At 68.4% G+C, this 56,482-nt stretch carries 53 protein-coding genes, 2 other RNA genes and 1 riboswitch (2 of these 56 cut by a window edge); of the genes, 13 read left to right on the top strand and 42 right to left on the bottom strand.

From position 1 onward, the window contains the following. The 11 genes from D9601_RS04275 to D9601_RS04225 all read right to left on the bottom strand — a co-directional run. Positions 1 to 64 carry the 5' end (the start) of a J domain-containing protein gene (locus D9601_RS04275; protein WP_198352653.1) on the bottom strand. Its footprint begins 476 nt before the window's first position, so only the first 64 of its 540 coding nucleotides appear in the window; its start codon is at positions 62 to 64; the stop codon falls past the left edge of the window. Between the two features lie 50 nt (positions 65 to 114). Further along, entirely contained in the window at positions 115 to 2,055 is a 1,941-nt protein-coding gene (locus tag D9601_RS04270; protein ID WP_198352652.1) for an energy transducer TonB, read from the bottom strand. A 49-nt stretch (positions 2,056 to 2,104) separates the two neighbouring features. Then, an RNA gene (gene rnpB / locus D9601_RS04265) (RNase P RNA component class A) lies at positions 2,105 to 2,496 on the bottom strand. 10 nt (positions 2,497 to 2,506) lie between these two features. Next, entirely contained in the window at positions 2,507 to 3,196 is a 690-nt protein-coding gene (locus D9601_RS04260) for an N-acetylmuramoyl-L-alanine amidase (protein ID WP_198352651.1), read from the bottom strand. A 51-nt stretch (positions 3,197 to 3,247) separates the two neighbouring features. Beyond that, positions 3,248 to 4,126 carry a CheR family methyltransferase gene (locus D9601_RS04255; RefSeq protein WP_443024693.1) on the bottom strand — a complete coding sequence of 293 codons (879 nt, stop codon included), beginning with the start codon at positions 4,124 to 4,126 and terminating at the stop codon, positions 3,248 to 3,250. Continuing rightward, on the bottom strand, positions 4,123 to 5,199 hold the full coding sequence (gene cheB, locus D9601_RS04250; protein ID WP_198352650.1) for a chemotaxis-specific protein-glutamate methyltransferase CheB: 1,077 nt from the start codon (positions 5,197 to 5,199) through the stop codon (positions 4,123 to 4,125). The genes D9601_RS04255 and cheB overlap by 4 nt, the downstream gene beginning before the upstream one ends. 43 nt (positions 5,200 to 5,242) lie before the next feature. Next, positions 5,243 to 5,608: a response regulator gene (locus D9601_RS04245; protein WP_198352649.1), complete on the bottom strand. Its 366-nt coding sequence runs from the start codon at positions 5,606 to 5,608 to the stop codon at positions 5,243 to 5,245. A 105-nt stretch (positions 5,609 to 5,713) separates the two neighbouring features. Beyond that, positions 5,714 to 6,139 carry a chemotaxis protein CheW gene (locus D9601_RS04240; RefSeq protein WP_198352648.1) on the bottom strand — a complete coding sequence of 142 codons (426 nt, stop codon included), beginning with the start codon at positions 6,137 to 6,139 and terminating at the stop codon, positions 5,714 to 5,716. Next, positions 6,139 to 8,433: a chemotaxis protein CheA gene (locus D9601_RS04235; RefSeq protein ID WP_198352647.1), complete on the bottom strand. Its 2,295-nt coding sequence runs from the start codon at positions 8,431 to 8,433 to the stop codon at positions 6,139 to 6,141. The genes D9601_RS04240 and D9601_RS04235 overlap by 1 nt, the downstream gene beginning before the upstream one ends. Positions 8,434 to 8,502: 69 nt before the next feature. Beyond that, positions 8,503 to 9,147 (bottom strand): histidine phosphotransferase family protein, encoded by a 645-nt coding sequence (locus D9601_RS04230; protein WP_198352646.1) that lies wholly within the window; start codon positions 9,145 to 9,147, stop codon positions 8,503 to 8,505. Positions 9,148 to 9,261: 114 nt separating this feature from the next. After that, positions 9,262 to 9,687, bottom strand: a complete 426-nt coding sequence (locus D9601_RS04225; protein ID WP_198352645.1) for a M67 family metallopeptidase — start codon at positions 9,685 to 9,687, stop codon at positions 9,262 to 9,264. 20 nt (positions 9,688 to 9,707) lie between these two features. On the opposite strand from D9601_RS04225, the gene D9601_RS04220 reads away from it, so the two are divergent. The 4 genes from D9601_RS04220 to mtgA all read left to right on the top strand — a co-directional run bounded on the left by D9601_RS04220 (position 9,708) and on the right by mtgA (position 13,598). Further along, entirely contained in the window at positions 9,708 to 10,655 is a 948-nt protein-coding gene (locus D9601_RS04220; protein WP_198352644.1) for an RluA family pseudouridine synthase, read from the top strand. Between the two features lie 61 nt (positions 10,656 to 10,716). Beyond that, the gene (gene rpoH, locus D9601_RS04215; protein ID WP_198353375.1) at positions 10,717 to 11,622 is read left to right on the top strand and encodes an RNA polymerase sigma factor RpoH; all 906 of its coding nucleotides are present in this window, start codon (positions 10,717 to 10,719) and stop codon (positions 11,620 to 11,622) included. Between the two features lie 4 nt (positions 11,623 to 11,626). Then, positions 11,627 to 12,877, top strand: a complete 1,251-nt coding sequence (locus tag D9601_RS20115; protein ID WP_198352643.1) for a flavin monoamine oxidase family protein — start codon at positions 11,627 to 11,629, stop codon at positions 12,875 to 12,877. 43 nt (positions 12,878 to 12,920) lie between these two features. Continuing rightward, the gene (gene mtgA, locus D9601_RS04205; protein ID WP_198352642.1) at positions 12,921 to 13,598 is read left to right on the top strand and encodes a monofunctional biosynthetic peptidoglycan transglycosylase; all 678 of its coding nucleotides are present in this window, start codon (positions 12,921 to 12,923) and stop codon (positions 13,596 to 13,598) included. 282 nt (positions 13,599 to 13,880) lie between these two features. Here mtgA and D9601_RS04200 read toward each other — a convergent pair whose 3' ends face one another. The 9 genes from D9601_RS04200 to D9601_RS04160 form a co-directional block, all read right to left on the bottom strand. Beyond that, positions 13,881 to 14,117: a hypothetical protein gene (locus D9601_RS04200; RefSeq protein WP_198352641.1), complete on the bottom strand. Its 237-nt coding sequence runs from the start codon at positions 14,115 to 14,117 to the stop codon at positions 13,881 to 13,883. 88 nt (positions 14,118 to 14,205) lie between these two features. Further along, positions 14,206 to 14,529: a YbaB/EbfC family nucleoid-associated protein gene (locus tag D9601_RS04195; protein WP_198352640.1), complete on the bottom strand. Its 324-nt coding sequence runs from the start codon at positions 14,527 to 14,529 to the stop codon at positions 14,206 to 14,208. Then, positions 14,526 to 16,184, bottom strand: a complete 1,659-nt coding sequence (locus D9601_RS04190) for a DNA polymerase III subunit gamma/tau (RefSeq protein WP_198352639.1) — start codon at positions 16,182 to 16,184, stop codon at positions 14,526 to 14,528. The genes D9601_RS04195 and D9601_RS04190 overlap by 4 nt, the downstream gene beginning before the upstream one ends. Positions 16,185 to 16,451: 267 nt before the next feature. Further along, positions 16,452 to 16,549: signal recognition particle sRNA small type (ffs, locus tag D9601_RS04185), an RNA gene on the bottom strand. Between the two features lie 50 nt (positions 16,550 to 16,599). After that, positions 16,600 to 16,842, bottom strand: a complete 243-nt coding sequence (locus D9601_RS04180) for a hypothetical protein (protein WP_232473809.1) — start codon at positions 16,840 to 16,842, stop codon at positions 16,600 to 16,602. 24 nt (positions 16,843 to 16,866) lie between these two features. Continuing rightward, positions 16,867 to 17,169 carry a hypothetical protein gene (locus tag D9601_RS04175; RefSeq protein WP_198352638.1) on the bottom strand — a complete coding sequence of 101 codons (303 nt, stop codon included), beginning with the start codon at positions 17,167 to 17,169 and terminating at the stop codon, positions 16,867 to 16,869. A gap of 119 nt (positions 17,170 to 17,288) precedes the next feature. After that, a complete protein-coding gene (locus D9601_RS04170; protein WP_198352637.1) occupies positions 17,289 to 17,597 on the bottom strand; it encodes a 2Fe-2S iron-sulfur cluster-binding protein in 309 nt (102 codons plus the stop codon). Further along, entirely contained in the window at positions 17,594 to 18,670 is a 1,077-nt protein-coding gene (locus D9601_RS04165; RefSeq protein ID WP_198352636.1) for a cysteine desulfurase family protein, read from the bottom strand. Before D9601_RS04165 ends, D9601_RS04170 begins: the two co-directional genes overlap by 4 nt. Then, a complete protein-coding gene (locus D9601_RS04160) occupies positions 18,667 to 19,743 on the bottom strand; it encodes a cysteine desulfurase family protein (protein WP_269769643.1) in 1,077 nt (358 codons plus the stop codon). Before D9601_RS04160 ends, D9601_RS04165 begins: the two co-directional genes overlap by 4 nt. A gap of 102 nt (positions 19,744 to 19,845) precedes the next feature. Here D9601_RS04160 and D9601_RS04155 point away from each other — a divergent pair, with 102 nt between their 5' ends. Further along, positions 19,846 to 20,502 (top strand): alpha/beta hydrolase, encoded by a 657-nt coding sequence (locus D9601_RS04155; protein WP_198352635.1) that lies wholly within the window; start codon positions 19,846 to 19,848, stop codon positions 20,500 to 20,502. A gap of 98 nt (positions 20,503 to 20,600) precedes the next feature. Here D9601_RS04155 and D9601_RS04150 read toward each other — a convergent pair whose 3' ends face one another. The 3 genes from D9601_RS04150 to D9601_RS04140 form a co-directional block, all read right to left on the bottom strand. Beyond that, entirely contained in the window at positions 20,601 to 20,999 is a 399-nt protein-coding gene (locus D9601_RS04150; protein ID WP_198352634.1) for a hypothetical protein, read from the bottom strand. 695 nt (positions 21,000 to 21,694) lie between these two features. Continuing rightward, on the bottom strand, positions 21,695 to 21,874 hold the full coding sequence (locus tag D9601_RS04145; protein ID WP_198352633.1) for a hypothetical protein: 180 nt from the start codon (positions 21,872 to 21,874) through the stop codon (positions 21,695 to 21,697). Then, positions 21,871 to 22,848 (bottom strand): threonine ammonia-lyase, encoded by a 978-nt coding sequence (locus D9601_RS04140; RefSeq protein WP_332837891.1) that lies wholly within the window; start codon positions 22,846 to 22,848, stop codon positions 21,871 to 21,873. Before D9601_RS04140 ends, D9601_RS04145 begins: the two co-directional genes overlap by 4 nt. A 173-nt stretch (positions 22,849 to 23,021) precedes the next feature. Here D9601_RS04140 and D9601_RS04135 point away from each other — a divergent pair, with 173 nt between their 5' ends. The 4 genes from D9601_RS04135 to D9601_RS04120 all read left to right on the top strand — a co-directional run bounded on the left by D9601_RS04135 (position 23,022) and on the right by D9601_RS04120 (position 26,643). Further along, complete coding sequence (locus D9601_RS04135) at positions 23,022 to 24,269, top strand: type III PLP-dependent enzyme (protein ID WP_198352631.1); 1,248 nt, start codon at positions 23,022 to 23,024, stop codon at positions 24,267 to 24,269. A gap of 114 nt (positions 24,270 to 24,383) precedes the next feature. Continuing rightward, positions 24,384 to 25,466 carry a 1,9-bis(guanidino)-5-aza-nonane synthase gene (locus tag D9601_RS04130; protein WP_198352630.1) on the top strand — a complete coding sequence of 361 codons (1,083 nt, stop codon included), beginning with the start codon at positions 24,384 to 24,386 and terminating at the stop codon, positions 25,464 to 25,466. A 155-nt stretch (positions 25,467 to 25,621) separates the two neighbouring features. Next, the gene (locus D9601_RS04125) at positions 25,622 to 26,194 is read left to right on the top strand and encodes an NMCC_0638 family (lipo)protein (RefSeq protein WP_198352629.1); all 573 of its coding nucleotides are present in this window, start codon (positions 25,622 to 25,624) and stop codon (positions 26,192 to 26,194) included. A 23-nt stretch (positions 26,195 to 26,217) separates the two neighbouring features. Beyond that, positions 26,218 to 26,643: an MAPEG family protein gene (locus tag D9601_RS04120; RefSeq protein ID WP_198352628.1), complete on the top strand. Its 426-nt coding sequence runs from the start codon at positions 26,218 to 26,220 to the stop codon at positions 26,641 to 26,643. On the opposite strand, the gene D9601_RS04115 is transcribed toward D9601_RS04120, so the two are convergent. The 11 genes from D9601_RS04115 to D9601_RS04065 form a co-directional block, all read right to left on the bottom strand. Continuing rightward, entirely contained in the window at positions 26,644 to 27,954 is a 1,311-nt protein-coding gene (locus D9601_RS04115) for a methyl-accepting chemotaxis protein (protein ID WP_198352627.1), read from the bottom strand. Between the two features lie 84 nt (positions 27,955 to 28,038). Further along, a complete protein-coding gene (locus D9601_RS04110; RefSeq protein ID WP_198352626.1) occupies positions 28,039 to 29,925 on the bottom strand; it encodes an XrtA/PEP-CTERM system amidotransferase in 1,887 nt (628 codons plus the stop codon). A 2-nt stretch (positions 29,926 to 29,927) separates the two neighbouring features. Continuing rightward, positions 29,928 to 31,454, bottom strand: a complete 1,527-nt coding sequence (gene xrtA / locus D9601_RS04105) for an exosortase A (protein ID WP_198352625.1) — start codon at positions 31,452 to 31,454, stop codon at positions 29,928 to 29,930. Beyond that, positions 31,451 to 32,662 (bottom strand): TIGR03087 family PEP-CTERM/XrtA system glycosyltransferase, encoded by a 1,212-nt coding sequence (locus tag D9601_RS04100; RefSeq protein WP_232473807.1) that lies wholly within the window; start codon positions 32,660 to 32,662, stop codon positions 31,451 to 31,453. The genes xrtA and D9601_RS04100 overlap by 4 nt, the downstream gene beginning before the upstream one ends. Beyond that, positions 32,638 to 33,672 carry a FemAB family XrtA/PEP-CTERM system-associated protein gene (locus tag D9601_RS04095; RefSeq protein ID WP_198352624.1) on the bottom strand — a complete coding sequence of 345 codons (1,035 nt, stop codon included), beginning with the start codon at positions 33,670 to 33,672 and terminating at the stop codon, positions 32,638 to 32,640. Before D9601_RS04095 ends, D9601_RS04100 begins: the two co-directional genes overlap by 25 nt. Then, complete coding sequence (locus D9601_RS04090) at positions 33,669 to 34,514, bottom strand: XrtA system polysaccharide deacetylase (protein WP_198352623.1); 846 nt, start codon at positions 34,512 to 34,514, stop codon at positions 33,669 to 33,671. The genes D9601_RS04095 and D9601_RS04090 overlap by 4 nt, the downstream gene beginning before the upstream one ends. Then, positions 34,504 to 35,754 carry an ExeA family protein gene (locus tag D9601_RS04085; RefSeq protein WP_198352622.1) on the bottom strand — a complete coding sequence of 417 codons (1,251 nt, stop codon included), beginning with the start codon at positions 35,752 to 35,754 and terminating at the stop codon, positions 34,504 to 34,506. The genes D9601_RS04090 and D9601_RS04085 overlap by 11 nt, the downstream gene beginning before the upstream one ends. A gap of 12 nt (positions 35,755 to 35,766) precedes the next feature. Beyond that, positions 35,767 to 37,371 (bottom strand): hypothetical protein, encoded by a 1,605-nt coding sequence (locus D9601_RS04080; protein ID WP_332837890.1) that lies wholly within the window; start codon positions 37,369 to 37,371, stop codon positions 35,767 to 35,769. Further along, positions 37,368 to 38,381: an AAA family ATPase gene (locus tag D9601_RS04075; protein WP_198352621.1), complete on the bottom strand. Its 1,014-nt coding sequence runs from the start codon at positions 38,379 to 38,381 to the stop codon at positions 37,368 to 37,370. The genes D9601_RS04080 and D9601_RS04075 overlap by 4 nt, the downstream gene beginning before the upstream one ends. Positions 38,382 to 38,387: 6 nt before the next feature. Next, positions 38,388 to 39,899: an XrtA system polysaccharide chain length determinant gene (locus D9601_RS04070; protein ID WP_198352620.1), complete on the bottom strand. Its 1,512-nt coding sequence runs from the start codon at positions 39,897 to 39,899 to the stop codon at positions 38,388 to 38,390. Between the two features lie 16 nt (positions 39,900 to 39,915). Beyond that, on the bottom strand, positions 39,916 to 40,551 hold the full coding sequence (locus D9601_RS04065) for an XrtA/PEP-CTERM system exopolysaccharide export protein (RefSeq protein WP_232473806.1): 636 nt from the start codon (positions 40,549 to 40,551) through the stop codon (positions 39,916 to 39,918). Positions 40,552 to 40,720: 169 nt separating this feature from the next. Here D9601_RS04065 and D9601_RS04060 point away from each other — a divergent pair, with 169 nt between their 5' ends. Beyond that, complete coding sequence (locus tag D9601_RS04060; protein WP_198352619.1) at positions 40,721 to 41,161, top strand: DUF4879 domain-containing protein; 441 nt, start codon at positions 40,721 to 40,723, stop codon at positions 41,159 to 41,161. On the opposite strand, the gene D9601_RS04055 is transcribed toward D9601_RS04060, so the two are convergent. Both D9601_RS04055 and D9601_RS04050 read right to left on the bottom strand, forming a co-directional pair. Continuing rightward, a complete protein-coding gene (locus tag D9601_RS04055; protein WP_198352618.1) occupies positions 41,154 to 42,383 on the bottom strand; it encodes a pyridoxal-dependent decarboxylase, exosortase A system-associated in 1,230 nt (409 codons plus the stop codon). The two genes, D9601_RS04060 and D9601_RS04055, sit on opposite strands and share 8 nt — an antisense overlap. Then, complete coding sequence (locus tag D9601_RS04050) at positions 42,380 to 43,873, bottom strand: AMP-binding protein (protein ID WP_198352617.1); 1,494 nt, start codon at positions 43,871 to 43,873, stop codon at positions 42,380 to 42,382. The genes D9601_RS04055 and D9601_RS04050 overlap by 4 nt, the downstream gene beginning before the upstream one ends. A gap of 84 nt (positions 43,874 to 43,957) precedes the next feature. On the opposite strand from D9601_RS04050, the gene D9601_RS04045 reads away from it, so the two are divergent. Genes D9601_RS04045 through D9601_RS04035 form a run of 3 tightly spaced genes read left to right on the top strand, consistent with a single transcriptional unit; the run spans position 43,958 to position 45,692 of the window. Beyond that, positions 43,958 to 44,230, top strand: coding sequence for an acyl carrier protein (locus D9601_RS04045; protein ID WP_198352616.1), 273 nt, complete (start codon positions 43,958 to 43,960; stop codon positions 44,228 to 44,230). Positions 44,231 to 44,283: 53 nt separating this feature from the next. Beyond that, positions 44,284 to 44,940: a hypothetical protein gene (locus D9601_RS04040; RefSeq protein ID WP_198352615.1), complete on the top strand. Its 657-nt coding sequence runs from the start codon at positions 44,284 to 44,286 to the stop codon at positions 44,938 to 44,940. Continuing rightward, a complete protein-coding gene (locus D9601_RS04035; protein WP_198352614.1) occupies positions 44,928 to 45,692 on the top strand; it encodes a hydrolase 1, exosortase A system-associated in 765 nt (254 codons plus the stop codon). The genes D9601_RS04040 and D9601_RS04035 overlap by 13 nt, the downstream gene beginning before the upstream one ends. Positions 45,693 to 45,786: 94 nt before the next feature. Here the strand turns inward: D9601_RS04035 and trxB are convergent, their stop codons facing one another. The 6 genes from trxB to D9601_RS04005 form a co-directional block, all read right to left on the bottom strand. After that, on the bottom strand, positions 45,787 to 46,755 hold the full coding sequence (gene trxB / locus D9601_RS04030) for a thioredoxin-disulfide reductase (protein ID WP_198352613.1): 969 nt from the start codon (positions 46,753 to 46,755) through the stop codon (positions 45,787 to 45,789). A gap of 136 nt (positions 46,756 to 46,891) precedes the next feature. Then, entirely contained in the window at positions 46,892 to 49,969 is a 3,078-nt protein-coding gene (locus tag D9601_RS04025) for a TonB-dependent receptor domain-containing protein (protein WP_232473804.1), read from the bottom strand. A 260-nt stretch (positions 49,970 to 50,229) separates the two neighbouring features. Then, positions 50,230 to 51,279 (bottom strand): threonine aldolase family protein, encoded by a 1,050-nt coding sequence (locus D9601_RS04020; protein WP_198352612.1) that lies wholly within the window; start codon positions 51,277 to 51,279, stop codon positions 50,230 to 50,232. 51 nt (positions 51,280 to 51,330) lie between these two features. Beyond that, a riboswitch (SAM-I-IV-variant riboswitch) is annotated at positions 51,331 to 51,445 on the bottom strand. A gap of 35 nt (positions 51,446 to 51,480) precedes the next feature. Beyond that, positions 51,481 to 53,994 (bottom strand): TonB-dependent receptor plug domain-containing protein, encoded by a 2,514-nt coding sequence (locus D9601_RS04015; protein WP_198352611.1) that lies wholly within the window; start codon positions 53,992 to 53,994, stop codon positions 51,481 to 51,483. Between the two features lie 184 nt (positions 53,995 to 54,178). After that, positions 54,179 to 55,027: a tyrosine-protein phosphatase gene (locus D9601_RS04010; protein ID WP_198352610.1), complete on the bottom strand. Its 849-nt coding sequence runs from the start codon at positions 55,025 to 55,027 to the stop codon at positions 54,179 to 54,181. 67 nt (positions 55,028 to 55,094) lie between these two features. Beyond that, positions 55,095 to 56,482, bottom strand: the 3' portion of a protein-coding gene (locus tag D9601_RS04005; protein ID WP_198352609.1) for a TonB-dependent receptor. The gene runs 1,066 nt beyond the window's last position; the window shows 1,388 of its 2,454 coding nt (coding positions 1,067-2,454); the start codon falls outside the window, past its right edge; it ends in the stop codon at positions 55,095 to 55,097.

Below are 56,482 nucleotides of genomic sequence, written 5' to 3'. Positions count from 1 at the left end.
CGGAGCCATAGCCCCGCCAGCGTGGAAAACCCCAGTCGTTCGATCGTGTCGTGCTGCGCGCCATCTCGTCTGCGACATAGGCGATCGGAGACGGCGCGCAAGCGGGACCCGCGTCTACAGGCTGAAGCGGACTCCCTTGGTCAGCGCCCCGCAGCCGAGGCTGCCGTCGGGCCGGTAGGTCTTGGAGAAGCGCGCGGTGCGGATCGTATCGACGCCCGCCTTGGTGAAGACGAACGGCGGATAGGAGATGATCGCCCGCTCGTTGAGGACGCGACCGTCCGGGTCGACGTCGAATTGGGTCCGCGTCCAGCCGCTCATCCCCCAGCGCTGCGCCTCTTGGGGATAGGTGCCGCCGGCATGGGCGAACTGAGGCGGCTTGTCGATCAGCGCGCATTGATTGGCCGCCAGGCCCGACGCGGCGAAGGTGGTCCGCGCCGCTTCCAGGTCGCCGCGCTCCTGCGCCAGCGATGCGAGGCGGATCAGCGCCCCGACCTTGAGCGGATCGGCCGCGGCCAGCGCCTTGTCCTGCGCCACCTGTTGCAGGATTACATCGCGACGGACGCGATCGCTCTCGCGGTCGGCGAGCAGCAGCCGGAGCGCCGCGCGCGCCTGCGAATCGCTGGCATAGGGCGTTTCGCCCAGCATCGGTTCGACGATCCGGCGGAAATTGCCGCGGCGGTAGAGGTCGGCCGCGGTGGCGGTCCGCGCCTCCAGGTCGAGGTCGAGCCGCGCCGTCGCCGGTGCGCCGTTGGCGACGGCGATCGCCAGCGCCCGTCGCGCCGCCGGTCCGCGCTCGTCGCGCGGCACGACGGGATTACGGATCAGCGCGAACAGCGCCGGCAGCGTCGCCAGACTGTCGCCCCCGCTTGCCGCATCCTTCAGCGCCCGACGCTGCGCCACGATCGCCGTCGCCGGCGAATCGGGCCGGTCGGCGAAGTTCAGCCCCTTGCCGCGTCCCCAGGCGATCAGCTCGGCCTCGAGCTGGTCGTTGATCGAGGGACGTGGAAAGGCGAGGTTGCAGCGCATCTCGACCCGCGCATTGTAGCGCAGGAAGGTCGGCATCGATTTGACCTGGTCGGGGATCCACGACCATTGCCGCACCGCCTGGGCGAAGGCGAGCGCCACCTTGCCGCCGCCGGCTGCGTAGATCGGCCGCACGCCGCGTGCCGTGCCGTCGTCGGCGATGGAAAATTCGACCACCGCCATGTCGTTGGGCTTCAGCCCCTCCTCGCCGCCACAGTCTGGCGGGACCATCGCGACGCCGGGATCGATCAGGCCGATCGACTTCGCCCCGGCGCCGGTCAGCGCGACATAGCGCCGCGCCTCATCCTCGTTGCCGCCGAGCAGATAGGCGATGGCGGCATCCGAACGGACCGACACGTCGTGAAGGTCGATCATGTTGGAGTTGATCCCGCCGAACGCGCGCACGGCATCCCGGAACGTCGCCTGCGCCGCCGGTATGTCGCCGCGGTTCAGCGACAGTATCCCTTTCGCCTCGGCGATCGTGCCCAGCGACGCGCGGTCCAGTTTCGCCGACGCGACAAGGCCGTCGAGGCGGGTCTGAGCCGCCGCCGCCGCCGCGGGATCGGTGAAGGTCGCGGTCTGCACCAGGCTCAAGGCGGCGACGATCTTGTCACGCGCGCTGTCGGCGGTGGCTTCCGCTTTCGCGAACCAGTCTGCCGCCGTCGCATAGTCCAGGCTGGTCATCGCGATCCGGCCCAGATTCAAGCTCGCCTGAAAGCGGTCTGCCCGCAGCGAGGCATCGTCCGCGGGCAGGATGGCGAGCCCGGCCTGGGCGGCGGTGACCGCTTCGTCCTTGCGGTCGAGCGCGAGCAACGCCGCGCTCTTGCGGACCAGCACGATCGCACGGCTGCGTGGGCGATCGCGGACCCGCTGCTCCAGCGCCTGCCAGGCGGCCAGCGCGGCGGCCTTGTCGGTCCCGGCGTCCAGCGCTTCGGCAGCGTCGAAATCCTGCTGCACCGTGCGCGCGGCCTGCTGCGCCGTCGACTGCCCGGCCACCGCGATCAGCGCGGCCGCGGCCCACATCCTGTTCATGCCCGAATCTCCCCCTCTGGCGGGCCGATCGTGCCCTGCCGGGGGAGCGTTTGCCAGAGGGTCTGTAAGCCGGGTTCTGTCCCCCTCCCGTTGCCGGGAAGATAGGCGACCATTCCTCTCGGACGACGCTTGCGCGCCGTCTCCAGCAACCAACCCGGGCAGCGGGTGGGAACACACCCCGGCGCGCGTTGCCGCGCGCCATGCCGCCCCTATTCGGTCTTGCTCCCGGTGGGGTTTGCCGTGCCGCTGCCGTTACCGACCGCGCGGTGCGCTCTTGCCGCACCCTTTCACCCTTACCTGCCGCGAACGGCAGGCGGTCTGCTCTCTGTGGCACTGTCCCTGGGGTCGCCCCCGCCGGGCGTTACCCGGCACCGTCGTTCCGCGGAGCCCGGACTTTCCTCGGCGCGCATTGCTGCGCGACGCGGCCGCCCGACCCTCTGGCCCGCCCCCCTTACTCGTCCCCCTGCGGCTTGGGAAGCAGCAGCGCGAGCAGGATCATGCGGCATTCGGCATCGATCTCGCCATCGATCAGTTCGGGGCGGAACCGGCGCTGGAAGGCGATCGTCGCGGCGAGCGGATCGGTGACGTCATAGCCGAAGCGTTCGAGCGCGAGCAGGAAGCCGGCCTGCGTCCACATCGGGTCGAGCAGCTTCTGCGTCGGCCGGGGCAGCGCCAGCCGCAGCCGCGCCAGCCGGCCCCAGGGAAAGCGCTCGCCCGGATCGCGTTTGCGGGTCGGCGCGATGTCGGAATGACCGACGACGTTGCCGCGGGTGATGGCATAGCGATCCTTGATCTCCGCGACCAAGCGGATCACCGCGGCGACCTGCGGCTCCGGAAAGTCGCGATAGCCCCATTCATGGCCGGGATTGACGATCTCGATGCCGATGCTCGCCGAATTGACGTCGGTGCAGCCGCGCCAGTGCGACGCGCCGGCGTGCCAGGCGCGCTTGCTCTCGTCGACCAGGCGGAACACCGACCCGTCTTCCTCGACCAGATAATGCGCCGATACCTTCGCCGCCGGGTCGCGCAGCCGCGCCAGCGCCGATGGCCCGTCGGGCATACCGGTGTAATGGAGGACGATCATATCGATCGGCAGCCGTCGCTCGTCGAAGTTCGGCGAGGGCGTGTCGAATGGGGTCATGACGCCGGGTCTAGCCGAAGCCGACGCGCCGCGTAAGGGGCGTAAGGGGCGTCAGGCGGCAGAGGCGCGCGGCAGGCGCGCGGCGCGTTCGTAGAAGCCGCGTAGGCGGCGGCTCGGCTCGAACGCGTCGGTCTGGCCGATCACCGTCTCGCCGGCGCCGAGCACCAGCACGCCGCCGGGCCGCAGCGCGCGGGCGAAGCGGGTGAAGACGTCCGCCTTGGTCGGTGCGGACAGATAGAGCAGCACGTTGCGGCAGAGCAGCACGTCATAGGTGCCGACCGGCGGCGGATCGGTAACCAGATTGTGCCGCCGCACGGTGATCGCGCGGAGCAGCTCTGGCTTCGCCGCCCAGTCGTTGCCGGCGGCATCGAACCAGCGCATCATCCGCCGGATCGGCAGCCCGCGCTGGATCTCGAACTGGGTGAACCGGCCGGTGCGGGTGCGGGTCACCGCCTGTTCCGACACGTCGGTGGCGACGATATCGGGCATCGGCTTGCCGTGATCGGCTTCGCGTTCGGCGAACAGCATCGCCAGCGACAGCGGCTCCTGCCCCGACGAACAGCCCGCGCACCAGATGCGCGCACGGCGTCCCGTCGCCTCCACCGCGGCGACCGCCTCGACCACTTGGTCGAACACCGGCGCTTCGCGAAAGAAGGAGGTCTCGCCATTGACCAGCGCATCGACGATCTGGTCGGCGAGGGCCGCGTCATGGCCGTCGAGCAAGCGCGCGACGAGCTGGTCGAGCGTCGCCAGGCCCCGATCGCGCAGCAACGGCTTGAGGGCCGTGTCGATGCGCCACGAGCGATAGGCAGCGATCTGTTGCCCGGTGCGGGCCTCCAGCAGGCTGCTGACAACGTTGAGCACCGCCTGCGACACCGCGGGCGCCGGGGCGGACTGGCCCTTGCCGGGAACGGCGGGGGCGAGGCTCACGGCCGCTGCCGCGCGGCGACGAGCCGGCCGATCGCATCGGGCGGCAGGATCGCATCGGCGCAGCCGCTCGCCGCCACCGCGCCGGGCATGCCCCAGACGACGGAGCTGGCCTGATCCTGTACCACCACGCATCCTCCTGCCCTGTTGACCGCGCGGGCGCCTTCCGCCCCGTCGCGTCCCATGCCGCTCAGCACCACCGCCAGCATCCGCGCACCGAACACCTCGGCGAGCGAGGCGAACATCGGATCGACCGATGGCATGCAGCCGCTCGCCACGGCATCACTCGACAGGCGGATCGCCGCGCTGCCGTCGGCCAGCGGCACGCAGCGCAGATGCGCGTCGCCCGGCGCGATGACGATACGGCCGGGGCGCAGCCGCAGCCGGTCGCTGGCGACGTCGCACGGTCGGCCGGCGAGCACCGCGAGCTGCGCGGCGAAATAGGGCATGAAGGACGCGGGCAGATGCTGCGTCACCAGGATCGGCAGGCGAAAGCCGTTGGGGATGGCGCGCAGGACCTGGCTGAGCGCATGGATGCCACCGGTCGAGGCGCCGATCGCGACGACGTCATATTCGTCGAAGCTCGGCTGCGGCGGGGTCGCCACCGGCGCCAGCGGTGCGGGAGACGGGACGGAGACGGCGGCCGGCGCCGCCGGCGCGCTGAGTCGCACGAGCTTGTCGATCAGCTGGTCGGCGAAAACGTTCATCCGTCCGCCCGCCACCGGCTTGACCAGCGTGTCGGCAGCGCCGAGCGCCAGCGCCTGGAGGGTGGTGGCAGCGCCTTCGGTCGCCTGCGACGAGACGACGAGGACGCGCGCGCCGCGGCCGGCGGCGATCAGATCGGGCAAGGCGGTCAGCCCGTCGACACCGGGCAGTTGCACGTCGAGCAGAACGAAATCGACCCGTGTGCGTGCCAGGACGTCATGGGCGCCGGCGACGGTGGCGACACTGCCGACCACGGCGAAGCGCGACGCCGTGCCGACGATGCGTTCCATCACCGCGCGGGCGACGGCCGAATCGTCGACGATCAGGATGCGCAGCGGCGCTGCGCCATCCTCGCCTTCGACGAGCGGCATGACTGGGGAAATGGCCGGCGCCATAGCGGTCGCGATCGGGCGATCAGGCGATGCCGACGATCTGTAGCTTGGATTCGAGCGTGTCGCGGTCGAACGGCTTCATGACATATTCGTCGGCCCCCGCCTCGATCGCGGCGCGGATATAGGCCATGCCGTTTTCGGTGGTGCAGAAGACGACCTTGGGCCGGGTCGGGATGTCCGCCTCGCGCAGCGCGCGCAGGAAGTCCATGCCGCTCATCACCGGCATGTTCCAGTCGAGCAGGATGACGTCGGGGGCCGATGCCAGGCAGGCGTCCAGCGCCTCGCGCCCGTCGCAGGCTTCCGTCACGGTGAAGTCGAGCGTCTCGAGGATATGCCGGGCGACCTTGCGGATCACCTTGGAGTCGTCGACGACGAGACAGGTCTTCATGCGGTGGCCTTTTCGAGTACGAATCGCGTGCCGTCGTTATGGGCGGGCAAGCGTAAGTTTGGCGTTAAGAGGCTGGTGTGCCGCACCTCCGCCGGTCCGCGCGCGCTATGCGGCCAGCGCCTGATGGGGGATCAGGCACGACAGGTCGATCACCAGCATCGGTTCGCCGTCGCGCTCGACCAGGCCGGTGCCAGCCGCGGCCCAGCCGCGATCGAGCGTCAGGCCGCTGGAGAGCGGCTGCCGTTCGAAGCTGGCGACGTCCTCCAGTGCGTCGACCAGAATCGCATAATGATGCCCGTCGACGCGGGTGATGACGGCACGGGTGGCGCTCGCCGGCATCGGCGACAGACCGAGCGCGGTACCGGTGTCGATTACGGTGATGACACGACTGCGCAGCGCCACCAGCCCGCGTACCGAACCCGCCGCGCGCGGCACTGCAACGACCTCGGCCAGATCGACGACGGAGTCGACCTGCACGGTGTCAATCGCCACGCCACGGCCGGCGATCTGCGCGATGAGGAACAAATCCATCACTTTTCCCCCGCGGCACGTGCCAGTGCGGCGATCAACGCCGGTCGATCGTAACGGTAGATGCTGTCGCCCTCGCCGCTGCGGCTGCTGCGCAATCGGATCACCCGGCCGGGCACCGCGGTCGGCGGGGGGGCGGCGTCCATCGTCACGACGATGTCGGCGCGCGCACCGGCCGCGGCATCGGTGACGCAACTATAGCCGGCCGCTTCGAGTGCGGGACGCAGAAACGTCTCCATCCAGCCGCCGCCCTCGCTGTACAGCCAGCAGGAGCGTTCGACCGGCAGCGCCGCCTCGAGGTCGGCGAACAGCGACAGGGCGTCGACGATCTCGATCTGCTCGCCGCCGATGATCGCGACGCCGGCAATCGGCCCCGCCTCGACTGCGGGCGACGTGTCGCGTGGCAGCGTCACGATCTCGACCGGCTCGTGGATCGCATAGGCGATCTCGCTGTCGCCATCGGTCAGGCGCAGCACCGGCACCGTCTGCCGGGCGCCGGCCGGCGCGACAGAGTGCAAGGGCACCAAGGTGCCGCCGATCGCCAGCCGCAGTCGGCCGGCCGTGTGGCGGATCGCCTCCGCCGACACCGTCTCGACACGGTCGATCGCGGCGAGCGGCATCACCCGGCGTTGGCCGTCGAGGTCCTCGAACAGCAATGCCGCGATGCCCTGCTCTTGCTCCGCCTCCGCCACCTCCTCCTGCGCTGCAGCGCGCTGGAAGCGCAGCCCGGCGACCGCGGCGATCCCCGCGCCGTCGAGCAGCAGCATCGGCAGGCCGGAATCGGGCAGCGTCTGACCGGCATAGACGCCGGTCGCCATGACCGCCGGCGCGGCCGGCTTGACCACCAGTTCCTCGGTGTCGAGCACGGTGTCGATCGCCAGCGCATAATGGCCGTCTCGGGTCGCGACGATCGCCAGCTTGCCGCGGCCCTCGCTGCGATCGGGCAGGCCGAGCAACGCTCCCAGCGACACCATCGGCAGCCGCCGGCCGCGTACCGTGGCCACCGTCGCCTCGCCGACCAGATCAATGCGCACGGCGTCGCCGGTGATGTTGAGGATCTCCTCGACCGACTGGCGCGCGATCGCGAAGCGCTGGTCGCCGGCGCCGACCACGACGGTCGACATGATCGACAGCGTCAGCGGCACGTAGATGACAATGGTCAGCCCGCGGCCGGGCTGGTTGATCAGCTCGATGCGACCGCCGATATTTTCCAGATTGGCGCGCACCACGTCCATCCCGACGCCGCGGCCGGAGATCGACGTCACCGTGTCGCGGCTCGACAGGCCGGGATGGAAAACGAGGTCGAGCTTCGCCGTCGCGTCCATCGCGCCGATCTCGGCGGCGGTGTGGATCTGCTGCGCAATCGCCTTGGCAGCGATCCGGTCGACGTCGACGCCGCGACCGTCGTCGGCGATCTCGATCAGGATCTGGTTGCCGGACTGGCGCGCCGACACCGACAGCCGCCCCGCTTCCTTCTTGCCGAGCCGCAGGCGATCGGCGGGCGCCTCCAGCCCATGGTCGACCGCATTGCGGATGATATGAACCAGAGGATCGCGCATCAGCTCGATCATCTCGCGATCGAGCTCCACCTCGGCCCCGTCGATGGTCAGCTGCACCTGCTTGCCGAGCTCGGCGGCGGTGTCGCGGACCATGCGCGGCAGCGCGGAGAACAGCGCCTCCACCTTCTGCATGCGGGTCCGGGTGACGGTATCGCGCATTTCCGCGACGGTCAGCGACAGGCGTTCCAACGCCGCTTCGACCAGCGGATCGACCTGCTCGTCCCGCAGCCGCCGGGCGAGCTCGTTGCGGGCGAGCACCATCTCCGACATGCCGCTCATCATCCGGTCGAGCAGATCGACGTTGAGCCTGACGGAGCGATTGTTGTGGCGGGGTGCCGCCGTGTTCGACTGAAGCAGCGCGGCGGGGCGGGCATCTTCCGCCAGTGCGGCGATCAGCAGATCCTCGGCCGAATCGTCGAGCGGCGCGCCCGAATCGATCGCCTCGACCAGTTCGCCGATCCGGTCGACCACCGCGAGCACGGCATTGACCAATGCGGTGTCGGGATTGCGCGTGCCGGAACGCACCGCGGCGAGCACGTCCTCGGCGGCATGGCTGAGCCGGGCGAGCCGCGGCAGATCAAGGAAACCGCAGCTTCCCTTCACCGTGTGCACGAAGCGGAAGATCGCATCGAGCCGCGCGCGATCGGTCGGATCGGCCTCCCACGCCACGATTTCGCCCGAGAGCGCTTCCAGCGTCTCGCGGGTTTCGGCGATGAATTCCTGCAGCAGGTCGTCCATGGGTCCCCGTCGGTTCGGCAAGGCTCATGGACGGCAACCGGTTAAAAGGCGGTTAGCCGTTGCCGCCGGTCAGCCGGCGTTGAACACCGCGCCGAGGATCATGACATCGTCCGCCGGCTGCGACACCTGCACCGCGCCGCCGGCCTCGGCGACGAGCGTGTGGACGAGATAGGCTGCCGCGGCACGCGGCGTCACGCCGCCCGCCTGCGCGCCCTCCGTCAGCGTCGCGCGGACCTCGGCGTCGAGGACGATGCGCGGCCCTTCCATCTTCACCGCGATCTCGACCTGGCCGCCGTTTTCCTCGCCGGCGAGGTCGAGCGTGCCGCCGCGAACCAGCGCCTCGTTGGCGATCAGGGCGAGATTGAGCAGCACCTTGATCGCGGTCTTCGACAGCGTCGGCGCCTCGACCAGCCAGTTGAGCGTGGCACGGCGGTTGTCGGACACCAGCGCCTCGATCGCGATCCTCGCCTCGCGTGCCTCGACCTGTTCGCCGAAGCCGCCCGCGGCACCGAAGGCGAGGCGGAAGAACTTGAGCTTGTTGGCCGAGGTCCGCGCACTGTCGGTGAGCAATTGGAAGACCCGGGCGCGCATCTCCTCGTCGGGTTCGTCGCCGAGCAGTTCGAGCCCGTTGTTGAGCGCGCCGACGGGGGAGAGCAGGTCGTGGCACAGCCGCGAACAGAGCAGGCTGGCGAAATCGACCGGGCTGACGGACATGCTGGTGCCTTTATTGGTGAGCGTGCGTGTGTGGCGGAGGCGGTGGGTCGGCGCAAGGGGTGGCCTCGACGCCACCGGCCCGAGCGGCGCTGCGCCCCTGCGGCCGGCGCGGCGCTATGTTTTGACGCTGGCCGGGCCGGGCAGGATAGCGAGAAGCTCCGCCGCGAACCGCCCCTCCACCACACCGGCGTCCACCGCCCGCCATGCCTGCACCGCGCCGGCGGCGACGATCAGCCACAAGGCTCCGTCCGGCGCTGCATCCGCCGCGTCGCGCGCCGATGGCACGGCGCTGCCGCTGGGGTGGGAATGGTAATGACCGATCACCGCCGCCCCCCCTGCCCGCGCCGCCCGATGGGCGGCGATCAGCGCAGCCGGGTCGATCTCGAAATGGCGCGTCGGATCGGCGGCGACGTTGGCGCAGGGCTGGACCTGCTCGACATGGTCGCCATGGCCGAGCAACAGGCCGCAGACCTCGCGACCCGGCGTCGCCGCCGCATGCGTCAGGATCCGGTCGAGCAGGTCGCTTGCAATATCCGCCATCGTCCCCACATCCTAGGACAATGGACCGGGGGGTTTCCATCATTGAAGCGACGATTCAGCCGGCGGCGGATGGCTGGCGGCTCGATCGCGCGCTCGCCGATGCGGTGCCGACCCTGTCGCGCGAGCGGCTGAAGGTGCTGATCAATGCCGGTGCGGTGTCGCAGGGCGACGCGCTCGCCCGCGATCCGGCCAAGCGCGCCGCCGCGGGCGAGCGCTTCGCCGTCGCCGTGCCCAATCCGACGCCAGCCCATAACGAGGCGCAGGATATCCCGCTCGTCGTCGCCTATGAGGACGAGCATCTGATCGTCGTCGATAAGCCGGCGGGGCTGGTCGTCCACCCCGCGGCGGGCAATCTCGACGGGACGCTGGTCAACGCCTTGCTCCACCATTGCCACGGCAGCCTGTCGGGGATCGGCGGGGTCGCGCGGCCGGGGATCGTCCACCGCATCGACAAGGACACCAGCGGGCTGATGGTCGCCGCCAAGACCGACCGCGCGCACGAGGGGCTGGCGCGCCAGTTCCACGACCACAGCATCGACCGCCGCTATCGCGCGATCACCGGCGGCATCCCGCGGCCGCCAGTGGGGACGGTCGACGCGCCGCTCGCCCGCTCGCCGGCCAATCGCAAGAAGATCGCGATCCAGGCGCACGGCAAGCGCGCGGTGACGCATTACACGACGATCCAGCCGTTGCACGACGCGGCGCTGGTGGAATGCCGGCTGGAGACGGGCCGCACGCATCAGGTGCGCGTCCACATGGCCTCGATCGGGCACGCCTTGCTGGGTGATCCGGTCTATGGTAGAACAAAAGGTGCTCAGAAAGCGCTACTCGAAACCTTGGGTTTCCGCCGCCAGGCCTTGCACGCGGCCCACCTGGGGTTCATCCACCCGATCCGGGGCGAACCCCTGGCCTTCGAGAGCGCAATGCCTGCAGATATGCAGGAACTGTTCACCGAGCTTCACGTATAGGTTCGCGTCCTCCGTTGCCGCAGTGCGGGACGGGCGACCCCAGGAAAGGGAGATGACGATCATGGCAGCCCGCAGCAACGTCCCGGCGACGATTCCTGCCCTCGGCGGCGAGCAGAGCCTCAACCGCTACCTCGCCGAGATCAAGAAATTCCCCATCCTGGCGCCCGAGCAGGAATATATGCTCGCCAAGCGGTTCCAGGAGCATGGCGATCCGGAGGCGGCGGCGCAGCTCGTCACCAGCCATCTGCGCCTCGTCGCCAAGATCGCAATGGGCTATCGCGGCTATGGCCTGCCGACGTCGGAGCTGATCTCCGAAGGCAACATCGGCCTGATGCAGGGCGTCAAGAAGTTCGAGCCCGATCGCGGCTTCCGCCTCGCCACCTATGCGATGTGGTGGATCCGCGCCTCGATCCAGGAATATATCCTGCGCTCGTGGTCGCTCGTGAAGATGGGTACCACGGCGGCACAGAAGAAGCTGTTCTTCAACCTGCGCCGGATGAAGTCCAAGCTCGACGCGTTCGAGGACGGAGACCTGAAGCCGGAGGACGTCACCAAGATCGCCACCGACCTCGGCGTCAACGAGGACGAGGTGATCAGCATGAACCGGCGCATGGCGATGGGCGGCGACACGTCGCTCAACGTCTCGATGCGCGAGGACGGCGAGGGTCAGTGGCAGGATTGGCTGGCGGATGACGGCCCGTTGCAGGACCAGGTCGTCGCCGAAGCGCAGGAAGCGGACGTCCGCCACGACATGCTGGTGTCGGCGATGGACGATCTCAACGATCGCGAGAAGCATATCCTGACCGAGCGTCGCCTGACCGACGACCCCAAGACGCTCGAGGAACTGAGCCAGGTCTATGGCGTGTCGCGCGAGCGCGTCCGCCAGATCGAGGTCCGCGCCTTCGAGAAGCTGCAGAAGGCGATGATGCGCATCGCCGGCGAGAAGCGGCTGCTGGCCGCGGCCTGACGCCGTGCGCACCGTCGTCATCGGCGGCGGTGCAGCCGGGATCGCGGCGGCGCGGCGGTTGCATGACGCAGGGGCCGAGGTGTTGCTGGTCGAGGCGAGCGGACAGCTCGGCGGCCGCGCACGTACCTGGTCGCTGCGGCTGCCGGATTGGTCGCGGGGATGTGAGGGCCGGGATGGTGCCGACAACACCATCCCCGTCGATGCCGGCTGCGGCTGGCTCCATTCCGCCGGCCGCAATCCGTGGACGCGGATCGCCGAACGCGACGGCTTCACCGTCGACCGCTCCTCGCCCAATTGGGGCGTGCAATGGCGCGATCTCGGCTTTCCGGCCGACGAGCAGCGCGCCTTCCGCACCGCCTGGGATCGTTGGGACGAGGCGGCGCACGACGCGCTCGACGGCCCCGACCGGCCGCTGTCCGCCTTCATCGCCGACGACGATCCCTGGCGACCGATGCTCGACGCCATCTCGGGCTATGCCAATGGTGCGCCGCTCGACGCGGTGTCGCTGCACGACTGGGCCGCCTATGAGGATGCCGCCACCGACGACAATTGGGCGCTGCCCGCCGGCTATGGCACATTGGTCGTCCACCATGCCGGGCCGGTCCCGGTTCGGCTGAACACGCCGGTGACCCGCATCGATCATCGCAACCATACCATCCGGCTCGACACGCCGGCCGGGCCGATCGAGGCCGATCGCGTTATCCTGGCGCTGCCGACTACCGCCTATGCCGACATCGTCTTCGATCCGCCCTTGCCCGACAAGCAGCAGGCGGCGGCCGACCTACCGCTCGGTCTCGCCGACAAGGTGTTCATCGCCGTCGACGGGCCCGAATGGCCGGCGCACGGCCATCTGACCGGCGATCCGCACCGCGCCTGCACCGCCAGCCACCGCCTTTCCCCCTTCGGCCGGCCGATCGTCGAAAGCTTCTTCGGCGGCAGCTGCGCGGAGGCTATGCGCACGCCGCAGGACGCCACCGCCTTTGCGCTCGACGAACTGGTGACACTGCTCGGCAGCGACTGGCGGCGCCGCCTGCGCCCGTTGGCCGCCACCCACTGGCGCACCGAACCCTTCATCCGCGGCAGCTACAGTCATGCCAAGGTCGGCCGGGCGGGCGCACGGGCGCGCCTTGCCGCGCCGGTCGACGATCGCCTGTTCTTCGCCGGCGAGGCCTGTTCGCCGCATGATTTCTCCACCGCTCACGGCGCCTATGCAACCGGCATCGCCGCCGCCGACGCGGTGCGCGCCAGCGGCTGACCGCTTGCCGTCGGCTGCGCCAGGCGGCAGAGGAGCGACCGTCATGGGCCGCATCCTCCGCATCCTCGCCAAGGCCGCGCTGGTCTTCATCCTCGTCTCTTTGCTGTTCGTCGGCGCCTATCGCTTCGTGCCGGTGCCGTTCACCTGGACGATGCTGGGCGACGTGATCGCCGGCCATGGCGTCACCAAGCGCTGGATGCCGCTCGACGAGATGGACCCGGACATGGCGCGCGCCGCGATCGCCGGCGAGGATGCGCGCTTCTGTGAACATCACGGCTTCGACTGGAAGGGCATCGCCAGCGCCGCCTACAGCAACGCGCAGGGCAAGCGGCTGCGCGGCGGATCGACGATCAGCCAGCAGACCGCCAAGAACGTCTTCCTGTTCCAGGGCGGTGGCTATCTGCGCAAGGCGGCGGAGGCGTATTTCACCGTGCTGATCGAAGCGTTGTGGGGCAAGCGCCGGATCATGGAAGTCTATCTCAACGTCGCGGAGACGGGGATCGGCACCTATGGCGCCGACGCCGCCGCGATCCGCTATTTCAATCATGACGCGACGCATCTGTCGCCGACCGAGGCGGGCCGGATCGCCGCGGTGCTGCCGCTGCCCAAGAAGCGCGCGGCGATCGACCCGCACGGCTTCGTTCGCCGCCACGGCAATGCGCTGGCCCGCTATGTCGGCGTCGTACGGCGCAGCGGCCTGGACGCCTGCCTGCGAAAATAGGCCTGCCGTCCGACCGTCGTCACCCGCGCGATGCTCCACCGCCATGGCGATGGAACCCCGCGATCACCGGCGGAGCACCACCGTTGTCCCGCTGAACGCGACCGTCCTCCCAGCCGACCTGCACCGTCATCCCCGCGAAGGCGGGGATCCAGACGCGCGGAGCAAGCGGCTCCATCGCCATGGCAGCGTCTCTGGATTCCCGCCTTCGCGGGAATGACGACACAATGGCGCGGGCGTCTGGATCATCTCCCTCCCCTCCCGCGAGCAGGAGGGGAAACAACATCACTTGTTGGCGTCGATCGCGCCACCAGCCTTGTCGGCGGTCTTCTCGACGCTCTTCGCGGCCGAAGTGATCGCGTTGTTCTTGGCGCTCTCGCTGCCCTGGTGGACGAACAGGAAATAGCCGCCGATCAGCACCGCGATCAGCAGGACGATCGCGATGGCGGTGCCACCGCCGCCGCGGCGCTCGATCACCGTGGTATGCGTGGTCGGGGTCTCGACGATCCGTTCTTCGGCCATGTTGCGTCTCCTCTCCAATCAATCGATGGAGCGGCCAACGCCGAACGGTGCGAAACCGTTCCGCCCGCGCAACGGCACTTGCCGCTGGTCAGAACGGCAATTTGAAGCCCGGCGGCAGCGGCAAACCGCTGGTCATCTTCGACATTTCCGCGCCGCTCGCCGCGTCGGCCTTGGCGCGGGCGTCGTTGAACGCCGCCGCCAGCAGATCCTCGAGCATCTGCTTCTCGGACACGTCGATCAGCGAATCATCGATCGCGATGTTGATGATCCGGCCCTTGGCGCTCGCCTTGACCTTGACCAGGCCGCCGCCGGCGACGCCTTCTACCTCGATCGTGTCGAGCTGGTCCTGCGCCTTCTGCAACTCGCTCTGCACGTTCTGCGCCATGGCGAGGATTTCGTCGAGATTCTTCATGCGATGCTCCGTTGTCCCGGCCAGCTTTCCAGTTCCGCCTCCGGAAAGGCGGCGAGTGCCGCCCTGACCAGCGGCGTCCCCAATATCGCCTGGCGCGTGGCTTCCTGTTCGGCCTTGTCCTTCTCGCGCAAGGTAGGTGCGCCGGGCGCATCCTCCAAGCCGATCTTCCACGTCTGGCCGGTCGTGCGCTTCAGCGCGTCGGCGACGTCACGCAACGTGTCCGCCGACATCGGCCGCGATCCGCTCAGCACCAGCTCGGGCGGCGCATAGCGGACGACGCGGGCGCCGTTGGTCAGCTGCGCGGCGACGGCATGATTGCCCTTGTCGGCGAGCATCTCGACCAGCCCGGCAAAATCGTCCGGCACGCCCGGCTTTTCGGGCGCGGCGGCGGCCGGCGCAGCGGCCGGACCTGGCACCGCCGGCGCGCCACCGCCCTGCGCGGGCACGGCGACCTTGCCACTGGCGATCTGTCGCGCCAGTTCGCCGGGATCGGGCAGGCTGGATGCGTGGATCGCGCGCAGCAGCGCCATTTCCGCCGCCTCGATCGGCAGCGCGGCCTTGGCGACCTCGTCATGCCCCTTCAGGAACAATTGCCACAGCCGGTGCAGCGCCGGGAAGGACAGGCTCGCCGCCCAGTCGGCGCGCGCGCGGCGCTCCTCGACCGGCTGCGCCGGATCCTCCGGCGTGCCGACCTTGGCCAGAGTGATGCCGTGCACCGATTCGAGCAGGGCGCGCAGCACCGCAACCGGATCCACACCATAATCATATTGCCGGCGTAGGCTGGCCAGCGCGCCCGGCCCGTCCCCCGCCAGGATCAGCGCCAGCAGGTCGCGCACCGCGCCGCGATCGGACAGGCCGAGCATCTGCCGTACCGCGTCCGCGCCGACCGCCCCGCCTTCGAGGCCCGCATGAGCGATCGCCTGGTCGAGGATCGACAGGCCGTCGCGCGCCGAACCTTCCGCCGCGCGCGCGATCAGCATCAGCGCCTCGGCCTCCGCCTCGACGCCCTCCTCGCGGCAGACGAAGGCGAAATGCTCGGCCAGCTGTTCGGCCGAAATGCGGCGCAGGTCGAATCGCTGGCAACGCGACAGGACGGTGATCGGCACCTTGTTCACCTCGGTCGTGGCGAACAGGAACTTCACATGGGCGGGCGGCTCCTCGAGCGTCTTCAACAGCGCGTTGAAGGCGTTCTTGGAGAGCATGTGGACCTCGTCCACGATATAGATCTTGTAGCGCGCCGACACCGCCGCATAGCGCGCCGCGTCGATGATCTCGCGGACGTCGTCGACGCCGGTATGGCTGGCGGCGTCCATCTCGATCACGTCGATATGGCGCCCCTCCGCGATCGCCCGGCACGGCTCGCATTGCCCGCACGGATCGATCGTCGGGCCGCCCTGCCCGTCCGCGCCGATGCAATTGAGCGCCTTGGCGATCAGTCGCGCAGTCGACGTCTTGCCGACCCCGCGCACGCCGGTCATCAGAAAGGCATGCGCCAGTCGGCCGCGCCGGATCGCATTGCCCAACGTCGTCACCATCGCGTCCTGGCCGATCAGCTCGCGGAACGTCTGCGGCCGGTATTTGCGCGCCAGCACGCGATAGGGGCTCGCCTGGCCCTGGGGCTGCGGCGGCTCGCCGAGATCGAAAGAGTCGGACATCGCGATGTAGATAAGCAGAACGGACCGGGAATGGTAGCGCGCTGTGAGCACCTGCCCCTGCCGTCATGCCGGGCTCGTTCCGGCATCCACCGCGCCGCGCCGCGCCCGGCCGCTTGGTTTGCGGACGGGTGGATGCCGGAACAAGTCCGGCATGACGGATTCAGGGAGAATAGGAAAGCGTCACGGCAGATCCGTAGCGTCGGACGGCGCGAAGAGCGCCACCAGCCGCACGCATCAGCATGGCGGCGCGATCGTCATCGCTAACTGCGTGGTGGGAGCCGGAACGACCCGCGGCGAAATCGTTGCGGCTGCTTCCTTCCGGATCTGACCGGGTTGGCGACGACCACGTCCGCCCGACTCCCACGCGCCATATGGCGGGGTCGGGCGGCGGGATCAAGGGCCTAGCGCGCCGGCATCAATAGCGGACGGTGCGGCAGACGCGGGCGCGATGGTGGTGGCGCCACTGCGTCTCGCAGACGCGGCGCGAGCGTGCATGATGGCGCCAGCGCGGCCCGTCGTTATGCCAGCGCCGCTCGTCATGGCGCACGACGGTGCGCTCGGTGACGACGGTACGCTGCGCGGCGGCGGGGGTGGCGGCGACCGGGGCAATCCCCGCCACGGCGACGGCCGCGGCGGTCAGCCAATGGGTCAATGTCATCGGTCTTCTCCTATGCTCTGATGATCAGCGATAGACACGGAAGCAGCGGCGCTCCGGCCCGTACCAGCCGCGCTCGATGCGGCAGACGACCCGCGACCGACCGTAATACGGCCGGCCATAGCCATAGCCGTAGCCGCGATCCCAGCCGCGGCCGCGATCTCCACGATCCCAGCCGCGATCACCGCGATCCCAGCCGTGGTGACGGCCATTGTCGTGCCAGCCGCGATCGTAGCGGTCGCCCCAGCGCTGTGCCTCGGCGGGGGTCGCGACGGCGGTCAATGTACCGACGGCCAGCGCACCGGCCCCGAGCATTGCGATCAGCTTCATGACGGATACTCCTCTCACTGACCCGGAAAACTCCGGATATGTGAAGAGGATGCACCTGCTGCGATGCACGCGTCCTGAACCCGCCGTTGTCGAAATGTCAGGATGACTGACAGTGGCGATCAGGCAGGAATGCGCACCGTCAGTCCGTCCAGCCCCGCCCCGAGCACGATCTGGCAGGCGAGCCGACTGGTCGCGCGTGCGTCGGGCACAAGGTCGAGCAGATCCTCTTCCTCCGCGCTCGCCGGCGGCAGCCGCGCGAAGTCCGCCGGGTCGACGACGACGTGGCAGGTCGCGCAGGCCATGTCGCCGTTGCACGTCCCCTCCAACGGCGCGCCGGCCGCCTGCGCGACATCGAGCAGGCGCGCGCCGTCCGTCGCCGGCACCTCGCGGACACTGCCGTCGGCGGCGACGAGGCGGATGCGGATCATGCCAGCCCCTGCCGTGCCGCGGCGGCGACGATCGCGTCGAGCCCGGCGAGCAGTTCGTCCTCCGTGGTATAGCGGCCGAAGCCGATCCGGATGCTCGAGCGCGCCTCACCGTCGCTCAGCCCGATGGCACGGAGCACGTGGCTCGGCCGCCCCGAACCGCTCGCGCAGGCGGAGCCGGCGGAAAAGGCGACGTCGCGGCATTCGCTCATCAACCGCGCCACATCCAGTCCGTCGCGGCGCACGTTAAGATTGCCGCGATAGCGCTGCGTCACCGAACCGTTGATCGTCCAGCCGTCGAGCCGTTCCACCGCCCGCGCCCACAGCCGCGCGACATGATCGGCGTCATCCGCCGCGATCAGCGTCGCCGCCGCGCCGAAGCCGGCGCAGAGCGCGGGGGACAGCGTTCCCGATCGTCCCGCCCGCTCCTGCCCGCCGCCATGCAGCAGCGGCTCGAGGGACAGGCCGTCGCGCATCCACAAGGCGCCGATGCCTTTCGGGCCGTGCAGCTTGTGCGCCGACACCGTCACCAGATCACAGTCGGCCGGCAAGGCGACCCGGCCGTAGCCCTGCACCGCGTCGCACAGCATCACCGCGCCCGCCGCCCGCGCCAGCGCCGCGATCGCCGCGACCGGCTGGATCACGCCGATCTCGTTGTTGACCAGCATCGCCGCGACCAGGCCGGTGCCGGGCCGGATCGCCGCCGCCGTCCGGTCGAGGTCGACCAGCCCGTCGCGCTCCACCGGCAACACGATTACCGCCCGCCCCCGTCGCGCCTCGGCGGCGACGGTGTCGAGCACCGCGGCATGTTCGGTGGCCAGCGTCACGATCGGCCCCGTCGTGCCCTTGATCGCCCAGTTCAGCGCCTCGGTCGCGCCGCTGGTGAAGCTCGGCGCCCCCCCGGCCGGCATCGCCGCGGCGATGCGGTCGCGCGCCACCTCAACCGCCGCCTTCGCCTGTCGCCCGGCACGATGCGCCGCATGCGGATTGGCGTGCTGTGTCTCCAGCCACGGCAGCATCGCCGCCAGCGCCTCGGGCGCGAGCGGTGTCGTCGCCTGATAATCGAGGTAGATCATGCCGCGAACCGCCGCGTCGCCTTGGCCATCGTCCGCCAGGCGGCAATGAAGGCATCCACCTCCGCCGCGCCGGTCGTCCGCCCGAAGCTGACCCGGATCACCTCGCGCCCCGCCGCCTCGTCCCAGCCCATCGCGGCGAGGACGTGGCTCGGCTTCATGCTGCCGCTTGAACAGGCGCTGCCGGCGGATACGGCAAAGCCCGCCGCGTCGAGCCGGATCAGCTGCACCGTCGCGGCGACGCCGGGCAGCCGGTACGATCCGATCGCCGGATGGCGCGGCGCGCCGTCGGCGACGATCTCGCCGCCGGAGCGGCGGATCGCATCGTCCAGCCGGGCGCGCAGGCGCGCATGATCCGGCTCCGGCTCGGCCAGCGCCGCCGCATAGGCAAGCACGCCGGGCAGATTCTCGGTCCCCGGCCGATAGCCGCGCTCCTGCCCGCCGCTCGGCACCAGCATGGCAAGGTCGCGCACCAGCAGCGCGCCGACGCCCGGCGGCCCGCCGCGCTTGTGCGCCGACAGCGCGATCAGATCGGCGTGGTCGGCGAGTTCGGCCGACGCCGGCATCTGCGCGGCGTCGACGAGCAGCCAGCCGCCCGCCTCGTGCACGATGCGGGCGATGGCGGCGAGCGGCTGGCGCACCCCCGTCTCGCTGTTCGCCCATTGCACGCAGACCAGCGCGCGCCCCTCGTCCGCCGCCAGCATCGCGGCGAGCGCCTCGGCATCGACCAGCCCGCATGCGTCGACCGGCGCCACCGCCGCCTCGGCGCCGGCGCGCATCACCGCATCATGCTCGACCGCGGTGATGATCCGCCGCGCCGCGGTCGTCCGGCGCAGCGCCAGCCCCAGCGATTCGCTCGCCCCGCTGGTCAGCAGCACCTCACCGCGCCAGCCATGCGCCGCGCCGATCGCGCCGCGCGCCTCCTCCAGCGCCGCGCGGGCCGCGCGCCCCTCGGCATGCGGCGACGACGGATTCGCCCACAGCGCCAGCCCGCGTGCGAAGGCGTCGCGCGCCGCCGCGGTCATCGGGGTGGTCGCGGCATGATCCAGATAGATACGGTCGGCGGACGGGCTCAAGGGCGGTTCCAATTGCGTGACGGGCGTCGCCGCCTATATAGCGCGCCATTCCCGTCGCTCCACCGAGCGTGTTTTCCCGATACGGCGCGAGGCCCCCACCCCATGCCCGAAGTGATCTTTCCCGGCCCCGAGGGGCGTCTCGAAGGGCGTTTCGCCCCCGTTGGCCGCCCGCGCGCGCCCGTTGCGATGATCCTCCACCCGCATCCCAATGCGGGCGGCACGATGAACAACCGCATCGTCCAGGAACTCTACAAGACGTTCCAGCGCCGCGGCTTCGCCACGCTGCGCTTCAACTTCCGCGGCGTCGGCAAGAGCCAGGGCGTGTTCGACAATGGCGTCGGCGAACTGTCCGACGCGGCGAGCGCGCTCGACTGGGTGCAGAGCTTCCATCCGGAGGCGTCGACCACCTGGATCGCCGGCTTCGGCTTCGGCGCTTGGATCGGCATGCAGCTGCTGATGCGCCGGCCGGAGATCCGCGGCTTCATCTCGATCGCGCCGCCGGCGAACATGTTCGACTTCAGCTTCCTCGCCCCCTGTCCGTCGTCGGGCATCATCATCCAGGGTGAGAATGACGAGGTGGCGACGCCCGGCGCGACGCAGAAGCTGGTCGACAAGCTGCGTACGCAGAAGCACATCACCATCCACCACGACGTGATCCCCAAGGCGAACCACTTCTTCGAGCATGAGATGCCCGAACTGATGGGGTCGGTGGACCGCTATCTCGACATGCGCCTCGACCCGAACTCGCCGATCCGGTGACGAATGCGACAGCGGGGTAGCGGCGCTATCCCGCTGTTGTTCCATCGCAGCGGGCGTGATCGCGCGGCGCGCCGGCCCGCGACGGTCGCACCAGGGCGTCAGTCGCCGGTCACCTCCCCGTCCACATCGGGCAAATCGGCGACGATCCGTCCGGCCTGCCCGGCCTCGATTTTCGTGATCATGTCGTGGATGATCCATCGCGCCTGCGTCGCCTTGCCGTTCTCGTCATCGAGATCCGCGTTGAACAGATCCTTGGCCTGTCCGGCAAGCGCGACCAGTTCGGCATGCCGGGCGTCGCCCAGCTTGTCGCGCACATTGTCCAGACCGCGGACCAAGCAATCGAACACCCCGTCCGTCACGCTGATCCCTTGCCAGCCGGACACTTGATCAAAACGAGGCCGCGCCAAGATGATCCCATAAAGGTCATCGACCACCTCACTGAGGTGATCTGCGGGAAAACCATCGCATCTGCCATCTGGTGAATCGTAGTAGCTCATCGAAGCCCTTCTGGTCGGCAGTGATATACGACCTGCCAAGCTGCGTAGGTCTGATGATCGCGACATAGTGTGGCTTGCTGTCAGACATGAAGAAGCGTTGCAGGCGCCCGGTCCTCAGCCAATGCGAAAATGCCCGTTGATGCTGCTGTGCCGAAGTCTCCATCTTGCCGCCCCATTTCTGTTAGGCAGGAACATATCAGCAACATTTGCCTACATTGCGAAGCAAAATCGACAAAGCCTTGGGCGCACAGGTGTTACTTCGCCTCTCTTCGCAAACGGATCAGTGTTTACGGTTTTGTAGACGAATCATGGTGTTTTATGACGAACCCACATCAGCGCACAACTTCATCAGTCGGTGCGATTATACAAACACACACAACAGCTTACTGAATTTAATCGGTGTTCGCGACCGAATCGGCCGATCAACTCTGTCCTACAAGCCTGCCCCATGCTATGGTCGCGCCGGCACCGCCATCGCTCTTTCTCAGTCGTGAATGTACGGCCACACGCGCTCGGTGCGACCTTTGAGACCTTCGAGACGTTCCAGCGCCGCTCGGCGGCACCGATCCCTGCCGTGCGACGGCGCTTTCGTGCGACCTTTGAGACTTTCCAGCCCGGCCGCCCGACCACGCGCCTCGAACATCCTGCGTCGGCTGCCGATCACGGCCGCACCGCCGCCGCGGTCGCGCCGCTTCCTACATCTGCCAGATCAGCACGTTGCCCAGCAGCACCGCCGCCATGACCAGCAGCAGCAGCGCCTTCTTGCGATCCCGGCCCCGCGCCCACAGCGCGCCGCCGCCGATCAGACAGGCGAAACAGCCGAGCATGGCGATCGCCGGCGCTGCGTGAGCGATGGTGGCAAGCGGGCCGGTCATGCCACTAGCCCCCGCACCGGCGCGGGATCGACCGGTGCTGCCGCCGGCGCCGCGATCGCCCGGGCATAGGCGTCGATGTCGACGTTGCCGCCCGACAGGATGACGAGTAGCCCCGGCACCGGTGCCACCTTGCCGGCGAGCAGGGCGGCCAGCGCGACCGCGCCGCCCGGCTCGACGACCAGCCGCAGATGCTCCGCCGCCCAGCGCTGCGCCATCCGCACCTCCGCCTCGCTGACCGCCAGGCCGCGCGCGTCGCGCCGCGACAGCACGTCGAAGGTCAGCGGCGAAACGCGTTGCGTCTGCAGCGAGTCGCAGGCGGTCGGCGGCGGGTTGGGGCCGACCGGTTCGATCCAGCTCGCCTCCAGGCTTCGGCGCATGTCGTCCCAGCCCTCCGGTTCGACGACGGTGATCGCCGCTTCGGGCAGCGCCAGCGCGATCCCCGCCGCCAGCCCGCCGCCGCCACAGGGGATGACGACCTCCGCCGGCGCGCCGAGCCCCGCCGCCGTCATCTGCGCCGCCGCCTCGATGCCGGCGCTGCCCTGGCCTTCGATGATCCACGGGTCGTCGAAGCTCGGCACCAAGGTGGCGCCGCGCGCTTCCGCCAGCTGTGCCGCGATCCGCTCGCGCGATTCGGTCGCCCGGTCGTAGCGGACCACCTCGGCGCCCAGCGCCAGCGTGCCGTTGAGCTTCGCCGCGGGCGCATCGGCGGGCATGACGATCGTCGCCGGCATGCCGAGTCGCTTCGCCGCCCAGGCAATGCCCTGCGCATGATTGCCGCTGGAGAAGGCGACGACGCCCCGACGGCGCGATTCCTCGTCCAAGGCGGTCAACCGGTGCCAGGCGCCGCGGATTTTGAACGCGCCGATCGGCTGCAGCGACTCCGCCTTGAAGGCGACGCGCATCCCCTTGATTTCAAACGTAAATAACGGCGTCGGCGGAAGAATCCGGGCGACCTTTTCAGCGGCATCGCGCACCCCTGCCCGTGTCGGTTGTCGCAAAATCGTCACTTTTCGTCCTTTCGCGCCCCAACCTACTTTACACGGGCAAACATCGTCCCTAACTCGCGCCTCCGCTGCCCCATGGGACTTCCAACCGCAAGGCAGCTTTTGTCGTCGTCATGCCGCAAGGCAATTGGAGGTCCCTTGAGTTGCACCAGCATCATCGCGCGCTGGGGCTAGCGCCCCTCTCGACCGCCGGCTCCCCCGTTTTCGGAGGCGGCATCGACATCGCCAAGGCTAAGCCGGTCGAACCGGTGACGCTGATCCGTCCGCACGCCGCGGCACGGGCCGCCCGCTTCTTTTCGGAGAAGTTTCCGGGCAAGGCCATGTATGCGGTCAAGGCGAACCCGGATCCGGCGTTGATCCGGACGCTGTACGCCAACGGCATCACCACCTTCGACGTCGCGTCGATCGCCGAGGTGCGCCTCGTGGCGCGCACCGTTCCCGGCGCCGGCCTGTGCTTCATGCACCCGGTCAAGGCCGAGGAAGCGATCCGCGAGGCGTATTTCGACCATGGCGTCCGCACCTTCAGCCTCGACTCGATCGAGGAGCTGGAAAAGATCGTCCGCGCCACCACCGGCGACGCCGGCGAGGTCGCGACCGACCTGACGCTGTGCGTGCGGCTGCGCGTGTCGTCGGAGCATTCCGCGCTGTCGCTCGGCGCCAAGTTCGGCGTCGGCCCGGACGAGGCGAAGGAGCTGCTGATCCGCACCCGCCAGGTGGCGGACGCGCTCGGCATCTGCTTCCACGTCGGCAGCCAGGCGATGACGCCGGAAGCCTATGCCAATGCGATAGAGCGCGTCCGCGCTGCGATCGTGCTGGCGGCGGTGACGGTCGACGTGATCGACGTCGGTGGCGGCTTCCCGTCGGTCTATCCGGGCATGACGCCGCCGCCGCTGGAGCGCTATTTCGAGACGATCCACCGCGCCTTCGAAAGCCTGCCGATCAGCTATTCGGCGGAATTGTGGGCGGAGCCGGGCCGGGCCTTGTCGGCCGAGTATAGTTCGGTCGTGGTGCGCGTCGAGCGTCGCCGCGGCAACGAGCTGTACATCAACGACGGCGCCTACGGTTCGCTGTTCGATGCCGCGCATATCGGCTGGACCTATCCGGTGGCGCTGCTGCGCGAGCCGCAGTCGACGGTGCGCGATCATCCGTTCAGCTTCTGGGGCCCGACCTGCGACGACCTCGACCGGATGGAGGGGCCGTTCCCGCTTCCCGCCGACGTCGGCACCGGCGACTTCATCGAGGTCGGTATGCTCGGCGCCTATGGCGCGGCGATGCGCACCGCCTTCAACGGCTTCGGCACCGGCGAGACGGTCACTGTTTCGGACGAGCCGATGCACTCGATGTACACGGGCGAGCAGCCGGCGGTTCAGCCGAACGTCGTCAAGCTGTAACGACGTCCTTCTAGTTCAACCTCTTCCCCTTCCCGCCTGATGGCGGGAGGGGGCCGTTTGGGTTTCCGCGTCCCCATCAACGACGGCGGGTCTTGGAACAGGCAAAGGCCAGTCATGACCGATTCTCTCACCAAAACCGCCAGCGCCAACGCGCCGATCAACGACACCCGCAAGGCCGAGCTCCTGTCGAAGCAGGTCAAGCATATCGACATCAAGAGCTTCGACGCCCGCCCGATCGTCGACGCGATGAGCGAGATGAGCTTCACCAGCCGCGACCTCGGCCGCGCGACGAAGATCTACAACGAGATGCTGGCCGACAAGGATTGCACCGTCTGCCTGGTCATCGCCGGCTCGACCTCGGCGGGCGGCTGCATGGACCTGTATGCGGAGCTGATCCGCAACAACATGGTCGATGTCGTCGTCGCCACCGGCGCGACCATCGTCGACATGGATTTCTTCGAAGGCCTCGGCCACAAGCATTATCAGGCGCTCGAGATCCCCGACGACGACACGCTGCGCTCGCTCTACATCGACCGCATCTACGACACCTATATCGACGAGGAGCAGCTGCAGGACTGCGACTTCACGATCAACAAGATCGCGAACGAGCTGGAGCCGCGCGCCTATTCGAGCCGCGAGTTCATCCGCGCGATGGGCAAGTATCTGGCGGAGCACGGCAAGAAGGAGAACAGCCTGGTCAAGCTCGCCTATGAGCATGACGTGCCGATCTTCTGCCCGGCGTTCGTCGACTCCTCGGCCGGCTTCGGTCTGGTCAAGCATCAGGTGGACAATGCCAAGGCGGGCAAGCCCTATCTGATGATCGACGCGGTCGCCGACTTCCGCGAGTTGACCGAGATCAAGATCCAGGCCGGCACCACCGGCCTGCTGATGATCGGCGGCGGCGTGCCGAAGAACTTCATCCAGGACACCGTCGTCTGCGCCGAGATCCTCGGCCACGAAGATGTCGAGGTCCACAAATACGCCGTTCAGATCACCGTCGCCGACGTCCGCGACGGCGCCTGCTCCTCGTCGACGCTGCAGGAGGCGGCGAGCTGGGGCAAGGTCAACACCGGCATCGAGCAGATGGTATTCGCCGAGGCGGGCAGCGTGATGCCGCTGCTCGCGTCGGACGCTTATCATCGTGGCCACTGGAAGGACCGCCCCGTCCGCAAGTGGGGCGCGATCTTCGACAAGTAATTCAACCGGGGCGGAAGGCGACTTCCGCCCCTCTTCGTATCGGCGCGGCGTACCGGGATAGCGTGCCGCACCCGGACCGGCGGCGCTGCCCGACCGCCTTTACCTCGTCGTGCTATCGGTCCACACTCGGCACGCGTCAGAGGGGGGCCGATGTCATGATACCGCTGTTGATGGGCGCGCTGCTGCAGATCCCACCTGCCGCTCCATCGCCGGCCGCGACCGATGTCGCCCGCATGGCCACGCTCTACGACGAAATCTGCCTCCATACCTTCCCGGATGATGCCGCCCTCGACAGGCTGATGTCGGCTAAAAAGGCGACGCCCTTGTCGGCGTCGGACGTGCGGATCATCCTGCGCGACGACCCCGGTCGCGGCTGGCTGCTGCGCGATGGCGGGGAGAGGTTCACCGTGACGCTCGAACTGCCGCCCTTCCACGCCTGCTCGTTGCGCGCCGCGCACCCGTCCGCCGGCCCGACCGATCTCACGGCCTATCAGCGTGTCGCCGCGTCCTACGTCGCCCGCACCGGGGGCTTTAGCGCGCAACCGCCGATCGAGCTGGATCAGGGCGGCATCCACATCCACGGCGAGATACAGACGCGTGCGCTACCCAACGGCGACAGCGACAATCTGATCGTCGTCGACCAGCGGATTGCCGACCCCAGTCAGCTCGCCGCCGGCACCACCGCGACCCCGCTCCGCTTCGTCCACCAAATCGCACCGCGACGCTGACCCGTCGCGTTGGAAGGCCCGTGATGCACAGTCCCATCCTGCCACCCATGGTCGCGCTGATCGCCTGGACGCTGGTGATGCTCGTCTGGACTATTGCCACGCGGCTGCCGGCCATGCGCGCGGCGGGGATCGACCTCAACACGTTGGTCGGAACCAAGGCCGCCGACGCCGATCGGGCGCTTCCGTCACAGGCGCAATGGAAGGCGCACAATTACAACCACCTCACCGAACAGCCGACGTTATTCTATGCGGTCTGCACGGTGATTGCGCTGACCGGGACCGGTGCAGGCGTCAACGCCTGGATCGCCTGGGCCTATGTGGCGCTGCGCGTGGTCCACAGCCTGGTGCAGGCGACCGTAAATCGCGTCGCATGGCGCTTGCGCTTGTTCCTGGCGTCGACACTGATGTTGATTGCCCTGACCCTGCATGCCGCACTGGCGGTCTTCTGATCAGAGCGCGCTAGTCAGGTCGACGAATGCCTGCGCCCGCCCGCGCAGCGTCGCCGTCGAGCCCGCCAAGGTCTGCGACAAGCGTTCGAGCGCCGCGGCATCCTCCTCGACCGCTGCCGCTTGCGCGCTGATCGTTTGCGTCCGCTCACCGATGTCGCCGCCCGCCTCAACCGAATCGCAGACGTTGACGGCGATCACCCGCGTCGCTTCGGCCTGATGATCGAGCGCCAGCTCGATCTGCTGCGCGGTCGACGCAATCGCCTCCATCGCCTGTTCGAGCTGGCGGTGACCCGCGATCACTTCGCCGAGCAGAGCCTGCATGCCGTCGACCCGCCCGCCGACATCGCGTGCGGTCACGGTCGTTTGGTTGGCAAGGGATTTCACCTCGCTGGCGACGACCGCGAACCCTTGCCCAAGCGTCCCCGCCCGCGATGCCTCGATCCCGGCGTTGAGCGCCAGCAAATTGGTCTGTCGGGCGATGCTCTGGATCAATTGGAGCATGTCATCGATCGCGACGGCGGAGGCGCCGAGCGCACTGACGCGTTCGCCGGCATGCATCATCGCCGCACGCGCATGGCGGCGGATCGTCGTCGCGGAGGCGGTGTTGCCGGCGATGTTATCGAGGGTTTCGGACAGCGCGCGCCCGCGTTCGGCGATTTCCTCCAATGCGTGAACCGTCTGCGTTGCAGCCGCCGCGACGGACGCGGCATCCTGCCGGGAAGCGCCGGCGCGCGCCACCAATGTCGACGCCACCGCGCCGATGTCGCCTGCAATCCGCGACAGTTCGGCGGTCAGCGCCGTCACTTCGGCGGTAAAGGCCCGGCCCGCCTCATCCAGCCGCGCCGCGCGGGCGCTCCGCTCTGCCGTGAGGATGCGATCCCGCTCCGCCGCCAAGCGGGCGAACCCTGCCGCATCGACGACCGCATGGAAGCGGCCGGCGCGGGTCAATATCAGAGCTTCGCTGCCCGAGCGCGCGTAGGTGGTGAGCAAGGCGTCCGGCGGCAGATCCGCCTCGGCCTTGGCACAGGGTCGGATCAGCGCGTCCAGCGAGCCGCCGAAGCTGGGATTTTGCATCAGCGCATGACCGAATGGATTGAACAGAATGCCGCGCACGTCGAGTTCGCGCACCACGCCGATCGGGCGTTCCTCCGCATCGACAATGGCGAGCAGGCGCAAATCGGGGTAGGTGCGGAATAGCGCGATGGCGTCCGCCAGGGATGCCGTTCGCTTTAGCGAGCAGGTGTCCGCCGCCCCGTCGCGCAACAGCGTCGACACCGAACCATCGCGGATCAGGTTCACGTCCAGAAGCATGGTGCGTCTACTAGGATCGGACAGTAAACGGCGAGTTAGGGTTTGGTGACAGCCATGTGACACCAAGCGTTTCCCGACGTGACGCTATCCGAACAGGCGGCGGCCGCTGCGCTCCAGCATCAGCAGCTGCCACAGGGTACGGCCGTGATCCGCCCGGCCGCTCGCATGATCCGCAGCGAGCCGCCGCACCTCGCCCATCTCGAACCAGCCAGTTTCGGTCAGGAAGCGGGACGTCGCCAGCCCCTCGGCCTCTGCCCGCAACGGCCCGCGGAACCAGGCGGCAATTGGGGTGACGAAGCCCATCTTGGGCCGATACAGGATGTCGTGCGGCAGATACGGTTCCAGACTGCGCTTCATCAACCATTTGCCCTGCCCCCGATGCAGACGCATCGCCGCCGGCAGAGTTGCGGCGAAGGAAACGAGCCGGTGGTCGAGCAACGGCTCACGGGCCTCCAGACTGACGGCCATGCTGGTCCGATCGACCTTGGTCAGTATGTCGCCCGGCAGCCAAATCTTGATGTCGGCATATTGCGCGCGGTCCAGCGCGTCGCGCGCCGGGGCGTCGCGCATCGCGGCGACGTAGCGGTCTTCGGCGCGGTGGCCACCGAGCGCACGGCGGGCCTCCGCCGTGAACAGCCGGGCGCGGCGTTCGGGCGGGGTGATGCCGACCGCACGCGCATAGGCTTCGCCGCCGTCCATTGCGAGCGCGAGCAGCGTCGTCTTGGCGCGGAGCGGGCGCGGCGCCCAGTCGGCCTTGGGGAAATAGCGGCCGAGCGTCCCGAAACCGCGCTGCCGCCACATCGTCGGCAGCAGGCCGCGCACCCGCTCTTCCGCCACCTGGAACTTGTAGCGGCGGTAGCCCGCTAACGCCTCGTCCGCGCCGTCGCCCGACAGCGCGACCGTGACCCGCTGCCTGGCGAGCGCGCAGACCTGATAGGTGGCAAGCGCGCTGGCGTCAGCGAAGGGTTCGTCGAAATGCTGGACCAAGGTGTCGATCAGCGCGACGTCGTCCGCGCCGACAACCTGGGCATGGTGATCGGTCGCGAAACGCCGCGCGATCGCGGCGGCATGACTGCGTTCGTCATGGCCGGCCTCCTCAAAGCCGATGGTACACGTCTTGACTGCCCGCGCGCTCGTCTCCGCCATCAAGGCGACGACCGCCGAACTGTCGACCCCACCCGAGAGGAAGGCGCCGAGCGGCACATCCGCCACCATCCGGCTGCGCACGCCGTCGCGCATCCGGTCGAGCAGCTCCCCCTGCATTTGCCGTGCCGAACCGGTGGCGCGGTTTGCGAAGCTGACGTCCCACCATTGGGTCGGACGCGGCACGGCATAGCCGCGGCGCAGGACCATCAGATGGCCTGCCGGCAGCTTGCGCACGCCGGCGACCATACAGGCATCGTCGGGCACGTAACCGTAGGCGAGATAGTCCTCGACCGCGGTCAGATCCGGCGCGCGCCGCAGCAGAGGATGCGCGAGCAGAGCCTTGAGTTCGGAGGCGAAGGCGATGCTGCCGTCGGCCAGTTCGACGTAATGGAGCGGCTTCACACCTAGCCGGTCCCGCGCCAAGACGAGCGCTCCAGCCTCCGCGTCATGCAGCGCGAAGGCAAACATACCGTTCAGCCGGTCGAGCAGCCCGGCGCCCCAGGCGCGCCAGCCATGCAGTAGCACCTCGGTATCGCCGACGGTGCGGAAGCGCGCCCCGCGCGCGGCGAGCTCTGCGCGCAGCTCGGCGAAATTGTAGATTTCGCCATTGTAGGTGACGCTCAAGGCGCCGTCGTGCATCGGCTGGGGCGAACCCTCGAGATCGATGATCGACAGGCGGCGGTGGCCCAGGCCGACACCGGCAGCGGTCCAGACGCCGTCGCCATCGGGGCCGCGATGGCTCAGTGTCGCGATCATCGCCCGGATGCGGCCCGGATCGACCGGCTTTGGCGTGCCGGGATGAAAGATACCGGCGATCCCGCACATGGCTAAAGGCCTGCGATGCGGTCGGCAAAGGCATCCATCGGGCCGATCGCCGCGGCCAGGGCCGCGATGTCGGCGCGCGCATCGCGACCGGGTGTGATCTCCGCCGACAGATGGACCGCCACCGCGCGCGGCGAGCCACCGAACAGCCGCGCCTTCATCGTCTGAAACTTCACCCGCCGCTCGTCCGCCATTATCGTGTCGCCGACGACGTACCACGTCGCGACGAGCCGCTCCACCGTGCGTCGGCGGGAACCGGGCGCCGTAATCCGCATCACCGCGCCCTCGGCGATCGGCGCGGTGTCGCCGACCCGGATCCAGCGATCCTCCTCGCGCAGCACGCCGGTGCCGAAGGCGCCGATCTTGTGCCCCTCGCCCTGCGATCCGAACACTGCGACAGCGAGATCGACCGCGGCGGCACCCCGCGCATAGCGTCCGAACAGATAATGGTCGGCACCGGGATAATAAGGCTGCCACGGCGCAGTCCGGCTCAGCGGAGCGCGTTGCCAGCCGCTGAGCTTGGGCAGGTCGACCCTTGCCGGCAACGGCGCCGGCCGAGCGGTGGCGGCGGTCCACACCGGCCAGACCGCTGCCGCCGCGACGACCAGCAGCACCGCGATCGGCGTCGCGATGATGCCGCCACGCGGCGTCGGCAGATGCGCGGGATCGAACGCGGGCGCGTCGGGAGCCCGGTCGAACCAGCGCCAGCCGATCGCCAGCACCGCCGCCATGATGAGCCCGAAGAACAGCCAGCCATAGACGATATGGTCGAATCCGGTCGCCGTTTCGACGTCGGTCAGATGCGCGGCATAGATGGTGGCGAAGGCGCGGACGCCGTTGGCGAGCACCGGTACAACCAGGCTGACCGCAAGGAAGATCGCCCGCCGCCGCCAGCGGCTGAAGCAGACGTTGGCAACCAAAGCGGCGAAAGCGATCATTGCGATCACGAATTTAGCGCCCGAACACGCCTCCGCCACCTCGAACCAGTAGCGACCGGCATGGATCAGTACGCCGTTCGAGCTCGCCGGCACCCCGAACAGGTGCAGCAGGGGCATCACCATCGCTACTGTCACTTGCTGCAACGGCGGTTCCAATTCCTCGCCGAACGGGACGAGGAACAGCGCATAGCCCAGCGGGAACAGCAGCCCACGCGTGACCTGCGGGCCGAACAGGGTGACGCAGGCGCCCTGCAGCATGACGATCACGCCCAATTGGCGGGCGAAGCTCACCCCGCCCGCCTCGCCAAGCGCCCAGCAGAGCCCACCAATGGCGACGACCGTCAGGCCGGGCCACCAGGCGACCGGGAGCAGCGCGCTCAGCTCGCCGCGCCGCTGCCATACCAGCCAGGCGATGACCGGTCCGATGAATAGGCAGTGGCCGAAGGTGGTACTGGTCCACCAGATCGTGACGAGTCGGACGACGTCGGCACGGAATACCAGCAGCATCGCCGCACTGGCCAGCACCAGCGCCAGCGACTGCCGCCGCCAAGGGCTCACCGCGGGCTTCGGCGCGACGGTCATCGCGATCGTCATGCCGCCGCCCGCACATCTAGGCCGAGCAGGGTATCCAGTGGCTGCAGCCGCGCCGGCCAGGCATAGCGCGCCATAACCTGCATGCGGGCGAGCCGCCCCAGCGCCGATGCATCATCCCTGTCCGCGATCAATGCCAGTACCGCCGCGGCATGATCCTCCGTCGTATCGGCGACGCGAATCGTGCCGAGATGGTCGATGCCCTCGGCGGCGGCCGCACTGGCGACGACGGGCCGTGCCATTGCCATCGCCTCCAGCACCTTGTTCTGGATGCCGCGTGCCAGCCTGAGCGGCGCGACGCAGACCGCCGCCGCCGCCAGCCACGGACGGACGTCATCAACCGCGCCGGTGACGATCACCCCCTCGCCGGCCAGGCCACGGACGGCGGCGGTCGGCTGCCGACCGACGATCGCGAACCGGGCTTGGGGCTGGCTGCGGCGGATGATCGGCATGATCGCCTCGGCGAACCAGACGGCCGCCTCGACGTTGGGGGGATAGTCCATCTGCCCGGTGAAGACGATCGTTGGACCAGGGCCGTCGATCGGCTCGACATCAGACGGATCGAAATGCGCAGCGTCGATACCGTTCTCGACGACATGCACGGCACCGCGCCCCCCGCCCTGCCGAAAGAGCGCCGCCTCCGCTTCGCTGACGAACAGGCTGGCGTCGACGCGAGCAGACATGGAGCGTTCGAACCTACCGAGGACGCGGGTTTCGCGCCGCATCAGCCAGCGCATCGGCGGGGAGCCCTGTCCGGCGTATCCGGCGAACTTCGCCGAATCCACGTCGACGAAATCCATCACCGCCATCGGCGCCGTACGGGTGTCGAGATATTGCGCCATCTGGCCGGAGAAGCAGTAGACACGCGTGATCGGGTTGGCCGCCAACACACGCCTCACCGCGCGACGCATCGCCCCGCTGGCGAAGGCGGCGAGCGACACCGGGCGGCCGGTCGCCAGCGCTTCCACCGCGGCTAACGCGCGCGCCTTGCGGCGCCGCACGATCGTCGCGCTGGCGAGCATCGCCGCCAGATCGGCGGGCAGTTCAGTATCCCTATCGTCTTCGGTGAAGGCGACCAGATGGACCCGCGCGCGGGCGACGAGATGGCGCAGGATGTGATAGCTGCGGATCTTGTCGCCGCGATCGGGCGGGAACGGTACGCGATGCGCCAGGAACAGGATGTCCATCACCCCAGACCGCGCGCGATCCATGGGCCGATCAGATTGGCGACGGGCAAGGGCAGCCGCTTCCAGCTGCGCACCATCAGCGCATATTTGGGGTTGAGCGGATTGACCTCGCGCGCCGCACCTTCCTGTCGGGTGGCATAGAGGCGCGGCACGGGTTCGAAGCCCCAATTCTTCTTGAACGCCGCCGCCCCGGTTCCCGTCTTCGAACGGCCGAAGTCGAAGCGCGTGCAGCCGCGCTCGCGGGCGTGTTGCATCAGTGCATAGTACATCCGGTCGTTGGCGCGCAGCGTCCGCGCTGCCGCGGTCCCGCCACCCCAATAGGGATAGACGGTTCCGTTGAAGTACAGGCTGAGGACACTGGCGATCGGCGTGCCGCGGTGGCGAACCGTCAGGACGTCGCTGTCGAGCGCCGCGGCGACGGCGCGGAACAGCCGCGCGGGAAAGACCGGCGTACCGAGGTTACGCACCGATTCCGCATAGACGCGATATTGGTCCGCCAGATCGCCGGTCGCGAAACCCGTGGTAACTGTAAGGTCGGCGTCGAGACTCTTGCGCACTTCTGCCCGTTGCTTGCGTGGAATGGCGAGCAGTTGCGTATCGTCGTCCGGCGCGAGATCGCGCACGAAGCCGAGGTAGCTGGTCGCATCGACCGCCCATCCTTCAGGCAGAACACCGCCACGCAGCTCCACCGAAGGACAGCCGAGCCGGCCTGCCAGCGCCCATGCCGCCGCCGCCAATGCCTCGCCACCCCCGCCCAGCACGCCCCCGTCGACGGCGAACGCCGCCGACACCAGCGCCTTGCCGAACAACGGCGACCGCATGGCCGTCAACGGCAGCACGCCGATCGGCGTGCCACCGACGCTTTCCGCGACCAGATAATGGGCACGCTGTCCGGTGCCGTCCGCCACCGCCCGGCTCCAGCCGCTCAAGTGGAAGGGCGTCGCCCCGGCTGATTCGCGTACGAAGGCGTCAATCCGTGCCGCTTCGCGGCCGTCGCGCAGATCGACCACCCGGACGGCGGGCGCAACCGTCACACCGCCACCTGTGCCACCACCGCATCGACGCGCCCCCAGCGGTGCCGCGCGATCAGGCCGTCGAGCTTGCCCGCCATTGCCGCCAGCCGTGAATAATGGCGCACCCGCGAGCGCAACGGCGCGTTCCGCACCCGCGGCTGGTCGGGATCGACCTCCCATGGATGGAAATAGAAGACCGCGGGCTGACGCTCGGCATTGACCTGGCGCACCGCGAAATCGGTCAGGGCGGCAGGCAGCATCCGGAAAAAGCCGCCGCCCGTCGCCAGATGGCGGCCGCCGATGCTCGCCACCGTCACCGGCAATTCGATCAGGTCGCTGCCGGCAATCGGCCGAAAGGCGAAGCGCGGTGCATCCCGCCAGCCGTAATGATCATGACGCACCGGCGCGACGCTGGACGAATAACGATAGCCCGCCGCCGCCAGTTCGGCATGTGCCCAAGGGGTGCGCTGATCGATCGAGAAGCTTGGCGCGCGATAGCCGGTCACCGCCGCGCCAGCCGCATCCTCCAGCGCGACCCTGGCGCGGGCGAGATCGTCCCGGAAGGTCGCCGCATCCATGGTGAACACGCGGCGATGATCCCAGCCATGACTGGCGATTTCATGCCCCGCCGCGACGATGCGCCGGATCAGCCGCGGATGGCGTTCCGCAACCCAGCCCAGGGTGAAGAAGGTCGCCTGCACGCCCGCTGCCGCGAACAGATCGAGCACCGCGCCGGTGTTCGCCTCGACGCGCGAGCCGAGGCTGTCCCAGTTCGCCTTGTCGATGACTCGTTCGAAGGCGCCGACCTGGAACCATTCCTCGACGTCGACCGACAGGCCGTTGAGGACGCGATCAGGCCGCATCGTCCCACGCATTCGGATTGCGGATCGGCATGGCGGCGGTCGCGACCGCGGTCGCGGATGGCGCGTCGCTGCGGTCGCTTTCGACCCAGTCGACCAGCAAGGTCAGCACGCGGCGCAGCGCGGCCTCCTGCTCCTCGATCCGCGCCTCGAGTGCGACAACACGCTCAGCCAAGGCATCGACACCGGCTTCGACGTGCGCGACGGCCGCTTCTGGCCCCGCCGTGTCGATCTCCAGCCAGCGCGGGGTGCGCGGCACGAAGCGCCGCACTCGGTCGTCGCTATCGTCGAGCGTAACCGGCGCCGGCTCAGCCGCCTCCTTGGCCATGTCCGGCTCGGTGCGCGTCGCGCGCGGTACCGCCGTGTCGTCAAAGCTGTCGTTATCCACGCCAACGGCCGGCGGCTCCGCCGCTTCCGGCGCCAAGATCGGCAGATCGGCGTGGAGGTCGCGCAGCACGTTGCCCACCACCCCGGCATCGATCAGCGTCAGATCCTCGATCGCCGCCTGCAGCATCACCCGCCCGGCGAGCAGGTTGAGCCGGCGGGGCACGCCGCCCGATCCCTGGTACAGCGCGTCGAAGGCATCCTCGGTGAAATCCGGCCGCCCCTGCCAACCGACCAGCGACAGGCGGTGCGCTATGTAATCGGCGACTTCGCCGGGCTCCATCGGATCGAGATGGTGGATCGCGATGACCCGCTGGCGCAACTGTTCGAGCCGCGCCGAACCGTGCAGCCGGTCGCGGAACTCCGGCTGGCCGAGCAGCAGGATCTGCAGCAAAGCATGGCCGCCCGCCTGGAAGTTCGACAGCATGCGCAGTTCTTCGATCGACTCCACCGGCAGCGCCTGCACCTCGTCGACGATCAGCAACGTGCGGCGGCCGGAGCGGGCCACCGCATGCAGGCCGCGCTCGATCGCGGTCAGCAGCTGGGCCTTGGTGAGTCCGGCCGGATCGACGCCCAGCCCGCCGGCGACGATACGCAGCAGGTCGTCCGCCTGGATCGCGGTCGACACGATCGTCACGACATTCAGCGCTGCGCGGTCGAGCTGCTCGGTCAGATGACCGACCAGGGTGGTCTTGCCGGCACCGACATCGCCGGTGACCACGATGAACCCCTCGCCCTGCGTCAACCCGTAACCCAGATAGGCCATCGCCTTGCGATGCGTCGCCGTCTCATACCAGAAGCGCGCATCCGGCGTCAGCTGGAAGGGGCGCCCCGTCAGGCCGAAATGTTCCTCGTACATGCCTGCCCCCGATCAGAACGAATAGCGCGCGGCGACCTGCGCCTGCGCGGACCATTGGGTGTCCAGCGCCGGCAGATCGAAGGCATAGAGCCCTGCCGTTGCGCTGGTGGTGATCCGGCCGAAGCTGCGACCGTAGCTGGTCGTCGCGCCATAGGACCAGACGCCGGCGTTGCGGACCGCGCCCGGCTCGTAATAATTGACAAAGACGTTGGCGTCGATGTTCGACACCGCAGTCAGCGTGCGGTTCCAGAACAGCTGGCCGTAGACGCTCTGATCCTCGACCCCATAGAGGGTCACGCCCTGCACCGTGTCGGGATCATACAGCTTGCGATTGGCAAAGCCGACGCCGCCGCCCCACGTCGATCGGCCGCGGGTCGCGGACAGCACCGCATCGATGCCGCGGGCGCGATAGCTGGCGGTGGTGATCGACTGGAAGACGTCGTTCAGGCAGCCGCCCGGCGTCGACCCGCGGGTCGAGAAGATGCAGCCGTTATATTGCTGCGTATAGGCGTCGCGGGCGGAGATGAAGCTGGTCGGCAGGTTGGATAGACCGGTGCGCAGCTGCTGACCGAAGGTCGTCACCGAATCGTAGACGTCGGCGGCGAAGCCGACATGTTCCGACGCCTGATAGGTCATCAGGCCGGTGTAGCTGACGGAACCGTAACGCTTGCCGACATGCGCTTCCGCCGACAGGCGACGGTTTGGCCGCCACACGACACCAGCGTCATAATATACGCCATCGGTGCGATAGGCGATGCGTCGCGGCGAGCGCTCGTCGGTGACGTAGCGGCCGGCCCCGTCCAGCGCCGGGGCGCCGGGTGAGGTGAACAGGGGCGACCGCTCGCTCGTCTCGATCTTCTCGTAACCGACACCCGCAGTCAGCGCGACATAGGGCGAAACCGGCGCCAGCACGTCGCCGCGCACCCGCCAGGAGTCGTAACGCGCGTCCAGCTGGCCTGCATCCTCGCGCTGCCAGCCGCCGCTCAAAGTCGCGCCGATCGGAGCGACATCGCCGGGCTTCACCGCCACCGCGATGCCCGCGACCTGTCCGAAACTATCGTCATAATAGTCGAGCCGCGGCGAGCCCCCCGGAATGCCCGTGTAGGTCGGCACCTTCACCTTGGTATAGCCTGCCATATAGCTGGCGACGACGCTCGCCGGGCCGGCGTGGGTCGCGTAGCTGGGGCCACCATAAACGGCGTAGATCTGGCTGACGTTGACGTCGTTGACGGTGATCACGCCGGGTGCGGCGCCGCGAATATCGGAGCGCGCCCGCGTCGCCAAGCCTCCCGCCTCCAGGCTTAGGCCGCGGGCAAGCTGCGCGGAGACACGAGCAAGGCCGTAGTGGACATCGTCGTCGCCGACATTCTTGTCCCAGGAAAAGCGGCGTTCGTAGCGATACGACAATTGTCCGGCGACCCGCTGACCAGTCGAGGCGACATCGACGCCGGCGGCAAGGCTGGAATAGGTCAGCGTATCGTCGTTGGTGAGGTCCGAGACGAGCACCTGGCCGATCTCGATATAGGGGGTGACCGCGACGCGGCCGCGCTGTTGTGCCTCGGCGCTCCCCGCGACCGCGAGCGACGCGACGCTGCCAAGCAGAAGGAGGCGGATCACTTGCCGATCTCCTGGCCGTAATAGGTGCCGAAGCGCTGCGCGCCGGGTACGAAGGACATGGCGTTGAGGACGAGCGCGATATGGTCGCAGGCGTCGAGCCGCTGCACCGCCTGCTTCAGTTCGCTTTCAGGCGTGTGGTCGGCGCGGACCACCAGCATGACCTGGCCGACCAGCATCGCCAGCACCGCGGCGGGCGAGGCGGCGAGCGCCGGCGGCGAATCGAACACGACGATGCGGCGTGGATTGGCCTCCAGCAGCCGGGCGATCACCGCACGCGTCCGATTGGAGGCCAGCAGCTCCGTGTCCGTCGCGGTGCGCGTACCCGCCGGCAGGATCGACAGGCCGCCGACATCGGTGCGGATCACAAGCTGTTCGACGTCGAGGTCGCCGTCCGCCAGGGCGTCGAGCAGGCCCGGCGTCTCGGCCAGCCCGAGTTGCGCCAGCACGTCGGGCTTGGCGAAATCGGCATCGACCAGCAACACCTCGGTATCGCGCTCCGCCGCCATCGACAGCGCCAGATTGATCGCGCTGAACGTCTTGCCGTCACCGGGACGCGCCGAGCAGACCAGCACCGTTCGTGCCTTGTCCGGCTGGCCATCGCGGGCGATGCGCTCGCGCGTGATCAGCAGCTGTCGCTTTATCAGCCGGAACTCTTCGGCGAGCGGACCGACCGGGGCACCGGGCACGATCATCCCCGCCTCGGCCAGCAGGCCGCGGTCGATCGCCGCAATATCGGAGAGTTCGGGCGTATCGTAGAAATCGTCGGGCAGCTCGTGCCCGACCGGGGCACGCAGTTCCTCCGGGATGGCCAACAGCGTCGGCGAATTGAGGTCTTCGACCATCGCGGGCTCGACCGGCAGCGGCTGGACCGGCAACGCAGAGGCCGCGCCGGGTGTCTCCACCCCGAGCGGCTGCCGCGCGCGAAGGTGGGACCCGAAGTCGTAGACCTGCGCCGCCCGCTCGAGCAGCGAGCTGGACCGCGAGGACGGGTTGGGAGTGGGTGTCGCCATAAGGGATCAGGCCGCCATGCCGCGTTGCAAGACTTCGACACAGAGCAGCAGAACGAAGGCGCCGCCCAGGCCCGCCGTGCCGCCGAGAAACAGCTTCAGTCGTTTCGCCCGCAAGTCCGACTGGGCGCGGGTCACCACCTCGCCGATCGATCCGATGACGCTCATCCCGGTCGCCTTCTCGAGCTGGGCCGAGGTCGCGAAGGTCGCGCGCAGCTGCCCCATCAGGAACGCCGCGCCGATGCCGGCGGCAAGACCCGCGATCAGCACGCCAGTGAGCAGCAGCATGCGATTGGGCGCGGTCGGCGTCCGCGGCATGGTCGGCGGATCGATGACGGAGAATTTGACGCTGTCGGTCTGCGTTTGCGCCTGGCCGCGCATCGCGATCTGCTGACGCTGCGCGAGCAGCTGGTCGTACTGGTCCTTCAGCACCTGATAGTCGCGATCGATCTGGCCCTGCTGCGCCGCCACCTCCGGATCGCCGGCCAGCTTGGCGTTGAGCTGATCGAGATCGCTCTGCAATTGCGCCTTGCGCATCCGCAGCGAGGCGACCGTCGACTGCTTGTCCGCAACCATCGATTGCAGCGACAAATAGAGCGGATTGGGCGTGCCGCCGCCCGCCGCGCCGGCCGGTTCGCCGCGCGCCGCGGCCTGCGCCGAGGCGAGCTGGCGCTTGAGCGCGATGACGTCGGGATGCTGATCGGTATAGCCACGCGCACGGGCGTCGGCGAGCTGGCCCTGAATCGCGGCAAGCGCCGCTCGGGCCGGACCGCCGGTGACGCCGCCGACGCCGGGAATGGTCTGGGCGGTGCCGGCCATCTGCCCCTGCACGGCGGCGAGGCTGGACTGCGCCGCGGCGAGGTCACTGTCGACCTGCGCCATCTGACTGCGCGCAGCGCCGATCCGATCGCTGACCGTGCCGGTGCCGGGCAGCGAGCCCAGATACCGGTTCTGGAAGTCGGCGCGCTTGGCTTCTGCGTCGGTCAGCTGGCCCTGCAACTGGTCGAGCTGCTTGTTGAGGAAGCTGAGGCTCTGGCTGGTCTGGCTGCGGTCCCGGCCGAGATTTTGTTCGACGAAGATGTCGATCAGCTTCTGCGTGATCGCCTTCGCCAACTTCGGGCTGGAGGCGGTGGTGGTGATCTGGAAGAGGTTGTTCTGCTGGCTCTCGACCTTGATCGCGGAGGCGAGGCCGGCGACCCGGTCGGCGACGTCGCGATCGCTCGACACGGTGTTGGCGAGGTCGGTGCCGCGCACCACCTTCTCCAGATTGACCGCGGAGATCAGCGTCTGCCGAACGGTGTCGACGTCCTGCTGCGCCTGCGCCGCCGGCGCGTCCATCGTCGGCGGCAGGATCGATTGCATCTGTACGAAGACGCGGGCCCGCGATTCGTAGCGGCTTGGCATCTGGCTGACGAAGAACCAGCCGAGCACGCACACGCCCCAGGCGACGGCCAGCGCCAGCCAGCGTCGCGTCCAGATCGCATGCAGCGCCAGGCGCGCCTCGTCGTAGATGCCGTTCATCCCCGCCCCGGCTCCCTTAGAACATCGATTCGGGGATGATGATCACATCGCCCGGCTGCAGGCTGACATTGGCGCTCGAATCGCCGCGCTTCAGCAGGTCGCCGATCTGCAGCTTGTATTCGTGCTGCGCGCCGGACTCGCGGTCGTGGCGGACCAGCTTGGCCTTGTTGCCCGCGGCATATTGGTTGAGGCCGCCGACCGCGATCATCGCGTCGAGCAGCGTCATGTTGGCGCGGTACGGGATCGACGCCGGCTTCTCCGTCGCGCCGATGATCCGCACCTGCTGGCTATAGGTGCCGGAGAAATTCTCGACGATCACCGAGACGATCGGATCCTTCACATATTCGCCGAGCGCGCGCTTCATGTCGGCCGCTAGCATGGACGGCGTCTTGCCGACGGCGGGCATGTCGTTGACCAGCGGGGTGGTGATGCGACCGTCGGGCCGCACCTGCACCTTCGCCGACAGTTCCGGATTGCGCCACACGAAGATGTTGAGCGAATCGAGCGGCCCGATCACATATTCCTCGCCCGGCTGCTCCTTCGAGGCGACGTAGGTCGCGGCGGGCAGCGCGGGCCGGGCGTTGCCGCCGGAACACGCCGACAGCACCGTCGCCAGGCCGCCTAGCATGAGCAGGACACGAACGCGCACCATCAAACTCCTCCTGACCGTGACTGCACGTAAGGCTTGGGGTCCCTGCGCAGCCGGGGTTCCCCGGCGGCTATGCGGTTGGACAGGTGAAGATAGCGTTAGGAACGCCGTGCCCGTTTTTGCAGCGGTTTCCGCTGTTTGTCCGTAAGTCGACGGCGCGGTAGGAGATGGCATGCGGATCCTGCCCCTCACCCTGCCCCTCGCCCTGATCGTCTGCACAGCGCCCGTCCTGGGCCAGGCTGCGCCCCCGTTGACCGGCGTCGTCGTCGCCTCCGTCGCTTCACCGGCGGGGTTGGAGCAGATCCAGGCGGATCAGCCGGCGACGCGGCGACACCATGCGCCGGGGCCGGTGACGGTGGTCGTGCACGAGACCGGCATTGGCGGCAGCCGCGTGACGCTGATCGACGGCGAGGCGCGGCAAATCCCCTCCTCGACCAAGCCGCTGTGCGGGCCGCAGCTGGCGGCGGGCGCGTGCGGGCCGGGACAACCGATCGCGGGACTGGAGGTCAGCTACCGGCTCGGCCGCATCGCTCCCGGCCAGACCTTCACGTTCCGCGACCGGTCGGCGGCCAGCGCCGGCGCGCCGATCGAGACGCAGATCACGATCAACTGAGCGGCGCGACGATCTCGTGCGCGGGCGGGTGGCCGAGGAACGCCGTCGGGCTCGCGCTGGCCCCATAGGCACCGGCGAGGAAGACCGCGATCAGGTCCCCCACCTCCGCCGCCGGCAGCGCGACTTGGTCGCCGAGCCGATCGAGCGGGGTGCACAGCGGCCCGACCACCGATACCGTCTCGGCCGCCGGCGCGCCCATGCGATGTGCCAAAGCGAGCGGATAGTTGCGGCGCACCACCGTGCCGAAGTTGCCGCTGGCGGCGAGCTGATGGTTGAGGCCGCCGTCGGTGATCAGGAAGGTCTCGCCGCGGCTGACCTTCCGATCGACGATGCGGGTCAGATAGACGCCGGCCTCCGCGACCAGCCAACGGCCCAACTCGATGGCGTAACGCGTGCCGGCCGCGGTCAGGGCGCTCCGTTCGACCGCCTCCGCCAGCGCGGCGCCGACCCTCTCGATGTCGAGCGGCGTGTCGCCGACGAAATAGGGGACGCCGAAGCCACCGCCGAGGTTGACCAGCGGCGGCACCTGCCCCGCCTCGTCGGCCAGCCGTTCCGCCAGCGTCAGCGTCGCGGCCTGCGTCTCGATCACCGCCGCGGCATCCAGCGCCTGACTGCCGGCGTAGATATGAAGCCCTCGCCAATCGGCGCCGGCGGCGACGATGGAGCGGATCAAGGCCGCAGCGCGGTCGGCATCGACGCCAAAGGGCGATGGCCGGCCGCCCATCTTCATGCCGGAGCCGCGCAGCTCGATGTCGGGATTGACCCGGACGGCGAGCCGGGGCGAGCGGCCGAGCCTGTCGCCGAGAGTCAGGGCGCGCGCAGCCTCACCCTCGGATTCGACGTTCAGCGTGACCCCCGCTCGGATAGCGGCGGCGAGTTCGTCGTCGCGCTTGCCGGGGCCGGCGAAGCTGATCGCGGCGGCGGGCTTTACCGCGAGCGCCCGGTCGAGCTCCCCGGCGGAGGCGACATCTAGGCCGTCGACCAAAGGCGCGATCCCGGCAAGCAGCGCCGGCAGCGGATTGGCCTTGATCGCGTAATGGAGGTCAATCTTCTCGAAGTTCGCGCGAAAGCGACCAGCCCGCGCAGCGACAACGGCCAAATCGTATACGAAAAGCGGTGTATCGCCGGCGGCTGCGACCCAGTCGTGCGTCGGCCGGCCGGCGATAGATAACTCGCCGGATTGACTGGCAAATTCAGGAGGTAGCGGGCCGGTCGGCTTCATGCCGTCACCTCGGACCGGATGGCGGCGCGGTCAAGCTTGCCGTTGGCGTTGCGCGGCAGCTCGGCGCGCCAGAGATAGGTCGTTGGCTGCATGAAACTGGGCAGCAGGGTGCGCAATCGGGCACGCAACGCCGCCTCGCCCGCCGGGTCGCCGGCAAGCATCACCGTGATCACCTGGCCGAGCCGCGGATCGGGCACGCCGACCGCGACCGCCTCGCGCGCCTCGCCGCCGGCAAGCACCGCGTCCTCGATCTCCAGCGGGCTGATGCGGTTGCCGGCACTCTTGATCATCTCGTCGTCGCGACCGACGAAGCGGAGCAGGCCGTCCGCCCCCTCGACCACCGTGTCGCCGGACCAGACGGCGGTACCGCCGCTCGCCGACCAATTCGGCGCGGGACGGAAGCGCTGCGCGGTCCGCTCCGGATCGTGCCAATAGCCCTGCGCGACGAGCGGGCCGGCGTGGACGAGCTCGCCCGCCTCCGCCGTGGCGGCACGCTGCCCGTTGGGGCGGACCACCATCACCTCGGCAAAGGGGATCGCCCGCCCCATCGCGTCCGGATGGGCGTCGATCAGCGCCGGGTCGAGATAGGTCGAACGGAATGCCTCGGTCAGGCCGTACATGGCGTAGAGATCGGCCTGCGGCAGACGCGCGCGCAGGCCGCGCACCAGCCGCTCGGTCAGCGCGCCGCCCGAATTGGTCAGCCGGCGCAGCGTCGTCTCCGCCGGCCAGTCGACCTCCAAAAGCTGCACCCACAAGGGCGGGACGCCGGCGAGCGTGGTGGCGCCGACGCGGGCGACCGCCTTCACCACGTCGCGCGGCGCGAGATAGTCGAGCGGCGCCACCGCCGCTCCCGCCGCCCAGGTCGAGAACAACTGGTTCTGGCCATAGTCGAACGACAGCGGCAACACGCCGAGCACCCGGTCGTCCGGCGTCAGGCGGAGATAGTGCGCCACGGCGATCGCGCCGAGCCAGAGGTTGGCATGGCTGAGCATCACCCCTTTCGGCCGGCCGGTCGAGCCGGACGTGTAGAGGATCGCGGCGAGATCGGCCGGATCGGCGCTCGAACGACCGGGGCCGCTGCCGGTTGTCGGAACCTCTCCGTCCGCGACCGTGCGGCAGCCGGACGGCAGGTCGCCCGCCTCTAGTGTCGCGACGCGCGCCGGCTGGGTGACGAGCAGCGTCGCGCCGCTGTCGGCGAGTATGTGCGCGACCTGCGCACGGCGCAGCGCCGGATTGACTGGCACGTGGATTAACCCGGCCCGCGCTGCGGCGAGCGGCATCAGGCACGCCAGCGCGGTCTTGGGCAGCCAGGTCGCGATGCGTGCGCCCGGCGCGAGCCCTTGCCCGTCCAGCCAGCCGGCGATCGCGGCGACCGCCGCCTCGCATTCGGCATAGGTCCAGTGTCGCTCCCGCTCGATGAGTGCCGGCGCATCCGGTGCGCCCCGCAGCAGATGGTCGATAGGAAGCGGAACGGGATCAAGCGGCACCATGTTCGCTCCATAGCGCCTCCCCGTTGCCGAATTCACCCCCAGCCTCTACCGAGTGCGCGATTGCAACGGATCGGGGCGGAACGCGTGCTTCCAGAAGGCTATAGCCAGGTCGAGTCGACGGTACGCAGCGTATTGGGCGACGTGCTCGGCCTGTCGCGCGAGCGCGCCGAGGCGTTCGAGGCGAATACGCCACTGTTCGGCGCGCTGCCGGAACTCGACTCGATGGCGGTGGCCGGGGTGCTGACCGAGATCGAGGACCGGCTCGGCATCCTGATCGAGGACGATGAGGTCGACGGCGACATGCTCGAGACCTTCGGTGCGTTGGTCCGCTTCGCCGCGGACAAGGCGCTGGTCTGAGCGGAACACCGCCCCGCATCGATCAATACGCCTGGTCCGGCGGGCGCGAGGCGATGCTGCGCTTCGGACCCGATCACGGCCCGGTCGCGATCCTGACGCTGCCCTTGCTGGACGAGGCGAACCGGACGCGGCGACTGGCGGTGCGGATGCTGCAGCGACTGGCGGACCATGGAATCGGCGGCCTGCTGCCCGATGTGCCGGGTCAGGGGGAAAGCCTTGCCCCGCTCGCCTCGCACCGCATCCTGGCCGATGCGCTGGCAGCGCTCTCCCAACGCTGTCTCGCCGAGGGAAGGCGCACCTATGGCATCGGCATCCGCAGCGGCGCGCTGCTCGACTCCAGCGCGAAACACACCGGCCGCTGGCATCTGACGCCGCAGACCGGCGCCGAATTGCTGCGCGAATGGCATCGGCTGTGGCTGGCAGCCGGACATCGCGGATCGCAGGAGGCGATGAGCGCCGGCGATGCGCCGGTGGAGATCGCCGGCCATCGCGTGCCGGTGGCATTGCTGGCTTCGCTGATCGACGCCCAGCCCGCCGCGCCGCGAGATCGGACGTACCGCGTGGTGCGGCTGTCCGGTGACACCCGCGTCGCCGACCGGCTAGTGGAGGCGGCGCCACCTTGGCGACGCACCGAGCCGGGCGACGACGTCGCGCTGGCGACGCTGCTGGCCGACGACATCGCCACCTGGATCGCCGCATGCGAAGCGTGATCACCTTTGTCTGCGCGGGCGAGACGCTGTTCGCCACGCTGGATGCGGCGCCGGGGACGACCGGGCTGCTGATCGTGTCCGGTGGCAACGAGATCCGCGTCGGCGCGCATCGCGGCATGGCGCAACTGGCGGCCGCCGTCGCCGCGACGGGGCATCCGGTATTCCGCTACGACCGCCGCGGCGTCGGCGATTCGGGCGGCGTCAACGGCGGCTTCCTGTCGGCTGAGGCCGATCTGGCCGGTGCGGTCGCCGCCTTCCGGTCGGCACAGCCGCAGATCGGAACGCTGGTCGGCTTCGGCAATTGCGACGGGGCGACGACGCTGGCGTTGTTCGGCAGGGCGGCGGGGATCGATCGCGTGCTGCTCGCCAATCCCTGGGTCGTCGAGGACGCCAATGATGGCCTGCCACCGCAGGCGGCGATCCGGGCGCGCTACGCGGCGCGGCTGCGCGACCCGGCGGCCTGGTGGCGACTGGTGTCTGGCGGCATCGATGTGCGCAAAGCCGTCAGTGGCTTACGCAAGATTACCACGCCTGCCGCGGAGACGGGTCTGGCCCGCCGCGTAACCGCGGCAATCGGCGACTGGGGTGGCAGTGCGCACATACTGCTGGCCGAGGGCGATGCGACGGCGATCGCATTTCGTGCCGCCGCACCCGAGGTCGCTGCAGAGATGGTGGCGACGGCATCACACAGCTTCGCCCGCGACGGCGATCAGGCCGCGTTGCTTGCCGCGGTGTTGCGGGTCCTGCGTTAGACGCGCGCTAGCCTGCCGTTCCAATCAGCGACAGGGTCGGGGTCGGCGCCGGGCCGCATGGCGCCTGCCCGCCGACGCCCACCCGCCCGCGCCCTCACTCCGCCGCTTCGGCCATTTCGGCGAACTCCGCCGCCGCCAGGAAGCGTTCGGCGTCGAGCGCCGCCATGCAGCCGGTGCCGGCGGCGGTGACCGCCTGGCGATAGACCTTGTCGGCGACATCGCCGCAGGCGAAGACACCCGGCACGCTGGTGCGGGTCGATCCGGTCTCGACAGAGATATAGCCGTCGTCGTCGAGCGCGAGATGGCCGCGGAACAGCTCGGTCGCGGGATGGTGGCCGATCGCGACGAAGCCGCCATCGACGTCGAGCCGCGAATCCTCGCCGGTCACCGTATCCTCCAGCTCGAGCGCCACCAGACCGCTGGTGCCGCCGCCGTCGACGAACTCGCGCACTTCCTTGTTCCACAGCACCGTGACGTTGGGATGCGCGAACAGCCGCTCCTGCAGGATGCGCTCGGCGCGCAAGGAGTCGCGGCGGTGGATCAGCGTCACGTCGGGCGAATGGTTGGTCAGGTACAGTGCCTCCTCGACCGCGGTATTGCCGCCGCCGATCACCGCGACCTTCTTGCCGCGATAGAAGAAGCCGTCGCAGGTCGCGCAGGCGGACACGCCCTTGCCTTTCATCGCTTCCTCGCTGTCGAGGCCGAGCCACTTGGCCTGCGCCCCGGTGGCGATGACCAGTACCTCGCCCTCATAGACATCGCCGCCGTCGCCGATCAGGCGGAACGGGCGGCGGGTCAGATCGACCTCGACGATCGTGTCCCACATCAGCCGGGTGCCGACATGCTCGGCCTGCTTCTGCATCTGCTCCATCAGCCACGGCCCCTGGATGACGTCCGCGAAGCCGGGATAATTCTCGACGTCGGTGGTGGTGGTCAGCTGGCCGCCCGGCTGGATGCCCTGCACGACGATCGGCTGCATGCCCGCGCGCGCGCCATAGATGGCGGCGGAGAGGCCGGCCGGGCCGGAGCCGAGGATGAGCATGCGGGTGGTGTGGGTGGTCATGGATGTTTACCGCCAGAAAGGGATTCGCCCGCCGATCTAGGGGATCGGCGGGCGAATTTGAACCTCCACTGCGTGGCGGGCGCCACCGGCGTGCAAGCGGAGCCGGCCGCCCGCCTTCGCCGGTCGCGGCCGGTGTCTAGAACCGAGCGTTGAACCCGACCGCGATCTGTCGGCCGAGCAGATCATAGCCGAACATCGTATTGCTGTGCAGCAACCCGAGCAGGCTGCGCGAATCCGGCACCAGCGGCGGATCGCGGTCGAACAGATTGTTCACCGACACGCTCAGGCCGAAGCGCTTGGCGACGTCGAAACCGATCGACAGATCGATGTAATCGTAGGTCGGCACGCCGGTGTAGAAGGCGCGGCGGTCGGTGCTGTCGAACGGCAGGCCGGCCGAGGGCGCGGCATTGTAGGATATCGTCATCGGGCCGATGTGCCGCCAGTTGGCGGAAACGTGGACGATGTGGTCGGGCGTGTCCCAGGTCGCGCGGAGGCCATGCTTCCATTTGGGAAGGCTCTCGCCGCAGAACGGCCCGTAATAGCCCACGCAGTTCGTCGCCTTCGCATCCGGCGAAGCCTGCGAACCCGCCAGGGTGGTCAGCGATCCGTTAAAGGACGTGTCGAGCGAGCCGAACCGGCCAAGATGCAGCGTATATTGCGCCTGGAAATCCCACCCGTGCGACTTCGACTTGTAGCCGTTCGTAGTGCCTTGCGCGAAATAGCCGCTCGTCGGATTATTCGCCGCCACGCTGTAGAGCGTGTAATTGCCGGGATTGCGCACGACGCCGCGGCAATAATAGCTGAGTCCCGTCGACAGGCAGCCATTGAGGAAGTCGTTCGCGGCGATGTAACTGATCGAATCGTTCAGATCGATCAGGAACCGGTCGGCCGACGCGGTCAGCCCCTTCAGGAAGCGCGGCCGGAGCACCACGCCGAACGTCTTGGTATAGGCGGTTTCCGGTTTCAGACCGAAGCCGCCGTTGCGGATCGTGCAGGTCTGGTCAGGGCAGTTGAGCGAGGCGCTGTTGTACAGATTGTCCGGCAGGCCGGTGCGGCGGCACTGGATCAGCGTCGCCGTTGCCGGCAACCGGGCGTTGGGATCGGACGAATTGGGATCGGGCGTCGAGGCGCAGGGATCATTGCGCGACCCCGCCGTGGTGTAATCCACGGCATAGGCCTGCACCGCCTCGATCACCGTCGGCGCGCGCTGCGCCTTGTTGAACGACCCGCGGAAGCTGATGTCGTCGATCGGCGCCCAGATGCCCTCGATCTTCCAGGTGCCGAACGAGCCTTGCAACTTGTTGTATTTCGATCGGCGATAGCCGCCGTTGAGCTGAAGCAATTGCGTCCAGCTGCGATCCTCGATCAGGGGCGCCTGTACTTCGGCATTCGCTTCCCAGACGTTCTGGGTATAGTTGCTGTCGGTGCCGCCGTTGGTGGCGCGATATTGCGCATCCGCGTTGCCGATGAAGCCCTCATCGCGGAATTCTCCGCCGAACGCCACGGCGACGCCCTGTTTCGCCAGTGGCGAGGTGATGCCGTATCGGCCGAGGTCGCCGTTGATCACCAGCAACCCCTGCCACATGCGCGAGATACTGCCCGATGATCCGTCGACGCTGGTGAAAAGATAGCGATTCGCCGCGGCGTCGTTGTTGAAGGGAATGAAGGCGTTGAACGGCACGCAAGCCTTGTCGGTCCCATCAATCGCCGCCACGCAGGTCGGCGTGCCGTTGACGTTGACGACGTTCAACGAACGGTTGACGCGATTGAAATCAGGGTTGCCGGGATAGATCTGGCGGTTGGTGTTGCGCGAGTATACCCCGGCAAGATCGTAGCTCCAGACATCGTCCAACACCTTGCCGCGCACGCCGGCGACGACCCGCATCCCCTTATTGACGAACCGCGTCTGGACAAGCGGCAGGCCGTCGAACCGGTAGCGCAGGTCGAGCGGGACCAGACCCGATGTTTGTGTGCCGCAGAGCGCAGTTCGCTGCGACGAGGACAGGAACGGATTGTCGCAATTAACCTGGAACGGCGTCGAACCATACGCCGAATAGGAGTAGATGCGGTTGGGCAGCGCATTATACGACTGATCGCGATAGAAGAGCGCGTTGGCGTACAATTCGACGTGATCGTCGAGCCGGGCAGTGAGGAACCCGCCAGTGTTGATCCGGTTGAAATACCGCTGAAAAGCGATTTCGTCATAGGGATTGGCGACGGTGCCGGGACCGGAATTCCACGGCACCAGCGTCCCCGAGCCGTTGGGATTGTTGACGAGCGTGGAGCCGACACCGATACCGCCCGGCACGATCGTACCGACCGGGGTGTACGTGCTGCGGGTGCAGGTCAGTGCGCCGGTGCTGACCTTCTGCGTGACCTCGCATGCCCCATTGGACCGGTCGCCGATCCCGATGCTCTCGGACGCGCGATAGGCCACGAAGCCGGTGATGTTCACCGCGCCGTTGAACAGCGTCTTGCCCAGTGCCAGCGACAGCGATGCGCGGCCGCCGTCATTGGTCATCCCGCTCCGCGTCGGAAAGGAGGCACGCGTCGCCGCCTCTGTCACCGCATCGGGACGATTGTCGTGGTTGTAGAAACTATAGTTGCCGGTCAGCGCGATGCCGTCAAAATTCTTTTTGAGGATGAAATTGACGACGCCAGACACCGCGTCCGAGCCGTACACCGACGAGGCACCGCCGCTCAGCACGTCGATACGCTCGACGAGCGTGTTGGGAATGATGCTGACGTCCATGCCGTTCTGAATGCCGAGGCGCAGCCCGTCGACGAGCGTCAGCGTTCGCTCGAAGCCGAGGCTGCGCAGCTTGATGCGTTGCCGGCCATCGGAGTCAGCGTAGTTCTGTTCGGAATTGGCCTGAACCTGCGGCAGGCGGTTCAAGACCTCCTCGATAGTGGTCGCGCCCTGGGCGGCGATCTCCGCTGCCGTGGTCGTGGTGATCGGGGCGGCGGAATGGTTGTTCGGGCGGGTGATGCGTGTGCCCGTCACGATGATATCGCGCGGATCGGCGGCGATGATCGCCTTGTCCGCTTCCGAGCGGAGCTTCGCCTCGGCGACCGGGTCGCCGACGGTGGGCGCCGCCGTTTCCTCGTCAACGGACCGGCTGCCGGCGGGTACCGTCTGGGTCTGCGCTAGGGCTGATGACGCAAAAAGTGTCATCAGGCAACAGCTCGACGTCAGCAGCATCTTGTAAGTCATGGATTGTCGCCCCTTCCCTGTTGGGGGAGCGCATCAGATTGCTGGCTCAGCCAGCATAATTCCCATCCGCAAGCGCCCGCCCTTCAAGCTATCCGGCAAAGCCGGACGACCCGTCGGCGATTATCTGGCGAATCGTCCCTTCACGCTCCCGCCTTTGAATTTCCATCCGATTTCGACATATATCAATATCTATCCATCATCGTTCTGTCAGGAAAGGACTTTCTAGAGCGAAAAGGCTCATTGGTATGGAACACGGGCGTTCAAACAGGCTCACTCACCAGCGCCGCCGCACGGATATCCGCCGCCAGTTGGTCGACGCGGGCGGGGTCGGCGTCCCAGGCGAACATGAAGCGGGCGCCACCGCCGATGAAGGTGTAGAAGCGCCAGCCCTTGCCGCGCAGCGTCTCCAGCACGTCCTCCGGCGCGGCGAGGAAGACGGCATTCGCCTCGACCGGGAAGATCGGCGCGATGTCGGGCAGCCCCTCGACCGCCGCAGCGAGACGGCGTGCGCAGGCATTGCCGTGCGCCGCGTTGCGCAGCCAGGCTCCGCTGTCGAGCAGGCCGACCCAGGGCGCCGACAGGAAGCGCATCTTGCTGGCGAGCTGGCCCGCCTGCTTGCAGCGATAGTCGAAATCCTCGGCCAGCGCGCGATCGAAGAAGATCACCGCCTCGCCCACCGCCATGCCGTTCTTGGTTCCGCCGAAGCACAGCACGTCGACACCGGCACGCCAGGTGATCTCGGCCGGATCGCAGCCGAGGCTGGCGCAAGCATGGGCGAAGCGGGCGCCGTCCATGTGCAGCTTGAGGCCGAGCTCACGGCAGGTCGCCGACAAGGCGCGTATCTCCGCCGGGGTATAGACCTGACCGGTCTCGGTCGGTTGGGTGATCGTCACGACGCGCGGTTTGGGGAAATGGATGTCCGACCGGCTGGTGGCGAGGCTGCGCACTGCCTCGGGTGTCAGCTTGCCGCCGGCGGTCGGCGCGACGAGCAACTTGGAGCCGTTGGAGAAGAATTCGGGGGCGCCGCATTCGTCCGTCTCGACGTGCGCCGAGGCGGCGCAGATCACGCTGTGATAGGATTGGCAGAGCTGCGCCAGCGCCAGCGAATTGGCGGCGGTGCCGTTGAAAACGAAGAACACCTCGCATTCGGTACCGAACAGGGCGCGAAAGGCGTCGGAGGCGCGCTCAGTCCAATGATCGTCGCCATAGGCGGTTTCCGAACCGGGATTGGCCGCGACCATCGCGGCGAGCGCGTCGGGGCAGATGCCCGCATAATTGTCGCTGGCGAATTGCTGGGGTGCGATGGTCACGTTCGGTCCTCCTGTGGCGAAGGAGTCGTGACGACGCGTCGGTATGCGGCTGCTAGTCCCGTTCGTTGCCGGTCCGGCCACATCCTCCCCCCGTGTCCGGGGGAAGCACCACCTTGCCGGGAGGGCAGGTTGGTGCCGGGCGTCGGCCCGACTCTTGATGTCTGACCGACGCCCTATCCGTTCATGTCCGTTTCGGCAAGCTCACCAATTGAGGCCGGCGCGCGCGTAGAGGTAGCGGCCATTGAAGCCGAACGGCGAGAAATACGGGAAGCCCAGCACGCCGGTCGAATTGTTCGCCGCCGCGGTCGCGCGCGGATAGACGTCGAACAGGTTGCTGACGCCAAGGCCGATCTGCGCGCCCTTGGGAGCCGAATAGCGGACCTCGAGGTCGGTGATCGCGCGATTGCCGGTCAGCACGTCGGCGGAGGCGACGGTACCCGGCTGGTTGACGTTGCCGTAATAGGTGACGCGGGCCAGCGCACCCAGCTGACCCAGCGACCAGTCGATCGTCCCGGTCACCTTCTCGCCGGGCGTCCCCTCCTCCAGCGTCAGGATGCGACTGCGCGCGAACAGCGTCGGCGCAGGATTGAGCGTCGCGGTGCTGGTCGGCACGCGCGTCACGTCGATCGTGTTGATATTGCCGGCGAGGGTCAGGTCGAACGTCCCCGCCCCTGCCGTCGTCGCACGATAATGGGCGACCGCGTCGATGCCCTTGGCGGTGCTGGCAAGACCGTTGATGAAGAACCGCGCTGCCGAGACGCTGTACGGCGCGAGCAGGCCGGCGACCTGGGTGCTGAAGGTCGACTGGATATTCTCCGACAGGCCGATCTGGTCGCGGATATGGATGCGATAGGCGTCGACGGTCAGGTCGAAGCCGCCGCGGCGGATCACCGTGCCGACCGACAGGTTGCTCGACTTCTCCGGCCGCAGCGGCAAGCCGCCGAGCGCGGTGCCAACCGCGCTGACCGACGGGAAGGTCCCGGTCTGGATCGGCACGCCATTGGTCACCACCTGCGCGGTCTGGGTGAAATATTGCTGCTGCAGCGAGGGCGCGCGGAAGCCGGTGGAGGCGGTGCCGCGCAACGCGAACCAATCGGTGAAATCGTAACGCGCCGACACCTTGCCGGTCGCGGTCGATCCGAAGTCCGAATAATCTTCGCCGCGCCCGGCGATGCCGACCAGGAACTTGTCGGTCAGCTGCGCCTCGACGTCGAGATAGATGCTGCCGCTGCGCCGCCCGCGCTTCACCGCATTGTCGGCGCGGAACCCGCCGAAGCCCTGCGCGCCCGGCGCCGAACCGGCGACCCCGTCGGTGGTGCCGGTGGGATAGCCATAGGAGGCCGGCTCGCCGGCGCTGATCTTATAGCCCTCGCGCCGCCCTTCGACGCCGAAGGCGACGTTCAGCGACTGGAAGACATCGAACTTGCGCGTCACGTCGAGGCCCGCGACATATTGGTCATAGGCGACCTGACCGTCGTAGAAGTTCTTCGGCGTCGCAGACCCATAGGCGTAATTGGCCGAATTGAGCGTGCGGAAGTCGACGGTGTTGCGGCCGTAGCTGAACGACAGGTCGACGTTGTAGCCGCCGAAGTCGCCGCGCAGGCCGGCGGCCGAATTGATGTCCTTGGTCTTGGTGTTGATGATCGGCAGGAAGCCGTTCGGGTAGTAGCCGGCGAGCGTGATCTGGCGGACGGTGTTGGCGCTGGCATTCGTCGCGATGATGCGCGGGAACGCCGCGCTGCGCGTGTCGCGGTCCTGGTAGCCGCCGAAGGCGTAGAGGCTGATGTTGTCGGTCAGCGAGGTGCCGGCGTTGACGAAGCCGGTGTACTGCTCGACCTCGGGATCGCCGTAGCGACCCGTCACCTGCGGCACCAGGACGCGGCGATCGATGTCGGCGCGATTGGTCGGCTGGCGCTTGGTATATTCGCCCGACACGGTGATGAAGCCGTCGCTGCCGAAGCCCAGGCCCTGCCACGCCGAGGCGGTGACGACGGGTTCGCCGTTGACGCTGCGGCGGTTGTTCGCCGTGGCGAAGTCGGTGTTGTAGAAGCCGTAGGTGACGCTGGCGCCGCCGCCGGAGCGCGCCTCGCGCAGGCGCAGGTTGACGACGCCGGCGATCGCGTCCGAACCATATTGCGCCGAGGCGCCGTCGCGCAGCACTTCGATCCGGTCGAGCGCAACGGTCGGCACGGTGTTGAGGTCGACCGCCGCCGAGCCGCGGCCGACGGTGCCGTTGGTGTTGAGGTTGGCCGAGGTGTGACCGCGGATACCGTTGATCAGCACCAGGGTCTGGTCGGGCGACAGGCCGCGCAGCGTCGCCGGGCGGATCGCGTCGGTCGCATCATTGGCGGACGGGCGCGGGAAGTCGATCGACGGCGCGACGGTGGCGAGCGCCGCAGCCAGTTCGGTCGTCCCCTGGCGCTGCAGGCTGGCGCCGCTCAACACGTCGACGGGCGACACGCTGTCGAGCCGGGTACGGCCTTCGGCTCGGGTGCCGGTGACGATGATGTCGTTGCCCTCGTCGCCCGTGGTCGCCGCACCGGCAGCGGGGGCCGTCTGCCCCGCCTGGTCGTCGACGCGCGCCGATCCGTCGTCGGCCTGGCCCGGCTGGCCCTGCTGCTGCGGCGGCGGGGAGACCGTCTGCGCGGCGGCCCCCTGCGCGACAAGCGCCAGCAGCGAGGCGCCGAGGAGAGCGGTGGTGCGACCCTGTGTCATTCCCTGAAATCCTTTTATCGTCCCGCGCTCGCGGGCGGCGGGGCAACGCCCTTAGCCCCGCCCGGTTCGCACCGACGTCAAAGAATTTCTATGTACTAAGTGGGAATGCGTTTTTCCGTGCTGGCCAAGAGGCTTGCCCGGCCAAGTCCAGTCGGTAGTCGGGCTGCGACCGGCAAGACCGCTCTCATCCCCTGGTCAGGTAACGGTCACGCAGGCGCCGCACCGTGGCGGGGTCGAGGCCGAGCTGATCGCGCTGATAGGCGGCGAGGCCGCCGGGCCGCGCCGCGATCGCAGCGAAGGCGGCATCGAGATAGGCGGGCTCGACACCCATCAGTGCCTTGACCGCGTCGGCCGGCAAACGTTGCGTGAACGCCGCCGTATTGGGGTCCTGAGCCGCGGCGCGGGCGGGATCGAAATAGCGGTTGGAGAGCAGATAATCCTGCATCACCGTCGCGCGCGGCACGCCGAGCACGGTGAGGAGCAAAGCGGCCGCGACGCCGGTACGGTCCTTGCCCGCCGAGCAATTGACCGCCAGCGGCGCATGGCCGGCGGCGAGTTCGGCAAACATCCGGCGATACTGGCCGGCGAAGCGGAACGGGAGATCGGCATAGGTCCGCTGCATCAACGCCCGCGCCTTGGCGCCGTCGAGCGCGGGATCGGCGAGTTCGCGCATGGCCCCGCTCATGTCGTAATCGTCGGCAAACACCGCCGGAGCATGCCCCGTCGGCCAGTTGACCGGTGCCTTGGTCCGCTCGCGCGTGTCGCGCAGGTCGCAGACGGTGCGCAGACCATGTTGCGCAAGCGTCGCGAAGTCGGCCGGGGTCAGCGCGTTCATCGCGCCCGACCGGTAGATCAGACCCCATTTCACGATCCGGCCATCGGCAGTGCGATAGCCCCCGAGATCGCGGAAGTTCTGGCCGCCCTGCAGCGCGACCAGCCGCTCGTGCGCAACCGGAGCGGATGGGCCCGGGCGCGCGTCGACGACGCCGGCGACGGCAGCGAGGAAAGCAAAGGCGGTGGCGAGATGGCGCATGGTTGTCGTCCCGGTCAGGCTGAAGGGGACCGGCCGGACCGCACGGGCGGCGCGGCCGGTACAGGCGTCAGAAGCGGAGGTTGAGTTCGCCGCCGAACGTCCGCTGATCGTTGAAGAAGCCGCTGAGCCCCGATTGCGGCGCACCCGACTTCACGAACACATGCTGTTCGTTGAACAGATTGCGTGCCCAGGCCGAGACGGTGAGCTTGGTGCCGCCGGACAAGGCGATATCCGCCAGCGCCAGACGGCCGTTGAAGACCAAGCCGGCATCGCCCTTCGGCTGAGCATAGCGCACCGCGCGGGTCACCGGATCGTAGGTCGAGTCGGTATAGCCGGCGTAGAAGCCCGCAGCGTAATTGCCGTCGAGGTGGGCGCGCAGCACGACGCCGTCCAGCGGCACTTCATAGTCGATCGTCCCGCTCGCCGAATGGTCGGGCGTATAGATCTGATAGATCGGCACCGGCACGGTGATGAACACGCCCCCGGACTGCGGAAAGGGATTGATCGTCGCCGGGATCCGCACGTGGTTGTAGGCATAGCTGGCGCCGAGCGTCAGGCCCTGCGCCGGCACCAGCGTCAGCTCCGCCTCGATCCCCTTCAGCCGGCCGGTGCCCGGCGCATTGACCGTATTGGTCGTGGTGCGCGTCGTCGCGACGCGAATGCCGTTGACGACGTCTTCGTACAGGCCGCTGAAGTCGAGCTGGATGTTCTTATAGGTGCCGGCATAGACGGCGACGTTGAAGCGGCCGCGATTGTTCCAGAATTGGGTCTTGGCGCCGACCTCGAACATCGACACCGTTTCCGGGTTGAAGGCGGCGTAGTTGAGCGAGCGGGAATTGGCGCCACCGGAGCGATAGCCGGTGCTCCATGTGCCATAGACATGGACATCGTCGGCCAGGTCGACGGCGAGGTTGACCATCGGGTCGACCCGCGATTTGCTATAGCGCAACGGGACCGGCCCGGTCACGGTGACGCCATTGATCGGGATCGACGGCACGGCATTGTTGACCGTGGTCAGCGCGCCCTCTTTCTTGTCATGCGTATAGCGTGCGCCGAGCGTGAGATGGACGATGTCGCCCAGCGCCCCGGGCGTCCAAGTGCCCTGGCCGTACGCGCCGAGACTCGTGGTCGTGACATGGCTGGCGCGATCGATCGGCCGCGTCGCCGGGTCGAGCGTCAGCACGACATAGCTGCTGCCGGCCCCATCGGCGAAAGCGTTGGTATTGTACGCCTGCGCATTGTCGTTGACGCCTTCGCGGTAATAAAGCGCGCCGACCGCGAACTTCACTTCGTCGCCGAGCGAGCCGATCCCCTGCACTTCCTCGCTGAACTGATGCTGGGCGAAATAGGCCAGGCTGTAGCGGGAGAAGGGAAAGCCCGGATAGGCGACGCCGGCGATCGTCTGCGGCACGTTGAACGCGGCGGTCGGATTGCTGGACGTCACCGGCTGTTGCA

Source organism: Sphingomonas sp. MA1305 (genome assembly GCF_016107325.1).
Classification (GTDB): domain Bacteria; phylum Pseudomonadota; class Alphaproteobacteria; order Sphingomonadales; family Sphingomonadaceae; genus Sphingomonas.
The sequence above is the reverse complement of the archived record's forward strand: the minus strand, read 5'-3'. Positions and strand labels throughout refer to the sequence as shown.

Bases quoted from the DNA above. Each gene is read 5' to 3' on its own strand.
- D9601_RS04260 (WP_198352651.1), bottom strand. From the start codon at position 3,196: ATGACCCCATTCGACACGCCCTCGCCGAACTTCGACGAGCGACGGCTG.
- D9601_RS04055 (WP_198352618.1), bottom strand. From the start codon at position 42,383: ATGAAGCCGACCGGCCCGCTACCTCCTGAATTTGCCAGTCAATCCGGC.
- D9601_RS04035 (WP_198352614.1), top strand. From the start codon at position 44,928: ATGCGAAGCGTGATCACCTTTGTCTGCGCGGGCGAGACGCTGTTCGCC.
- D9601_RS04125 (WP_198352629.1), top strand. From the start codon at position 25,622: ATGATACCGCTGTTGATGGGCGCGCTGCTGCAGATCCCACCTGCCGCT.
- D9601_RS04085 (WP_198352622.1), bottom strand. From the start codon at position 35,754: ATGTACGAGGAACATTTCGGCCTGACGGGGCGCCCCTTCCAGCTGACG.
- D9601_RS04025 (WP_232473804.1), bottom strand. From the start codon at position 49,969: ATGACTTACAAGATGCTGCTGACGTCGAGCTGTTGCCTGATGACACTT.
- D9601_RS04090 (WP_198352623.1), bottom strand. From the start codon at position 34,514: ATGCGGCCTGATCGCGTCCTCAACGGCCTGTCGGTCGACGTCGAGGAA.
- D9601_RS04060 (WP_198352619.1), top strand. From the start codon at position 40,721: ATGCGGATCCTGCCCCTCACCCTGCCCCTCGCCCTGATCGTCTGCACA.
- D9601_RS04165 (WP_198352636.1), bottom strand. From the start codon at position 18,670: ATGATCTACCTCGATTATCAGGCGACGACACCGCTCGCGCCCGAGGCG.
- xrtA (WP_198352625.1), bottom strand. From the start codon at position 31,454: ATGACGATCGCGATGACCGTCGCGCCGAAGCCCGCGGTGAGCCCTTGG.
- D9601_RS04155 (WP_198352635.1), top strand. From the start codon at position 19,846: ATGCCCGAAGTGATCTTTCCCGGCCCCGAGGGGCGTCTCGAAGGGCGT.
- D9601_RS04010 (WP_198352610.1), bottom strand. From the start codon at position 55,027: ATGCGCCATCTCGCCACCGCCTTTGCTTTCCTCGCTGCCGTCGCCGGC.
- trxB (WP_198352613.1), bottom strand. From the start codon at position 46,755: ATGACCACCCACACCACCCGCATGCTCATCCTCGGCTCCGGCCCGGCC.
- D9601_RS04120 (WP_198352628.1), top strand. From the start codon at position 26,218: ATGCACAGTCCCATCCTGCCACCCATGGTCGCGCTGATCGCCTGGACG.
- D9601_RS04100 (WP_232473807.1), bottom strand. From the start codon at position 32,662: ATGGATCGCGCGCGGTCTGGGGTGATGGACATCCTGTTCCTGGCGCAT.
- D9601_RS04040 (WP_198352615.1), top strand. From the start codon at position 44,284: ATGCTGCGCTTCGGACCCGATCACGGCCCGGTCGCGATCCTGACGCTG.
- D9601_RS04240 (WP_198352648.1), bottom strand. From the start codon at position 6,139: ATGGATTTGTTCCTCATCGCGCAGATCGCCGGCCGTGGCGTGGCGATT.
- D9601_RS04130 (WP_198352630.1), top strand. From the start codon at position 24,384: ATGACCGATTCTCTCACCAAAACCGCCAGCGCCAACGCGCCGATCAAC.
- D9601_RS04110 (WP_198352626.1), bottom strand. From the start codon at position 29,925: ATGTGCGGGATCGCCGGTATCTTTCATCCCGGCACGCCAAAGCCGGTC.
- D9601_RS04270 (WP_198352652.1), bottom strand. From the start codon at position 2,055: ATGAACAGGATGTGGGCCGCGGCCGCGCTGATCGCGGTGGCCGGGCAG.
- D9601_RS04220 (WP_198352644.1), top strand. From the start codon at position 9,708: ATGGACCGGGGGGTTTCCATCATTGAAGCGACGATTCAGCCGGCGGCG.
- D9601_RS04235 (WP_198352647.1), bottom strand. From the start codon at position 8,433: ATGGACGACCTGCTGCAGGAATTCATCGCCGAAACCCGCGAGACGCTG.
- D9601_RS04200 (WP_198352641.1), bottom strand. From the start codon at position 14,117: ATGGCCGAAGAACGGATCGTCGAGACCCCGACCACGCATACCACGGTG.
- D9601_RS04015 (WP_198352611.1), bottom strand. From the start codon at position 53,994: ATGACACAGGGTCGCACCACCGCTCTCCTCGGCGCCTCGCTGCTGGCG.
- D9601_RS04065 (WP_232473806.1), bottom strand. From the start codon at position 40,551: ATGGTGCGCGTTCGTGTCCTGCTCATGCTAGGCGGCCTGGCGACGGTG.
- D9601_RS04230 (WP_198352646.1), bottom strand. From the start codon at position 9,147: ATGTCCGTCAGCCCGGTCGATTTCGCCAGCCTGCTCTGTTCGCGGCTG.
- D9601_RS04070 (WP_198352620.1), bottom strand. From the start codon at position 39,899: ATGAACGGCATCTACGACGAGGCGCGCCTGGCGCTGCATGCGATCTGG.
- D9601_RS04115 (WP_198352627.1), bottom strand. From the start codon at position 27,954: ATGCTTCTGGACGTGAACCTGATCCGCGATGGTTCGGTGTCGACGCTG.
- rpoH (WP_198353375.1), top strand. From the start codon at position 10,717: ATGGCAGCCCGCAGCAACGTCCCGGCGACGATTCCTGCCCTCGGCGGC.
- cheB (WP_198352650.1), bottom strand. From the start codon at position 5,199: ATGCCGCTCGTCGAAGGCGAGGATGGCGCAGCGCCGCTGCGCATCCTG.
- D9601_RS04075 (WP_198352621.1), bottom strand. From the start codon at position 38,381: ATGGCGACACCCACTCCCAACCCGTCCTCGCGGTCCAGCTCGCTGCTC.
- D9601_RS04150 (WP_198352634.1), bottom strand. From the start codon at position 20,999: ATGAGCTACTACGATTCACCAGATGGCAGATGCGATGGTTTTCCCGCA.
- D9601_RS04225 (WP_198352645.1), bottom strand. From the start codon at position 9,687: ATGGCGGATATTGCAAGCGACCTGCTCGACCGGATCCTGACGCATGCG.
- D9601_RS04175 (WP_198352638.1), bottom strand. From the start codon at position 17,169: ATGAAGCTGATCGCAATGCTCGGGGCCGGTGCGCTGGCCGTCGGTACA.
- D9601_RS04050 (WP_198352617.1), bottom strand. From the start codon at position 43,873: ATGGTGCCGCTTGATCCCGTTCCGCTTCCTATCGACCATCTGCTGCGG.
- D9601_RS04190 (WP_198352639.1), bottom strand. From the start codon at position 16,184: ATGTCCGACTCTTTCGATCTCGGCGAGCCGCCGCAGCCCCAGGGCCAG.
- D9601_RS04170 (WP_198352637.1), bottom strand. From the start codon at position 17,597: ATGATCCGCATCCGCCTCGTCGCCGCCGACGGCAGTGTCCGCGAGGTG.
- D9601_RS04245 (WP_198352649.1), bottom strand. From the start codon at position 5,608: ATGAAGACCTGTCTCGTCGTCGACGACTCCAAGGTGATCCGCAAGGTC.
- mtgA (WP_198352642.1), top strand. From the start codon at position 12,921: ATGGGCCGCATCCTCCGCATCCTCGCCAAGGCCGCGCTGGTCTTCATC.
- D9601_RS04195 (WP_198352640.1), bottom strand. From the start codon at position 14,529: ATGAAGAATCTCGACGAAATCCTCGCCATGGCGCAGAACGTGCAGAGC.
- D9601_RS04180 (WP_232473809.1), bottom strand. From the start codon at position 16,842: ATGACATTGACCCATTGGCTGACCGCCGCGGCCGTCGCCGTGGCGGGG.
- D9601_RS04145 (WP_198352633.1), bottom strand. From the start codon at position 21,874: ATGACCGGCCCGCTTGCCACCATCGCTCACGCAGCGCCGGCGATCGCC.